The organism is Vreelandella nigrificans, assembly GCF_002374315.1.
In the GTDB taxonomy this organism is placed as follows: Bacteria; Pseudomonadota; Gammaproteobacteria; order Pseudomonadales; family Halomonadaceae; genus Vreelandella; species Vreelandella nigrificans.
In genome coordinates, this window is record NZ_NWUX01000029.1 from 1 (window position 1) to 45,804 (window position 45,804).

The following is a 45,804-nucleotide window of genomic DNA, read 5'->3' on the forward strand; positions in this document are numbered from 1 at the left end:
GTTTTCTTGGTCATGAACACCTCCAATGCCTCCAGTATGAGGCTTACCGGGGTGTCCGCTCCAATTAGACCAGTTCACAACGTATCGATAGCATAAAAGAGGTTGAAGATAGTCTTAACTCGCAGCTAGCCGCCTTGTGTCACCGTAAAATCGCCCAAGCGCAGAACGACCTTGAGCAGCTCAATGCACAACCTTACCGATACACCCCTGCCCCTTGTGAACAGTTGCTGGCGCTAAGCGATACCCAGCCTCTAGGTGGCCTGACAGCCAATGCATTAACCTCTTCGCTTGGCCGTTCACTTATTGAGTTAACTCACGCCCACTCACAACGCCTACAGGGCCTGAGCGATGAGCTGGAAAATACTCGCAAAGCACTACGCGAACGCAAGCTCATTGAGCGTGCCAAAGGCCTGATTATGGCCCACCAAGCGATGACAGAAGAAGAGGCCTATCGGTTTCTGCGCAAAACGTCGATGGATCAAAGCAAAAGCATGGCCGACATGGCGCAATCCATCCTCGACCTCTCTGCGATGCTTGTACCAAAGAAGCCAAAGAACACTCACTAAGCACAGTTTGTAAGATTAACGCCGGTTGACCATTCTAAATACTCCCTGATCGACGAATTTTTCACAGTGAATGAGTAAGACGAGATACTGATTCGCCCAACCCCACCGGTAGAGTAATGCATCCACTAGCGCTTGTGACTTGCATTTGCAGGCACCTGCCCGCATAACGCCTTATTACCAAGCGTGCTAATTATTTTAGCGTGTAATACGTCTTTTCTTGCAGGTGAATCATGAGCCAACTCGCCACCACCGCTATTTCTGTACTGGATTTAGCACCAATTCGCCAAGGCGGCAGTGCTGCTGAAACCTTTGATAATAGCGTTGCTTTGGCAAAGCGGGTAGAACAGCTCGGTTATACCCGTTATTGGCTGGCTGAACATCATAATATTGCCGGTATTGCCAGCGCGGCAACAGCCGTCCTGATCGGCCATATAGCAGGGCATACATCTACCCTTCGCGTGGGTAGCGGTGGCATTATGCTGCCCAACCATCCGCCGCTGGTGATCGCCGAGCAATTTGGCACACTAGAAACGCTGTACCCAGGCCGTATCGATTTAGGGCTCGGCCGCGCACCCGGCTCAGATGGTGCCACCATGCAGGCCATGCGCCGTAACGCCCAAGCGGGAGTTGATGACTTTCCGCAGCTGCTGAATGAGCTGCGCAGCTACTTAGCCGACCCAGACCCACAACAGCGTGTGAAAGCAGTGCCTGGTCAAGGTACCCATGTACCCATCTGGCTATTGGGCTCCAGTGGTTACAGCGCACAGTTGGCCGCAAAACTTGGGCTGCCCTTTGCCTTTGCAGCCCAATTTGCGCCGGGTTATCTATTTGAAGCTCTGCGCTTATATCGCGATAACTTCCGGCCCTCGGAGCATTTGGCCACCCCATATGCCATGGTAGGTCTGCCTGTTATGGCAGCAGAAAATGATGCTATGGCTCACTACCTAGCCACAACCGCCCAGCAGAAGTTTCTAAATCTTATCCGCGGTAAGCCGACCCAGTCGCAACCACCCGTCGAACAGCTCGACTGGTCACCCGTTGAACAATCACAAGTCAGCCAGTTTTTAGGTGCAGCGATTATTGGTGGACCAGATACAGTCAAATCAGAGCTCGAGGCCTTTCAAGAACGTACCGGCGCTGATGAACTGATGATCAATAGCGACTTTTACGATCATAATGACCGCATGCGTAGCTATGAAATAGTGGCAGACATCACTCGGTAAGCGCTCAGCCAGATATTCAAAGGCCTAAAATACAGGAGCTTCTCAACACTTATGACCACACTTAGCTTCACACCCATGACAAAGGATGACTTCGCTGCCTTCTGGCCGACCTTTCAAACCATTGTTATGGCAAAAGAAACCTATGCGATAGATCCTGAGATTACTTTTGAGCAAGCTTATCAGCAGTGGTGTACTACGCCTAAAGCCAGTTGGGTGGCCAAAGATAAAAGTGGCCAGCTGCTTGGTACTTACTACCTAAAAGCCAACGCAGCTGGCCCAGGTGACCATGTGTGCAACTGTGGGTACATGGTGGCCCCCTCTGCACGAGGCAAAGGCGTAGCACGCGCCATGTGTGAACATTCTCAGCAGCAGGCTCGTGAGCTTGGTTTTGAGGCAATGCAATTTAATTCGGTTGTAGCCACTAACCAAGTAGCCGTCGCTCTATGGCAACGGCTAGGGTTCGCTATTGTAGGCACGATACCTAATGCCTACCGCCATGCATCCCTTGGCCTAATCGATTGCTACGTGATGCATAAAACGCTGTAGTTACCACGTGATAACAGGCGTCAGGTTATTTAAGACAGCGCTGCAACTGCTCTTCAGCCGCGGCGCTGCCTAATGCGGTTAAGTGGGCAATATTTCGCTCGGGGATTTGCTCTGTATCACCGTAAAACTCAATCGCCTTTTCAACACTGGCTTCGCGTAACAAATGCACCATCGCATACGGCGATCGGTTGGTGTAATTGGCCGCATCTTCAGGCTCAGCATCGGCAAAGCAGTAATCTGGATGGAAGGTCGCCAGCTGATAGATACCTTCATATCCCAGCTCTGCCAGCAAGCTTTCAGCAAGCTCGACATAATCAAGGTAGTGATCGAAGCTTTTAAACAGCGTGGGAAATACCAGCAGCGTGGTTTCCGTTTCTGGGTGCTCGTTCAACCACTCTACTTCGGCAATAAGCTCTTCCAGTGCCACATCGACTTTTTTCGAACGCACCACCTCGACACGAATAGTGCCGCCCTCAAGTTCACGTTTAGCAAACGGGCATATGTTATGCGCCACAATAAATGTACGTACCCATGCTAACGTCTGCTCCGCTACCTGATGATCCGCCTCTTGCATCGCGACTACTACCTTACATTAAAGTGGCTACAACCACGGCTAGAACATGCCCGCGTATCTGTAAGGACAGTGTACCTTCAAGAGACAGCCAATGCTTCAGGCATGCGCCTGAAACCGCGCCAGCGCTACCTCATATGACTTATGAATATGATCATCCATGAGTGCACGGGCTGCATTGGCATCTCGGCTCAATGCAAGATCAACGAGTTCATGGTGCTGGTCATCCAATTCTTGGCGAATAATGGGCATTTTAGGGCCCAAGCGACGATATCTATCAAACTGGTCGTGGAGCTGCTCAATAAACCGAAGTAACCAGACAGAGCCACAAGGCGCCACCAAGGTACGATGAAACTGGGTATGCAGGCGTTCCCACTCTTCTCCTTTATCCAGTGACACATCCGCCCGCTTTAATCGATGAGCCGCCGCTAACAGCTCGGCCTCCCACAGTGCATCGCCGTGCGTAATAGCACGCTCAAGCGCCATACCTTCAAGCTCTGTACGCAATCGCGCAATATCATCCAGCTCATCTCGGGTCAGCTTTGGCACTCTAAAACCGCGCTGATTTTCCTGAATTAACAAACCATACGCCGCCAGTTTGTTCAATGCCTCACGCAATGGGCTTAGCCCTACCTGGTAGTGCTCTTTAAGCGCATTAATTGCTAATTTTTCACCTGCCGCAAAGCGGCCGCCAACTAAGTCTTTGCGCAGCACATCGTAAATTGGGCTAGAGGTTGTACCCGCGGGAAGCTGACTGTGTTTGTTCATTCCGTAGTCCTTTTGCGCACCTTCGCGAACGCGGCCATTAACAGAGCTTTCATAAATGGGTGTTGACGCCCCTTATGAGGCTCACTTATATTCTATTTTATCAAAAATAATCGATTTTTTAACTCATAAACGATAAACATGGTCTTCTATATGTCTTCTGCTGTGCCTTTGTACCGAGAGCCACTCCAATGAAACAGACTGCGCTATTCTGGGCGTTTTTCCGCGTTGGTATCTTCGGCTTCGGTGGTGGTCCCTCCATGATACCGCTGGTTCACGCCGAAGTAGTAAAGCGCCATCAATGGCTAACAGATGAGGAATTTGCTGACATTTTGGCCATTGGTAACACGCTTCCTGGGCCGATAGCCACAAAAATGCCTGGCTATATCGGCTACCGGATTGGCGGCATCAGCGGCTGCATTGCGGCTGTTGTCGCGGTGATTGTACCGATGATGGTGGCAATGATTGTAATGTTAGGCATTTTTAGCCGCTACCGCGATGTGGCTTGGATACGTGGCATGGGCCAAGCCGTAGTACCTGTCGTTATGATAATGATGGGACAGCTCACCTGGGACTTTTTCGACAAATCCCAGGCAGCGCTTGGTTGGCTCGCAAGCGCTCTCATGGCGGTAATTGCAGGCGGGTTAATTTATTGGTTAGGCGTGCATCCTGGCTGGGTAATTGGCGCCATCCTACTCTCCGCCCTACTGCGCCCAACGAGTAGAAAGCATGCGGAGGGTTCTGCATGATCTACTGGGAGCTCTTCTTAGCGTTCTTTATTCCTAACATTATTGGCTACGGCGGTGGCCCGGCAATTATCCCTCTCATCGAAGCTGAAGTGGTTAGTCGTTATGGCTGGATGAGCTCTCAAGGATTTGCTGAGACCTTGGCTTTGGGTAACGCCCTGCCCAGCCCTATCGCGACCAAAATGGCAGGCTATGTAGGCTACGAAGTTGCAGGCATCGGCGGCGCGTTCGTGGCTATTTCCGCCACGGTGGTTCCGTCGTTACTACTGATGATAGGGGCATTAGGGCTGCTTTATCGCCACCGCGACTCTCCCCGAGTAAAGCGTATGAGCCAATGGGTACGCCCAGTGATTGCCATGATGATGGCTTGGTTAACCCTGGGTTTTCTACTTGAAAGCCTCAACAGCAGTGGAGCTATCCATACGTTGATTATCGGCGTAGTGGCCGCTGTCGCGCTTATCCGCTTCAAAACGCACCCTGCTTTTGTGGTAATGGGTGCTTTGGTTTATGGAGGGCTGATTATTCCATAATAAGATTTAAAAAATAATACTAAACAGCAAGCATTCACCAGAGTGAAAAACGCCGTAGCTTACAACAATTCAAACATTATTAATGGGGTAACCAATGACACTCAAATCACTATTTACCACCGCTGCTTTAGCAGCAGCATTTTCCATTCCAGCGTTTGCGACAGCCGCTGACAATTATCCTAATAAACCGATTGAGTTTATAGTGCCGTGGGGACCTGGTGGCGGCAGCGATCTACTAATGAGACTAGTTAGCAGGCACTTAGAAAAAGAGCTGGGACAGGCTATACCGGTTATTAATATGCCTGGAGCTAGTGGCACAGTAGGTTTGCGAGAAGCTTCTCGGCGGGATAATGATGGATATACGATTACTCAAATACATGAAGGCTTATTAATAGCGCATCACTCTGGAGTTACCGAGCTAAATTGGGATGACTTTGATGCTGTCTCAATGATGACCAGTGATAATTCAGTCATTGTTGTTAATGCCGATACAGGCTGGGAAACACTCGACGATATGCTCGAAGATGTTACCTCACGTCCTGGTGAGTACCGTATGGGTGTAACCCTCGGTGGGATTCCTCACTTATGGGCAGTACAGTTTGAAGAATCAACCAACACTCAGTTTGGCTACGTAGGCTATGAAGGAACTGGGGAAAGGCTACGTGCACTAGCAGGCGGGCACATCACAGTTGCAATTGAAGATTATTTCTCTGCCCGCGCTTTTGTAGAAAACGGCGATATGAATGTATTAGCAGCCGCTACCAATGAGCGCATTGAAGAGCTACCTGATATCCCGACACTTCAAGAGCTGGGACATGACCTAGAGTTTTTAGTGACCCGTGGAATTGTGGTGCCCAAAGGTACTCCTGAATCCGTTATTGCAACGCTGGAAAGTGCTCTGGCGAATGTCGCAGAAAGTGAAGACTTCCAAACGGATATCGAGAACGTCGGGGGGAGTGTACGTTACCTCAATCGCGAGGACTACATTGCTTACCTAGAGCGCAATAATGAAATTATTGAAAATAACGCCCATCTCCTTGACTAAGGTAATGATTGCATTAATAGGAGGCCATTATGGAGCGTAGAAGTTCAGAGGCAGCGCTAATTCCTGTATTACAAATGCTGTCTTATCTTGTCATCTCCCTCGGTGCTTTATTCATGGCTTTCAAGGCCGGCTCTTTGCCGGCCTCTCGTTGGGAACCTATGAGTGCGGGCACTTTTCCACAAATTATTTTTTTCAGCATTGCTGCTCTGTGTGGATTAGCGGTTATTGCTGAAATTGTGAAGCATGGATTACCTCGAACATCTCTAAAACATGCTTGGCATAAGCTTATCGCTTTGAAAACAGTAATCATCAATCTAGTGTTGTTTATAGCTTATATGATTGCTATGCCTGTTGCGGGATTCATCGTCAGCACTTTTACTTATCTGCTTATCGCACAGCTTTATCTAGCCCCCAGACAGCTTATTACACTACTCATTGCAGTAGCTGTTGCTATCCTTTTCTCAGCTGGACCTTATTATCTGTTTTCAGAGGTCTTCAGCATCTATCTCCCCCGAGCCAGATGGTAAGGTGAACTATGACTGACGCTTTTCTCATCGCGCTAGGGGGTGTCACTGAACCCTATACGCTATTGCTAATGGCAGTGGCAACCTTTGCAGGCATCGTAGCCGCGGCCATACCCGGCTTTACCATTACAATGGCCATTGTATTGACCTTACCCCTTACATTCGCCATGCCGCCGATGCAGGGTATTGCTGTGATGCTTTCTGTCTACGTAGGTGGCTTAAGTGGAGGGTTATTTAGCGCAGCCCTGCTAGGTATACCAGGCACCCCTTCATCAGTTGCTACAACCTTTGATGCCTTTCCCATGGCTAGGCAAGGCAATCCTGGTAAGGCACTGTCTTTAGGATTATTTGCCTCCTTTATTGGTTCAATTATCTCTATTATCGTGCTAATCGTTGCAGCCCCACCACTCGCACTTTTAGCAGTAAAATTGGGGCCTTGGGAGTATTTTGCGCTTATTGTTTTTGCGTTAACCATCATAGCCAGCTTAGTGGGTGATTCTCTTATTCGAGGGTTAATTGCAGGCCTTATAGGCATTGGCATTGCTACCATTGGGCCCGACCCTTTAATGGGACGAGAGCGCTTTACCTTTGGCTACGAAATCCTGACGGCTGGGGTGCCATTTTTAGTTGTTTTAATTGGCATGTATGCCATGAGCCAGCTGCTTTCAGAGCTAGAATCCAAAGGTGGGACGAATCAATCTTCAGGAACATTAATCAGTGGCGATATGCGCCCACACCTTTTGCAAACAGTAAAAGATATTATCTTAAAGCCAGTTAACGTTATTCGTTCATCATTGATTGGCGTATTTATTGGGGCTGTTCCTGGCGCAGGCAGCTCAATCTCTAATTTATTAGCTTATGACCAAGCTAAGCGAGCATCTAAGCACCCCGAAACCTTTGGCAAAGGTGAGCCTCAAGGGGTAGTGGCTTCTGAGTCTGGTAACTCATCAACAGTTGGCGGCAGTATGATTCCACTGATTGCGTTGGGTATACCGGGGTCACCCGCGGATGCGGTGTTAATGGCTGCCATAATGGTTCATGGCATCAGCATTGGCCCACGCCTGATCCTTGACTACCCTGACTTGGTGTACAGCATGTTTATTGCTATGGCGATTGCCTCAATATTCATGCTGTTTATCGGTGTGATTTTAATGCGCGCATTTTTACGCCTATTAAACGTGCCTAAGTATATTGTCGTCCCCGTCGTCCTAGCCTGCTGTGCAATTGGGACTTACACCCTAAACAATCGCTTATCGGACCTCTATCTACTCGCTTGCATAGGCACCGTTGGCTATCTGTTAAAGAAGCTGGATTACCCCCTCGCCCCCCTTGTCCTTGGCGTGGTACTTGGCCCCATAGCAGAAACTAATTTACGCAGGGCTTTCCAAACCAGCGCCGACTGGACACTCTTTTTCACCAGGCCCATATCAGCATTACTGCTTGCCCTAGCGGTTATTTCCATTGTTTACAGTATTTATAGCTATATGAAACAGCGCCGTTTATTGGCCCAGCGCCTTGGCGCCACACCTGAATAGGAACGCTCATGCATACTGATCCACACTATTATCCCGCCACTTCCCGCCGCATGGTTACCTTTGGCAAACGCGGTATGGTAGCGACTTCTCAGTCAATTGCCGCTCAAATAGGTATCGACACCTTACGTAAAGGAGGCAATGCCATTGATGCTGCCATTGCCACCGCAGCCGCCTTAACAGTGGTCGAACCAACCTCTAACGGGATTGGCAGCGACGCATTTGCGCTAGTATGGGTAAAAGATGAATTGCACGGCCTTAATGCTAGCGGCCCTGCTCCCAAGAGCATTTCGCACGATGCTGTCAAGGCCCTGGGCCATAGTGAAATGCCTGCCCATGGATTAGTACCGGTCACCGTACCTGGAGCCCCTGGTGCCTGGGCAGCGCTGTCAGAGCGTTTTGGCAAACTGCCTTTCGAACAGTTATTAGCGCCAGCAATAGAGTTAGCTGAAAACGGTTTTGCTGTATCGCCGGTGGCTAGCCTGCTATGGGAGCAAGCCGTTAAGCGCTATAGCCAATACGGAACAGAAGAGTTTTCCCCCTGGTTTACCCACTTCGCGCCAAACGGGCACGCACCTAAAGCTGGTGATATCTGGCGCTCTCCTGATATGGCAAGAACGCTACGTGAAATTGCCAATAGCCATGCTGAGGCGTTCTATCAAGGAAGTTTAGCGGATGCGATGGATGCCTTTTCACGACAGCATGGCGGTTTTTTACGTAAAGAGGATTTACAAGCATTTAAACCTGAATGGGTCAAACCTATCAGCGTTCGCTTTCGTGGCCATGATATTTGGGAGATTCCACCCAATGGTAGCGGCTTGATTGTGCTTGAAGCGCTGGGCATCCTTGAGTCATTGGGCGCTGAATCAAAAGATAGTGTGGAGGCCATTCACCGCCGTATCGAGGCAACAAAACTAGGATACGTAGACGGCTTGCACTACATCACTGAATCCTCATCAATGAAGCCCAGCGTAGAGCAGATACTCTCCACGGATTACCTCGCGCAGCGTGCAGCTCTAATTGGAGAAGAGGCCATTGACCCTATCCACGGCAACCCACTGAAGGGGGGCACTGTTTATCTGGCAACAGCTGACGATGAAGGCAATATGGTGTCATTCATTCAAAGCAATTTTGAAGGCTTTGGCTCAGGCATCGTGGTACCAGGTACTGGCATTAGCCTGCAAAACCGTGGCTGGTCGTTCTCATTAGATCCGCAGCATCCCAATGTCTTGGCGCCCGGCAAACGCACCTACCACACCATTATCCCTGGATTTATCACCAAAGATAACCAAGCCGTTGGGCCGTTTGGCGTGATGGGTGGCTATATGCAGCCTCAAGGCCATGTGCAAGTGGTGACGGCTATGCTGGAGGATCATTTAAACCCTCAGGCAGCGCTCGATATGCCGCGCTGGAAGTGGACCAAAGGCAGAACCATTGAGGTAGAAGCCGACTTCCCCAACCACGTTGCCCTGGCATTAGCACGTCGCGGGCACCATATTGTAAAAGTGGCCGACTCCATCAGCTTTGGGCGAGGCCAGATTATTCTGCGCAACCCTGACACAGGGGTTCTACAAGGCGGTACCGAACCGCGCACCGATGGCGCTGTTCTGCCTTTTTAACCTTCCCTAAAGCTGCCTTCTCATGCCTACTGCGCTGCAGTTTACCCACTGCACTTCAGTAGGCTGGCTATCAACATCAAAGCATCGCATCATAGCAGCCACTTTTTCGTGCTATGTTGTTAACCAATGACACCACCCTCTTCCGCAATCTCTCCCTTCAGCGGCTTTGTTGGCGTGTTTCGCTACAGCCGTCGTGCGCTTGCACTTGTTTGGGAAACCTCGCACTGGATGATGCTGGGCCTAGCGCTATGCACACTAGTCGCTGGCGTGCTTCCCGCAGTGGCAGCGTGGGTTGGCCAGTTGATAGTAGATGGCGTAGTGAGTGCCATGGAGACTCATCAAGCAGCCACTGATCCCAACCTGCTAGTGTCCATTACACCGGTGTTAAAGCTGGTGTTTATAGAAGCACTTATTATTGGCTTAATAGCACTGGCTCAGCGTGGCCTTTCAGCCCAACAGTCACTGCTACGGGCAATGCTGGGCCAAAAGGTCAACGTGATGATCCTGGAGAAAGCGGGCCAGTTATCACTCAGCCAGTTTGAAGACTCAGAACTCTACGACCAGCTCACCCGGGCACGGCGTGAAGCGTCTACACGACCGCTTGCACTGGTGAACAAAACCTTTGGGCTGCTGCAAAATGCTATCTCGCTGGGAAGCTTCGGAGTATTGCTGATACAGTTTTCGCCTTGGGCATTACTGATCTTGGTAGCTGGTGCCCTGCCAGTGTTTCTCTCAGAAGCCAAATTCTCGGGTGATGCATTTAAGCTATTTCGCTGGCGTTCACCGCAAACCCGTATGCAGATATATCTTGAAACAGTATTGGCCCGTGAGGACAGCATTAAAGAGGTCAAGCTGTTTGGTCTTGAGAGTCTCTTTCTTAAACGTTATCGCGATATCTTTACCCAACTCTTTGCAGAGGACCGTCGGTTAACGATACGTCGTGAAAGCTGGGGCTTTTTGCTAGGCCTGCTCGGCACTTTAAGCTTTTACGCCGCCTACGGCTGGGTAGTGATCGAAACGATCGCAGGAGCACTGACGCTAGGCCAAATGACCATGTACTTAATGGTCTTCAAGCAGGGGCAGGCAGCACTTTCAGCAAGCCTGACAGCCATAAGCGGTATGTACGAAGATAACCTCTACCTATCCAATTTGTACGAGTATCTTGAGCAACCAACCAATGCCGAAGCGGGTCACCTGACCCAAGGAGTAGCACCGGGTGATGGGCTACGCTTTGAGCACGTTAGCTTTTCATATCCTGGAGGTAGCGAGGTATTACACGATATTTCGTTGCATTTAGCCCCAGGCAAAAGTATTGCGCTGGTTGGGGAAAACGGCTCGGGTAAAACCACGCTGATTAAGCTACTAACGCGGCTCTACCATCCAACCACAGGACGTATTTTGCTGGATGGTAGCGATCTAAAGCATTGGGACACTCAGGCATTACGGGCAAGGGTTGGGGTTATTTTCCAAGATTTTGTACGCTACCAACTCTCCGTTGGTGAAAACCTTGGAGTCGGCGACACCCAAGCCTTTGACGATAAGCAACGCTGGCAACAAGCAGCTCATAACGGCATGGCGGATGACTTTATTGTGCGCATGCCTAATGGCTACCAAACACAGCTAGGGCGCTGGTTTAAAAATGGCCAGGAACTCTCGGGTGGCCAGTGGCAAAAGATTGCCCTATCCCGTGCTTATATGCGCGAAAACGCCGATATTCTAGTGTTAGATGAGCCTACTGCGGCAATGGATGCTGCTGCGGAAGCAGAAGTATTCGCACGTTTTCGCGAACACAGTCGCAATAAAATGACGATATTAATCTCCCACCGCTTCTCCACCGTACGCAGTGCAGACCAGATCATTGTGATTGATCAAGGAGGCATCATTGAGCGCGGTACCCATGAAGAGTTACTTGAGAGTAATGGTCGATATGCAACACTGTTTCGGCTTCAAGCTAAGGGTTACCGTTAACTTAACGGTTGACGAACAAATAAGCATCGGTTAAAAGATTAAAGTTACCTTCGAAAGGTAGCTTGCTTTTATTAACGAGACATTCTCAAAGTAAAACTTTTTCAGAGACCTCATCATGCGCTGGCAAATCCCCGCGACACGAATGAATAAGCTGCATCGCATTATTAATAATGCGGTATCAGCTTATTATTGTCGCGCGCCAGAGAAGTAGAGAGAAAATTGGCCGCGGCAAGTGTCGCGGCCAAGTGTTGTATCGTTACCTTTGATATTTCCTGATTGCGACAATGCCCGGCCTCCTAACCCAGGAGACCAACGCAATGGCAATCGCAACACTTACCCGCAAATTACTAAATACTCTAAAGCAACGCCGTACTCAGCGGCGTTTATACCTAGACCCACGCTTTCACAACTCGCATCTATTAAAAGATATCGGCTTACGTTGGGAACAGGGCCAGCTGATATCGATTCACGGCGTTAATGAGCCAAGTAGCCTCACCCAGCGCCGTCAGGCTGATACCCGCGATGCCCATGAAAACTGTCCACACTGCGGGAGCAGACTGACATAGCCAACGCCCCGGCCACAGGAAGTGGCCGGGGCTTTTTTGTGTATTCACACCCACCTACTACTAATAAATACTCCACGACCGCGAGAGCATCCCCTCACTTCACATTGAAAAAAAACCAAGGTCTTGTTATTTTGAACCATCATTTCTTTTTTAAGACAACAACGGTTCGGAGTATTCATGGAATTTCGTCAAGCAATCCACAGTGAACATGCGAAGCAACTAGACACCCAAGGGCTACGTGACCAATTCTTAATTGAAGAGTTATTCATCCAGAATAAGCTGACGCTGGTATATAGCCACCTAGATCGGCTCATCGTGGGCGGTGTGATACCGGTTGATGCCCCCGTCCAGATATCCACATCCATGTGTAAGCACACCGGTACCGATTACTTTCTAGAGCGCCGTGAACTGGGCACTATTAATATCGGTGGGCCGGGAAAAATTACTGTAGATGGCACGCTGTACTCCGTAAATACACACGAAGCGCTGTATATCGGCAAAGAAAGCCGCGAAGTTCAGTTTGAAAGTACCGACACCACCAACCCTGCCGTTTTTTATATCTGCTGCACTCCTGCCCACCAGAAGTACCCTACTCGTAGAGTCACATTGGATGAAGCGTCTCCCCAAACGCTAGGCAATGCCGCGAATAGCAATGAGCGCACCATCTATAAATATTTAGTGCCTGACGTACTCCCGACCTGCCAATTACTAATGGGCATGACACGTCTTGAGGAAGGCAGTTTATGGAACACCATGCCTTGCCATACTCATGAGCGACGCATGGAAGCCTACTTTTATTTCGATATGGCTGACGATAGCGTGGTCTTCCATATGATGGGAGAGCCACAGGAAACGCGTCACTTGATCGTCCGCAACCGGCAAGTCGCCCTTTCACCCAGTTGGTCCATACACTCCGGTGTTGGCACGGGACGCTACACCTTTATCTGGGCGATGGCGGGTGAAAATCAAACCTTCTCCGATATGGATCATATTGCGATGGATGACTTACGCTAAAGCGTCAGGAGGAACCATGAAAAATACGCTTTTCGATCTAAGCGGTAAGACAGCCATTATTACCGGTTGCAACACTGGTCTTGGGCAAGGTATGGCGCTAGGCCTTGCCGAGGCTGGCTGCAATATTGTTGGCGTTAACCGACGCCCACCCGAAGAAACTCAACGACAAGTTGAAGCGCTAGGAGTGCAGTTTCTAGCCATTGAAGCGGACTTGGGAAGCACAGCCCCCATTGCTGAGATCCTACAGAAAACCGAAGAACAGTTTGGCACTGCGGACATATTGGTTAACAACGCCGGTATTATTCGTCGTGCCGACGCATTAGCGTTTACTGAGCAAGATTGGGATGATGTTCTGGATGTAAACCTCAAAAGCCTCTTCTTTCTCTCCCAGGCATTTGCTCGTGCATGCATTAATAAGCAACGTCAGGGGAAAATCATCAATATTGCCTCAATGCTATCCTTTCAAGGCGGCATACGTGTTCCTTCGTATACCGCCTCAAAAAGCGGTTTACTGGGCCTGACTCGACTAATGGCAAATGAATGGGCCTCACAAGGCATCAACGTTAATGCCATTGCCCCTGGCTATATGGCTACCAATAATACCGAGGCGTTGAGAAATGACCCTGAGCGCAGCAAGGAAATTTTGAATCGTATCCCTGCTGGCCACTGGGGCACACCCGAAGATATCGCTGGCGCTGCTATATTTCTTGCCTCTAGCGCATCAAATTATGTGCACGGCCATACACTCGCAGTGGATGGCGGCTGGCTCGCACGCTAACAGAGCATCCTATCAATAAAAACACCCTTCCAATAAAAACAGCCTTTCAATAAAAGGCGCCAACGATAGAGTCGGCGCCTTGTTAGCCATTTTGATTCAAACAGCATTATCCAAGCTAGTGATTGTCTGGCTGGCTGCCAAATTGATAGTCATGGAATCCGAGACCGGCAGAAACGCGCCGCCCTGCCGTAAACAGTAGCTGGATATACTCGTCGCGCTTTTGCTCGTCGTAACGCACGACGGGGAAAGACAAACTCATGGCCGCGACCGCCTTACCAAACCTATCAAATACAGGAACGGACAGGCAGCGCACTCCCAATTCAGCTTCCTCTCGGTCTTCAGCTACACCCAGCCTACGAATTTCTGGCAATTCACGCAGAACCTCTTCTGCGCTTGTTAACGTATGTTGAGTACGTGCGATAAAGTCGATGCCTTCAAGAATTTGCTGCGCTTTAGCTTCGTCCATCCAGGCCAGTAAGGTTTTTCCCATGGCGGTAGAGTAAACGGGGCTGCGTCTGCCAATACGCGAATTCATGCAAAGGTTGAAATGGGAGTCATATTTATGCAGATACACAATGTGCCGACCATCTTCATCTAGCGCGCCTAGATGAATAGCTTCATGGGTACTTTCAGATAACGCCCTCATTTCAGTGTTAGCCAACTGAATCATATCAACGTTTTCGAGAGCTGCTCCCCCTAGCTCAAAGAGCTTAAGAGTAAGGGCATATTTTTCCGACTCCTCTTCCTGAACGACATAGCCCAGCTCTTTCATTGTTTGAAGAAAGCGATACGCCGTACTTTTCGAAGTGAAAGAGCGCTGCGAAAGCTCAGAAAGGCCTATGCTCGGTTGCTCGGCAAGCCCTTCAAGAATAGCGAACACCTTCATGACGGCTGCCACATTATCGGGCTTTTGCGAAGCGGCCATATTCCCTGCACCTCGTTTCATAAAAAATGGACTAATGGTCTGAATTTACCCCAAAGAACCTCTAATTACCATCTTCTGCATTGAGCCATCCCCTCAGAATTAAGCCGCCAATCGACCAAAGTATAAAAGAAACACCGTTTCAATTTTATAGACACACTGATACATTTAATATGGAACAACGGATCAATTAGTTAACAGCTTATTACAGAGCCTCACACGGCTTGGGTTCAGGCACAGCATCCAATAACACTAACAATGGAGACAACATGACTATATTCCGCCAGGGGAGACGGGTAGCAGGTATCGCGGCTGCCTCTAGCCTACTAGTGCTTTCCAGCTCTGCGTGGTCAGCAGAATACATTCTGACCATGAAGCTAGAGCAAACGACCAACGATCATGCTTTAACGCTTCCCAAAGTTGCTATTACACGGCTATTTGAGGACTCATCATCTTTGATGTTTGAAAAATCGTGGTTCTGGCAAGATGGCGTTCATGAGAGTGGCTGGCCAAAACACGATGAAGCCTTTGTAAATTACTCTTTTCCCTCTTTTCAATTAGATCAACAAAACCGATGGTCATTGACGCCACAAGCTGGCGCGAAATTCAGGTCCAATGTAACTCGTGCTTTAGCAGGTGTAAGGGTCGGCTACAAAGGAGACGGCTGGGGCTTAGCAGGACGCTATCGTTACGAACATGACACCAGCCATGAAACAGCGGTTGAGAGCCGTGTAGGTCGCATCGACTTATATGCCACCTACAACATTAATGACGACTGGATGCTGCTCTACAATCCCCACTATCACTTCAAACATGAAAGCCGTTCCCCCGATTTTGGCAGCGGTGGCCGCAACTTCATGGAGCATGAGCTGCTTGTTTTCCATAATGTAAATGCTAATAACACTATCTTTGGTGGTTATGTTCAAAGAGCGCGCAACAGCGAAGATGCAGCAATGGATCCAGGCCAACGTATTAGTTCTTGGCTAGTTGGTTATGAATATAAATTCTAGCGTATAAATAGGTAAGGGGATAACTCTCTTTACCTAGTACCATTTATAAAAATTCATTTTAGCTTATTAGAAAATAAAACCGCTTACATCTAAAGAGCAATTAAAATGCTAACTATACACGCCATCATCGACAAAATATTAAAGCTCATATGCTGCCTACTTTTTATATCCATGGTGGGTGTTGCTAGTTGGCAAGTAATAGCACGCTACGTACTCAACAACCCAAGTACGATATCTGAGGCTTTGCTTAGGTTTTCATTGGTATGGCTATCAATGCTATCAATTGCTTATGTAGCAGGCCAGCGAGAGCATGTCAGCTTGACATTGATTACTGACAAATTAACTGGAAACTGGAAATTAGGCTGTGAATTTTTGATGGAGTTTTTATTTATAGGGTTTGCTGCAGTGGTACTCATTTATGGTGGAATGCAAGCAACCTCAAACAGTATGAGTCAAATCTACCCTATGCTTAACATTCCCAAAGGACTTCTCTATCTATCACTTCCGGTCTCGGGGGCAATCATTATTGTTTACTGCCTTAATAACTGCCTCATTATTTATAAAAATACCTTCTTGACCAGGAGTCATACGCTATGATTTTAGATGCTGGCATTATATTAATAGCAACATTCCTAGGACTTCTGGTGATTGGTGTGCCAATCGGCATTTGTATTGCTGTATCTTCCATGGCGACCATATTAATAGCCTTGCCACCCGACATCGCTATTTTTACGACTGCCCAAAAAATGGTATCCAGCTTAGACAGCTTTACACTTTTGGCAGTACCCTTTTTTATTCTTTCTGGCGTGTTGATGAATCACGGTGGTATCGCCTTAAGACTGGTTAACTTTGCCAAACTGTTCAGTGGCCGAATTCCTGGCTCGCTGGCACATACCAATATCATGGGCAATATGATGTTTGGTGCCATTTCCGGGTCAGCGATTGCTGCCTCCACGTCCATTGGGGGGGTAATGGTCCCCATGAGCGAGAAAGAGGGCTACAGCCGCCCCTTTTCTGCAGCGGCCAATATCGCTTCAGCACCAACAGGTATGCTGATCCCCCCGACCACTGCCTTTATTCTCTTCGCGCTGGCAAGTGGTGGCACATCTATTTCCGCTCTTTTTGCAGGAGGCTTAGTAGCGGGCTGCTTGTGGGGGCTAGGCTGTATGTTAGTTGCCTACATAACCGCTAAATCTCGCGGCTACACAACAAAAATTGATCTACGCAATACATCTGTGCGTAAAGTAATAACAGATGCCCTTCCCAGCTTATTTTTAATCATTATCATCATTGGTGGGATTATTCTTGGCGTTTTCACGGCAGTAGAAGCGTCTGCTATTTCGGTAATCTACACGATGCTGCTTACTATCGGCTTTTATAGGACCATCAATTTTTCGTCTTTTCAGGTAGCACTTATAAAAGCGCTTGAAACGACTGGCGTTATTATGTTTTTACTAGCAGCCTCTGCGGCAATGTCATTCGCCATGTCAATTACCGGCCTTCCCACTGCCTTAAGCGGTATCATACTTGGGTTATCTGACAATCCTGTTATTGTCTTGTTAGTTATCACGATAATGCTCTTAGCAATCGGATGTTTTATGGATATTGGCCCAGCGATATTGATTTTCACACCCATACTACTGCCGATCACTACACAAATAGGCCTAGACCCCGTCCACTTTGGTATCGTAATGGTCTTCAACCTTTGCATTGGAACAATCACTCCTCCTGTGGGTACCGGTTTATTTGTAGGTGCGGGCATTGCAAAAGAAAAAGTTGAAAACTTAATAATCCCACTCTTACCTTTTTATCTAGTTATTATGGCAACACTTATTTTAATCACCTATGTCCCTGAAATAACACTATTCCTGCCAAGGCTTCTGGGTCTTTAATCTCAACACAGCGTTATAGAGGCACATTTATGCAAGTATTCAGCGTAAAACACAGCTCCCTTTTACGACAGAGCGAGCGATTCATTGAAAAAAATGAAGTTACTGACCTGATCAAAAAAACCATACATAATCTGGTTAACATACAGGACGAAACAGGTGAGTTCCTGCTACACCTGGATGATGGACGCACCATAGATACCAAAGGCTGGGCTGGCTGGGAGTGGACACATGGCATTGGCCTATACGGTATTTATAAATACTACGAACAGACAGGCGATAATAACGCCCTTACGATTATTGATGAATGGTTCAAAGAACGGTTCAATGAGCGTTTAGCAACTAAAAATGTAAATACCGTTTGCCCTTTTCTAACCCTTGCCTATCGCTATGAAGAGACGGGCCGCAAAGACTGGCTACCCTACCTGCAAGCCTGGGCGGAGTGGGTAATGTATGAAATGCCCCGTACAGAAAAAGGGGGCTTACAGCACATTGTTTACAATAACGAAAATCATCAGCAAATGTGGGATGACACGCTAATGATGAGCGTACTCCCACTGGCTAAAATTGGCCTCTTACTTGATAAGCCAGAGTATGTGGAAGAAGCCAAATACCAGTTCTTAATTCATATTCAATACCTAATGGATAAACAAACCGGTGCCTGGTTTCATGGCTGGACATTCGATGGCAACCACAATTATGCCAATGCTCTTTGGGCGCGTGGCAATAGCTGGTTGACTATTGTCATCCCTGAATTTTTGGAATTGCTGGACTTACCAGAAAGTGATGCCTTTCGCCGTCATCTTATTCAAGTACTTAAGTCACAAGTAGATGCGCTTATTAAGTGGCAGTCAGACACAGGCCTTTGGCATACCTTGCTTGATGATCCTGATTCTTACCTTGAAGCATCAGCAACAGCGGGATTTGCATACGGTCTTTTAAAAGCAGTCAGGCTGCGTTATATCGATGCCGCTCATTTCAATATGGCCGAAAAAGCTATCAAAGGTGTCATCAAGCACATCAACTCAGAAGGAGAACTGGAGCAGGTTTCTTTCGGAACAGCGATGGGAGAAGACTTGGATTACTACAGAAATATCCCATTGACTTCAATGCCTTACGGGCAGGCCATGGCTATTTTGTGCTTATCAGAGTATATGCGGACATATTTGTAACTGCAGTACGTCCATAGGACGCTCTACACCAACAATACCAAACCAAGGAGTTGAACATGACGACGCCTCACTACGTAAAAACAATCTTAACTGTAGCGATCTCGACACTTTCCTTAGGCGCAGGGGCTGTTCATGCCCAGGAAAACATCAACCTTAGACTAGCATATGCACAGAATTCACAACCTGTAAAAGACGCGTTAGCCCTCTTTGGAGAGCTTGTCGAAGAGAAATCCAATGGCTCTATCAGCGTGTCTTATTTTCCTGATAGCCAATTAGGGGGTGAAAGCGAACTGGTTGAGTTACTCCAGGCAGGTGCTATTGATATGACCAAGGTTTCGGGCGGGCTAATGGGCAGCTTCTCGTCGCTTTACGATGTTTTTTCAATGCCCTACCTGTTTGATGACCAAACCCATTTTTACCAAGTTATGAACGACGAAGAAATCATGGGTAATATCTATCGCTCAACGGAGGGTCAAGGCTTTGTTGGCATTGGTTGGTACGACTCAGGGCAACGCAACTTTTATACCACAGGCCAACCGATAGAGACGGTCGAGGATTTAGCGGGTAAAAGAGTCCGCGTAATGCAGAGCCAAACCGCCATTGACACGATGAGGCTACTAGGAGCTTCCCCCGTCGTTATGGCTCAGGAAGAAGTTTATACCGCCCTGCAGCAAGGTGTTTTAGATGGTGCAGAGAATAATGAATTTGCACTTACCACTGCCCGCCATGGAGAGGTTGTCGACTACTACTCTCTTGATGGTCACACGCGTATTCCTGACATTATCCTCATTAGTAACCGGGTACTCGATTCACTCTCCGACGAACAGCATGACGCCCTAATGGCGGCAATTCATGAATCAACCGAGTTTCAGACCGAACAATGGCTGGCAGCTGTCGATGATGCTAGAACTCAAATTGTTGAAGAGTTTGGCGTTGAGATTAATGAAGTCGATATCGAGCCTTTTCAACAGGCAGTGCAACCCATGTACGAACAGCTTGAAAACATACCTGAACATTATGCTATCTATCAACAGATTAAAGCAGTAAGCACACCGTAGCTATCTAGGCCTGTTGACGTTTCATCGCGAGGTATGGCGATAGCCCAATCGCATACCTCGCCCGATGTTTTTCTTTTATACCATCATGGCATTTAGCGAACATTAAAAAGGCCCACTGTTTCGCTCACCCCGATCTCACGGAGCTAGTATGAACATCGGCATTAGAGCCCACGATCTCCCCAAACAGTCACTAGAGAGCTTGGTTAACGACATCTCTCAACGAGACCTAAATTCAGTACAATTAGCGATAAGCAAATCTTTTGAGATCCAAGCAGAAGCTGGTTTTTTAACACCGGGGTTAGCCACTCATATTTGCAGCGCTTTCCGCCAAGCTAATATTCAAATTGCTGTACTTGGCTGCTATGTCAATATTATTCATCCTGACATTAACGAAAGGCGAAAAGGTTTAGAGCGCTTTAAAGAGCACCTGCGCTATGCACGCGACTTTGGCTGTAGCATCGTAGGCACTGAAACAGGAAATATAAACGCTGACATTATCTATACTGAAGAAAATTTTTCAGAAGCACCTTTTCAAGCAATGGTAGAGAGCGTTAAGGAGCTGGTAACGGAAGCAGAAAACTTTGGTATTATTGTAGGCGTAGAGCCTGGTGTTAACCACCCTCTTCATAGCCCAGAAAAAGTAAGGCGCCTGCTTGAAGAGATAAATTCTAATAATTTGCAAATCATTTTTGACCCCGTCAACTTTCTAACAAGCGAAAACTATTTAGATCAAAATCAGATACTGCAGCAAGCCATCGACTCATGGGGTGATAGAGTAGCCGTTCTCCATGCAAAAGATTTTATTGTAGAGGATGGTAACTTATCTTTTGTCCCATTAGGAACAGGCTGGCTAAACTACGAGCTTATCTTTGAGAAGCTGATTTCAAGAAAACCCTATATAAACATCATTATGGATGAAATTCACCAAAATGATATTAAAGAAGGGCTAGATTTTATCAGAGGGCTTGATCAATCAACACGTAGACATTAGAAAACCACCCACCACTTCTTTTCAGGTCAAATCTCCGGCCACAAAAGTGGCCGGAAAGATCAATCATAATTCAATCCAAAAAATTAATTTAATTCCATATAAGAACGCCAACAACAGTAAGTGCAAGAATCGTCAATGACACCATGGCTTCACCGAGCGTATAGGTTTTGAAACCACCGCGAACAGTAAACTTTGCCAGCTGAGTGGTAATCCAGAAGCCACTATCGTTTACATGACCAATACTAATTCCCCCTGACAAAGCCGCCAGTGCGATCCATAGTGGGTCCACAACTCCTGTAGACGCTGCGCCTGCCATAATGGTCATTGCCGTAATTCCTGCAACGGTGCCTGAGCCTTGCGCAATACGAAAAATAGCGGCCAGAGCATAGGTTAATAGCACCATGCCCAAGGCTGATTGCGTGTCACGAAACAGCTGCTCAACCAGCATTTCACCAATTTGAGTCTCTTTGATGACAGCGCCTAAAGAGCCACCAGCTCCCGTTACCAGTAATACCAACCCTGCCGTCTGAAGCCCTTTTGAAGCAGAAATATCGCATTTATCGCGCGACATAAGCGGGATAGAAACCGCATAGGCAGCGATTGCCCCAAGCATTAGCGCAACAATTCGATCACTGATAAAAGCCACAAAACCAGGTAATTCAGAGCCTGCCAATACACCTATTTGCTGGCCATAATCGTAAAGCGTGCCACTTAAAATCAACAAAATAGGAATCGCAATGGGCGCTAGTGCTTGCCATAACGGCATATTAGGCAATTCAGGCGCAGTCATGTCAGTGTCAACTTCATGCGACGTCGTGCCGTTGATTGCTAACTCATCTTTAGCGGCATTCCATATTCCTGCATCTAATAACATGAAATAAAGCTTCATAACGATAAGCGCCGTTATCAGTCCAACGGTCAGCCCTGCAAATGTCATGATGCCAATATCGAATCCTAGAATAGAGGCGGCTGCGAGGGGGTTGGGTGTAGGCGGTACAATGGTATGAGAAGTGGCTGCACCAATGACTAAAGCACCAATGGCATAAGGTAAAGGCTTGCCTAATGTCTTCGCAAGCGCAACGCCAAGCGGCACAAGAATCACAAAAGTAACATCAAAAAACACCGGGATAGAAAGCAAAAAGCCCGTTAACCCAAGCGCATATAACCCTGCTCCTTTGGGCGCACTTAACACCATTCGGTAAGCAATTTTATGCGCAGCACCGGAGTCACTCATCAGCTGGCCGATAATAACTCCAAACCCGATAGGTAAACCTATGGCGGTCATGATATTACCAAACCCGTCGCCAATGGCATCGACAGTCCCCGTCATGCCCAGACCCATCGATAAGCCTAAATATAAACACCCGATAACGAGACTAATCGCGGCATTTAATTTCATATATAGAATGAGCAATAGGATCAATAAGATCGCTACCGCAAGGTGTACTGTTTCCATGGCGTAATCTCCAGCGTTATCATCTTTATTAAGGTTGCAGAGACCTAGGCGACGGATTACATCCGCCACCGATTAACTAACAATGTGAAGCTAAGCTAGGTATAAATTATGAGATGCTAGCTTTAAAAGTGGCTTGAGTAGCGCTACTTAGTGCTACCTTCACCAGCTGAGTTTTGTTTCTCTCGTCCCATCCACAGCGGTGTAGCTAGAAACCAAACAACTGAAATTGCCAAGATAGCTCCTTTCAGAGTTGCTTCACTTACTGCATCAAATAGGTAAAGCATTGGAAATATGACTGTCAGAACAAGCATTAAAAGTGAAACAACTTGGAGTAGTGCACGCATCAAATTAGCTCCTGTGTCGATACAGAAGATTCCTTTCTAGGCGAGCCACCCGGTGTTATTGACCTTATAACTTTATCTGTATGTTGGCGCTGCGCGATGAAACTCAGAGCAATAAATAGCACCGCAGCGATAAACCATCCAGGCAGGGCAACGAAAAATATGTCAATACCAGCAAACTGCACCATAAATAAGCAAATAGCCAAAGTAATTAACCAAGTGCCTATCACCGGCAGAGTAAACTTGTTACCCGTATATTCTGCATAAAAGCTTTTTAGCCCCAACCTCGGCAATACCCAAAAGTCGATAAAGATAATGGCACCGATAGGCATTAGCAGCAGCCCATATAGCGCCACAAAGCCTAATAGCTGCATTGCTACACCAGGGAAAAGCGCCACAAAGGTGGTGAGTAGGCCGGTACCAATCGTGACTTTAAAGCGTGAAACAGAGGGAATGATCGCCTGGAAAGCTAAGCCCGCGCGATATATCGTCGGATTGGCCGTCGTCCAGCCAGCGATGATAACGCAAATTAACCCGGCCACACCAAGCGCTTGATCAGCAAGTGGTCCTGGTAGTGGATTAGGGATCTGTCCAGCCTCTGACGCAGCAATCACAGCCGCTTCACTAGTAAGCCCGGCATCGTACATTTGAAAGGCAAATAGCATTGAAGCCGCAAGCCAGGCCATAAAGTGACCCACATACATTCCAGCCGCCGAAGCAATGCTATACCAGCTCTTGCGGGCGAAGCGCAGGACAGATAAATCTGACATCCCCACATGCATGGCCATATTAGCGAACCAGGCAAAGAAGATAACGTGCCAAATCGAGAAGCTGGGTTGCCCAGGCACTTCAACACCTGTCCAGATAGCTGTTTCAGCCAGCATCCATAAGTCGCTTGCCGAACTAGCCTCTGTACCAGTGGCATCAATAAACCACTTCAAAGAAACAATGCCAAAGCCAAAAAACATTAGCACCATCCATGGAGCAGCGATATTGGCAAACCAGGAAACAAAGCGGTACCCATAGGCTGCCACCAGAGTAATAACGACCCCGACACTTACAACACTAAGTACCCACCCCATGCTGTTGGGCAACAAATCGGTCAGGGTTGGCAGCGGAAAACCAAACCACACGCCAATCGCAGTGGCAGATACGGTAATCATCGCTCCAGCTAGAAAACAGAACGCAAGCCCATTCGCTAAGTTATAAAGTATGACGGTATAGCGGCCAGCAATTCTTTCGAGATGGCAATAGAGCGTCAGCCGAACTCGTGTTGCGATCGGTGCGGTGAGCAACAGCCAGCTCAATACAGCGAGCAAGTTACCGATTAACAGCCCTACCACGACATCAAAAGCCGCGACCCCAGCCAATACAAAGAGGGGCCCAATCATTAACTCAGTGCCTGCAGTATGTTCTCCTGCGTACATACCGATAAAGCTTTTGAAGCCCAGCCGGGCCTTTTCAGGCACCGGCGTACGCTCATACTCACCACCGCCAACAGCAGGCTTTGCTGCCATTGGGGCTGAGTTACTTATATTGCTCATGGCGTGTGCCTCTATTGTTATTGACGTCGGGTATCAGCTCTCCAGGTACACCACATGGCTATGGGTATATTCATAAAGCCCGTGCTTACCATCCGCCCCGCCAATACCTGACTTACGCACGCCAGCGTGGAAGCCTTGCATGGCTTCAAAGTTTTCTCGGTTAATATAGGTTTCGCCAAAATCAAGCTCTCGGCAGGCCTGCATGGCGTTACTAAGGCTTCGGGTATAAATCGATGAGGTAAGACCGTATTCACAGTCATTGGCCAGTGCTATGGCTTCATCAAGGTTATCGATGATTTGGATGGGCAGAACCGGGCCAAAAATCTCCTGGCGCATAATGGCCATATCTTGGCGACAGCCAGCCAACACCGTAGGTTGGTAGTGGTAACCTGCGCCTAGATCCGCGATATTACCGCCAGTCATCACTTCTGCCCCATCCTTGCGTGCGGTTTCCACCATTCGAGCCACTTTATCCAGGCCCGCCTGGTTAATCATGGGGCCCATTTCGACATCGCTATCTACTAGTGGGTCACCATAACGGGTGGCTTCCATCGCTTTAGTAATTCGCGCAATAAACTCATCGGCTACGCCGCGCTGAACGTAAACCCGCTCGGCGCAATTACATACCTGCCCGGTATTGATGATCCGCGAGCTACGGATCGCATTTACCGCCAAATCGAGATCCGCATCATCCAGCACAATGGATGGGGCCTTACCACCCAGCTCCAAATTAAGCTTGGTGATGTTACCAGCAGCGTTCGCCATAATGCGTGAGCCCGTTTCCACGCTGCCCGTAAAGCTAATCATATCGACCTTCTGGCTCGCCGTAAGGGCATTACCCGCTTCAGCGCCTGTACCACTCACCACGTTGAAAACACCTTTTGGTAAGCCGATTTCATCGAGCAGACGAGCGAACTCAAAACAGTTATTGGGTGTTTCTTCACTGGGCTTAATCACAATGGTATTACCCGTGACTAGTGCCGGCGCCATCTTGCGTGCGATCAGGAAAAACGGGAAGTTCCAAGGCAAGATACCCGCAACCACTCCAAGCGGCTTACGGAACAGGAAAATATTCTCTTTAGGGCGATCACTCTGGATGATTTCGCCTTCAATACGACGCCCCCATTCGGCCATATAATCCAAGTAATCAGCGGTAAAATTAACCTCTACTTCGGCCAGCCCGGTGATTTTGCCCTGCTCTTCGGTAATGGTCCGTGCCAAGAAGACAACGTTATCACGCAGCTTATCGGCTAAACGGTGTAGAAAAGCAGCACGCTCAACAGCTGGCGTCGCGGCCCAACTCTTTTGCGCTGCACGGGCTGCATCTAACGCTCGATCGACATCTTCAGCATTTGACGCAGGAACACGCGATAGTAGTTTCTGATTGGCGGGATTAAATACGTCCAAGTGATGCTGGGCAGACTCAAAAGCGCCGTTAATATAGTTTTGATAAGTGGTTGGCTGCGTCATCCTGGTTCTCCTATTATCATTATGCGGGCTTTACTGAGGCCGTATGCTTATAAGCACTCAGCTTATAAATACTGGGTTAATAAGTACTGGAAGACTGATGCGTCGATCGCTCCTTGTAGCGTGCAACCGTCGCAAGCGCACCCTGGCGAAGCAGACTAATATCGATACCCACTGCAATAAACTGGCAGCCAAGCGCCTGATAACGCCGTGCATCGTCTTCAAGCGGTGCCAAAATACCTACAGGCTTACCCGCTGCCTGCACCGTTTTAATAACCTTCTCAATCGCTTGCTGAACATCTGGATGCCCAGGGTTGCCTGGGTGCCCCATCCCCACTGAGAGGTCTGCCGGGCCAATAAAGACCGCATCTACACCTTCAGTTGCCGCGATCGCTTCCGCCTGCTCAACACCTTTAGGTGATTCAATCTGTACGATTAGGCAGAGCGCCTCGTGCGCCTTGGTTAGATAGTCATCCACGCCATCCCAGCGAGTGGCACGCACCAAGCCGCCGCCGACACCACGTATGCCATGCGGCGGGTAGCGCATGGCGCGAACCAACGCTGCGGCTTGCTCTCCACTCTCGACCATCGGCACCATCAGTGTTTGAACGCCGACATCAAGTAATTGCTTGATCAGCGCAGCATCCTGATTAACGCTGCGTACCACAGGCGATGACGCATAAGGCGCAACTGCCTGCAACTGGGCCAGAATAGTCGGCACCGTATTGGGGGCATGTTCACCATCAATCAGTAACCAATCAAACCCCGTACTCGCCACTATTTCTGCCGCATAGCCAGTCGCAAAACCAGCCCAGCAACCCCACATGGGATCGCCTTTCGCCAGCGCACTTTTAAATGTATTAACGGGCATTTCCATGCAGTACCTCCTTGGATAAGGGTTAAAGACCGTTTACTGCAGATTGACGTACATGCCCCCATCAACCAACAGCGAAGCGCCGGTGACGTACTGCGCCATCTCTGAGGCGAGGAAAACGATAGGGCCGGCAAGATCCTCAGGACGCCCTAAACGACCTAAGGGAGTACGGCTTGCCATGTAATCGCGCTTCTCCTGATCGGCAAGATCGTCTTTGTTGATATCTGTTTCGATGGTTCCAGGCAGCACTGCGTTACAACGGATGCCATAAGGGCCTAATGCAATAGCGCAAGATTGCATCAGTGATAACAATCCCGCTTTTGTGGGGGTGTAATGGGTTTGCATGCCGCCGCCCACCAAGGCGCTGATAGAGCTGACCGCGATAATAGCGCCACCACGGCCCTGGCGCTTCATCTGATTCGCTGCCGCCTGCACGGCAAAAAAGGCGCCGTTAAGATTGGTGTTAACTGTTTCAAGGTACAGTTCACGCGGCATATCGAGGAAGCTGTGGAAGGGGCAGATACCCGCGTTATTGACGAAGACATCGACACCGCCAAAGTTACTAACGGCGGCTTCTACCAGTAGCTCACCGGTCTCCGGGTCACCCGCAGGTGCGCCAACAGCCACGGCCTTTTGGCCGAGTGCTTCAATTTCTTTAATCAGTTCCTCAACCGCTGAGTAGCTGGAGGGGCTACCGCTATAGCCAATAACAACATTGGCCCCCTGTCGTGCGCACTCCAGGGCGGCGGCACGGCCAATGCCCCGAGAGGCGCCGGTGATGATGACGTTCTTATCGGTCAGCAGCATAATAAATTCCTTCATAGTGAATAGGTTCTATTTACAGACGGTAAATGCGCTGCGCATTCCCAACAAACAGCGCGTGCTGCTCCTCTTCTCTGGCATCAGCGACCACCTCAGCATAAGCATGCCAAATATCCGCATAGCTCGCGTAGAGCCCATCGACGGGGTAATTGGAGGCGAACAAACAGCGTTCGATACCAAAGGTATCCAGTGATTCGAGAATCAGTGAGCGAATGCTGCCCACCGTCCAGCGATGATCCAGCATCCCGAAGCCACTCAGCTTAACGGCAATGTTCTGCTGAGCGGCCAGCAAGCGCATACCATCACGCCAGTCTCGCCAGCCTTCTACTCCTTGGCGGTCGACGTACATTCCCGCATGGTTGAGCACAAATTGTGTCTCAGGATGACGGGCCGCCAGGTCCGCGGCCTGAGCCATTTGAGAGGGATAGATTTGCAAGTCAAACGACAACCCTAGGCGCGCAAGCTGGGCAAAATTTTCTCGCCAAAGGGGCTCTTGCATATAGTGCCGACCTACGTAGTCATACAGCGGGTCGCTATGCACATTAAGAATCTGGCGAACACCACGCACCTGTTCTGAGAGTGCACATTGAGCGGCTAACTGTGCTGGTGCCGCTGGCTGGGAAAGGTCCACGCCGACGACGAGCGCCCAGTTCAGCTTATCGTATTCAGCTAGTTCCCCAGTTAGCCACTGCGTTTCAGCGATGGGGTTAACAGTATCGGCTTCAACATGCACCAGTCCTAGCAGTTCAATATCCCCACGCTCACCAAGCAATGTCTGTGGACCAATATCCCGGGCCATGGGGGAATAGTCCCCCAATAAATTGGGGGTTGGGTGTTCAAGCCATGGCTGGTTGCCTTGGCCAAGTGCCCAGAAATGTAAGTGGGGGTCGACTACTTGCAAGGCTGCTCTCCTGGTAAAAAGGTGAACACTTCATCAAGAGCCACACTAACCGGTGAATGATCATCTTGCGTTTCCATGATGTCAGCCATATAGGCCCACCAGCGCTGCATAACCGGGAGCTCTGATAGCTGATCTACCCGGTGATCGTCACCTATGGCCATAATCGCGAACAGATGATGACTATGCGGATCAAGGAAAATGCGATACTGCTCGATTCCAGCATCAGCCAGAGCTTCTGAGAGCTCCGGCCAGAGTGCATCATGCCGGCGCCGGTACTCATCTGCTTGGCCGGGGTAGAGAGTCATACGCAGCGCCTTGATCAGCATCAGCAGCTCCTTAAGTATTAGATCAGTGAGTGTACGGGCGGGCTAGCTGGCAGTCTGGGTTCAGGCGCACGCCAAACCCTGGCTTATCGAGCTTAGAAGCCGCCATACGGCCATTTTCAGGTATCGGTTCATCCAGCAGCAATGGATTAAACATGGGCACGACCTCATCGGCCTTCGGCGCCATCATCAAGAACTCAGCAAACGGACTGTTATGGCGAGTGATTACAAAGTGGTAGCTGTAAACCGACGATCCGTGAGGTACCACCAGCTTATTGTGCGCATCGGCCAGCGCTGAAATCTTAATAAGCTCGGTAATACCACCGCACCACCCCACATCCGGCTGGATAACATCGCAGCAATCCATTTCCAGAAGCATACGGAAGCCCCAGCGTGTTGCTTCATGCTCTCCGGTGTTCACCAGCATGCCTTTGGGTACATCGCGTTTGAGCTGCGCGTAGCCCCAGTAATCATCAGGCGGAAGTGCCTCTTCAATCCACTTCAGGTCGTACGCCTGAGCCCCCTGAGCCAGCCGGGTGGCGTAATTCACATCCAGGCTCATCCAGCAGTCATACATCAGCCAGAAGTCATCACCGACGGCACTGCGCATCTTCGCCAGGTGCTCCAGGTTCTTTTTCAGCCCTTCATCGCCTTCGGCCGGGCCATGAACGAGGGGCATCTTGCCGCCAATAAAGCCCATTTCCTTGGCCAGATCAGGACGTGCGCCGGTGGCATAAAACACCAGTTCATCGCGAACCGGGCCGCCCAGTAGCTGATGTACCGGCTGTTGCCGCACCTTACCCAGTAGATCCCAAAGCGCCAGATCAACGCAGGAAATCGTATTAATCACTACCCCTTTACGACCGTAATAGAGTGTAGCGTTAAACATTTGGTCCCAGATTTTTTCGATTTCGGTTACCTGCTTACCCTCAATGAAGCGGGCAAGATGCTTCTCGACAATCCAGGCACCAATTTCACCACCTGTGGTGACAGCAAACCCTACCGTACCATCACTCGCCTCTACCTCAACCACCAGGGTACCCAGCACATTAAGCCCAAAGCTTCGACGGGTCATGCGGTACTCAGGGTACTTGCTCATTGGCGTGGCGATTTGGGAATCGATCCAGTGGCCTTCAGCTTGGTCGTGGTAATCAGCCCCGCCTCCCCTGACCGTGTAGGCACGCACCTGTTTGATGGTGGGGTCACTCATAAACGCTCCTCATTATGCTTGTTAACGTAATTCTCTTGAGGAAGTTCTAAGTAAAATCGAGCAAGGTAGCTAATGATTATCTGGTTCGTCTCGATACCTTTAAGTTATCAGTCATCACTAAGCCAGCAACTACGCCAGTTTTCGCCAGACCAGTTAATAAGGGGATATGTACTCACTAGACTAATGTCGCACAGCCAAAGAGCGTATAAACACCATACCGTCTAGGTATCGAATTAACAGCGAGCTGAGAATGGAAAGCTTTCAATTACTGGTGGCAAGGCTTCGCTATAAGCATCTTCTTATGCTCTCGACGCTGGGAAAAGTCGGCAACCTGCACCAGACGGCCATGGTCATGCACATGTCACAACCAGCTGCGACACGTATGTTGAGTGAAATTGAGCGGGTGTTTGCTTGCCAGCTATTTGAACGTATGGCAAAGGGGATGCGGCCGACCAAAGTGGGCGAAATGCTGGTGGAATTTGCTGATAATGCGTTAACCCGCTTGGATCGTTGCGCCGAAGAGGTCCACCGCTATCAGCTTGGTGGACGTGGTCAATTGACCGTTGGCGCTATTATGGGGGCAGCACCAGACTTGGTGGCTCAAGCAATCATCGAGATGAAACGCCAGCGCCCCCTGCTGCAAATTCGTTTGATGGGTGAGACTAGCGATCAATTAGTGGCGTTACTCGAACAGGGCAAGGTAGATATAGCCATCGCCCGCTATGCCACCTCCATCCAGCATAACCAATTCGATTTTGAACCGCTGGGGAATGAGAGCATGGTCACCGTGGTACGGAGAGGCCATCCATTAACCAATGAGGCTCTCCCACCTCTGGAGCAGTTACTAGAAGATTGGCCCTGGATACTGCAACCGATAACAACGCCGGCACGCCAAGCATTAGAGAAGGAATTTGAGCTGGATGGGTTAATGTCGCCACGGGATATTATAGAGTGCGGCTCAATCTTTGCGGCTTTGCAGCTAGTGCAAAAAAGTGATGCGCTACTGGTGATGGCAGAATCAGTTCTCAGGGATCATCTCAGCATAGGGTTAATTGAGATGCTGCCACTCAGCCTAGGACGAACGCTCTCCCCGTTTGGGCTGCTGACCCGAAAAGATACCTTTTATGGCGAACCAGTGACCACTTTTTGCGATATTTTGCGTCGCAATGCTGTGCAGTGGGAGTAAATCTAGACAGAGATATAGCCAAATCGCTTAGTTCAAACAGCTTGTTTTAAACAACTTATGTCAAACAAGCAGACTCAAGCGGCTTGGCTATATCCCTGCTTAGTGATGCGGCCTTTACGGGAGTAGCTACCTTTGCCTTTTTTCGGCGTTTGCTGCTGCATTTTGAACATTGGTGTACGTAGCTGCGCTTTTAACGCGTTGTCTTGAATCTTGCGCTTTTTCATCGTTTTCTCCTGGCTTATGTGCCTGACTAAAATAAATGCCTGCTAGAAAGCAGGCGTCTGCATTATGACACATGCTAGTCCTTAGTGTTCCCAGGTGTGCTCTCTTATCCTGCATACTCAACTTGGGAGGATCGCCCTCTAGACGAAAAGTACCGAAGCCGAGACTAGGCCTCAAATATTGGCTGTATCATCAACATTCTTTTCTATTGATAGCGTGTTAACTAATATAAAGGTGGCACCCGACTGACTTCAACCTTTTGTCCTTGAAACTTCGCTTACCATGATGATGCTATGACCTCTGCTACTGATACTGGGCTAGTCCCTTCAGAACCTTTAACACCGCTTCACCGACAACCAGGCTTTTTAAGCTTTCTACTGTCCCGACTAGCAGCCGTATTTGCCATGCAGATCCAAGCGGTCGTGGTTGCCTGGCAGGTCTACGATATTACCCGCGACCCAATGGCGCTGGCCTATGTAGGGTTGGCCCAGTTTCTACCTATGGTGGTGCTCCTATTACCTGCAGGGGATTTTGTTGACCGCTTCTCACGCAAACGGATTTTGCAGCTTAGCTGGGTCGTACAAGGGTTATGCAGCGCGCTTCTCCTCACCCTTTCGCTGAATGGAAGCCAGAGCGTGGGGGGCTTTTACGCGGTACTGGCGCTGTTTGGTGCCGCGCGTGCCTTTACTGGGCCCGCCTTACAGAGCTTGCTCCCCAATATAGTGCCCCGTGCTCAGCTTGCCTCCGCAATTGCGCTGAATAGTTCTATCATGAAAATTGCCGTGATTGGCGGGCCGCTATTAGGCGGTATTCTGTATGGATTAGGGGGTGGAAGCCTTGCATACAGCATATGTTTAGGGTGCTTTATGATGGCCCTGGTACTGCTGCTTCCAGTACCGATTCGTTTCGCTGAAGCGGCTAAAACGCTGGAGAGCACCGCCGTAAAGCGCTTTACAGCAGGCATACGCTATATTCGCCATCAGCCAATTATTTTGGGTGCTATTTCGCTGGATCTTTTTGCAGTGCTACTAGGCGGCGTAGTGGCACTACTGCCTATTTATGCCCAGGAGGTGCTTCACGTTGGCCCAGAAGGGTTAGGCGCGCTACGTAGCGCTATTGCGGTCGGCGCACTGCTGATGGGGCTGTACTTAGGCATACGCGGCATCAAACGCCACGCTGGCTTGGTAATGTTTTTGGCGGTAGCCGTTTTCGGTGCCGCTAATCTGGTGTTCGCCTTCTCGACAATTTTTTGGCTCTCGCTAGCCGCCATGTTCGTGGCAGGCGCAGCGGATATGATTAGCGTGTATGTACGTATGACGCTGATTCAACTCGCTACCCCCGACGAAATGCGTGGCCGCGTAAATGCGGTCAATATGCTGTTTATCGGCTCTAGCAATGAGTTAGGCGAGTTCCGGGCGGGCAGCATGGCGGCATGGTTTGGGGCCGTCCCTGCTGCCGTGATTGGAGGTGTCGGTACGCTGGCGGTCGTCGGCGCCTGGATGAAACTCTTCCCAACCCTACGCCGGGTCGACCGTTTTGATGATGCCCGCTAAGGACGCTGAAGGACTTGCTGGCACCATACTCACTACGCTTCCCACTAGAATCAAACATGGCGAAGGCAGAGGCTTAGCGGCTAACTGTTCAGGCATATCCGCTAAGGTGCCCACCAACGATTGTTGCTCTGGCTGGCTAGCATTAGCCACCAGCATAATTGGCCAATCATCCGGCAGGCCCGCTTGGCGAAGGCCATGGCAGATTGCGTCTACCTTGGAAAGCCCCATATAAAACACCAGGGTTTCGTCTTTACGGGCTAGTGACGCCCAATCCGGGGTGCCATCTTCACGGCAAAGCTGTGCTGTCACGAAGCGCAGCTGTTGGGCATGGCCACGATCGGTTAACGGAATGCCCATATAGGCCGCCGCCGCTGACGCTGCGGTAATACCCGGCACAATAGCGGCTGGTACATGGGCAGCAGCTAATGCCGCTAACTCCTCGCCCAGTCGACCGAAAATCGTCGGGTCGCCGCCTTTTAAGCGCACCACTGATTTACCTGCATTAGCAAGCTTGACCATCAAGGCACCAATTTCAGCCTGAGGAACACTATGATGACCACGCGCCTTCCCCACGTAATAGCGCTCGGTACCCCGAGGGATAAGCGCCAGAACGTCATCGCCTACTAAGCGGTCATACACTACCGCGTCTGCTTGCATGAGTAGCCGCGCAGCTTTAAGCGTTAATAGCTCCACATCGCCACTGCCGGCCCCCACTAAATAGACCTTACCTGATTGGCACTCACCGCTTAATGGCAGGCACAACGAGGAGGAGGTCTCCCGGCCAAAAGGCGCTAACACCCGCTGGCTCAGGCGCATAAAGGCTTCATGCCACTTCTGTGTTAGGTGTTTGCTTAGCGCGCGCATTGGGCCGCTCCTCTTCAATCAGAGATTTCAATTCTGGAATACAACTACCGCACTGGGTGCCACAGGCGAGCCTTGCGCCCAGTGCTTCTATACTGATGTCACCTGCCCGAATAGCGTTGGCAATGGTGACTTGGCCCACTTGATGACAACTACATACTATCGGACCAGCATCCACCGCACCGTCATCACAACCAGCCAATAGACGGCGGCGATGCTTATCACTCAGTACTTCATCACCAAAACGTGCCTCCAACCAGGCAAGCCCCGGTAATTCGCAAGGCGGCCCGATCATCAGCCACCAGCGTAGCCTGCCATTTTCAATACTAGCGGCGCGTAATCGCCCGCCGACAATGTCTTGAGACCATACCGAAGCAGGTGTAGGCAGCCAATTCGCTAACTGCGCCAGCCAATCGTCCACTTGTTCAGTATGGGCTAGCTGCCAGCGCTGGCAACCCTGCATGGGAATGCGTGCCCAGTAATCACTCGCGCACCATGGTGATGATTCCGTCACTCCATCGGCAACCAATAACGTCGCCTGCCATACAGTGGGTAACGGCATAAGTGCCGCTGCACCTTGTTTAGACTCCGGCTGGCCAGAAAGCGGGTCAATAATACCAGCAATCAGTGCGCTGCTCCTCGCCTGTTTTGTGAAGCAGTCAGTCCAATGAATTGGTACGAACACTTCTCCACGACGCTGAGCATTGGATATACGCACCCGGGCGCGGTACTCCCCGGTAACGGAACTGAGTATGGCTAGCCCTTGATCATCAACCCCGGCAGCCAGAGCATCGTCTGGGTGCACGTCCATAAAAGGCTCAGCACGGTGGTTCATTAGTCGTGGGGCACGGGCGGTGCGGGTCATGGTATGCCACTGATCACGAATCCGCCCGGTATTTAACCGCAGCGGGTAGGCAGCGCTAAGTTCCTGTTCAGGCCCCTGCGGATGAACCGCCAACAGCTTGGCACGCCTATTAGAAGTGGCAAAAATGCCATCTTCAAACAGTCGAGCAGTCCCCCTTGGAGAGGCTGAAGTGACCGGCCACTGAATGGGCGTCAGTGCATTGTAACCTTCAAGCCCCAGGCCAATGAGCCCCGAAATATCAAACAGCCGCTGCGGACTGCCGGGTATAGAACTGTTATCAACACCGTTCTCAGGACCATTTTCACAACCGTTTTCAAAACCGGAAAGCCGAGCGTGTTCGTCAAAGATCTCCCACGGATGAGAGTAGCTAAATGCCTCGGAGAAGCCTAAGCGCTTGGCCACTTCACAGATAATCCACCAGTCATGACGCGCTTCACCAGGAGGCGGCAGCATGCCCCGCTGGCGCGAAATACGACGCTCAGAGTTGGTCACCGTGCCGTCTTTTTCCGACCAGCCCGAAGCTGGCAACACGATATCTGCATAGGGCAGCAAATCGGTATGAGCGGCGCATTCAGAAACGATCACCAATGGGCATTTTTCCAGGGCGGCGCGCACCCGTGCCGCATCGGGGAGGCTGACCGCGGGATTGGTGGCCATCACCCAGAGCGCTTTCACTTCACCACGCTCAATGGCCTCAAACAGCTCAACCGCTTTATAGCCAGGGCCATCCGGCAGTGTTGGTGTCAGGTGATCGGTCGCCCAAAAACGGCTGACCAAATCGAGTGCCCCTGGGGTGTGGTAATCCATATGCGCGGCTAGCTGATTGGCAAGACCGCCCACCTCACGCCCCCCCATAGCGTTAGGCTGGCCAGTAATAGAGAACGGCCCAGCTCCTGGCAAGCCAATTTTCCCGCCAGCCAAGTGGCAGTTAATGATGGCGTTGCATTTATCAGTACCGCTTGAGGATTGATTAACGCCCTGGGAGTAGAGCGTAACCACATGTAGCTGACTGGCGAACCAGTAGTAGAAGGTTTCTAAGCGTTCGGGATCAATATCACAGACAGCGGCTACCTCAGCAATGGAACCCGCCGTTTGATGGGCTACTTCCAGAGCCTCTTCAAACCCTTCGGTATGGCGCTCAAGATAGAGCGTATCGAGCTTACGACGCTGCGCCATCCATACTAATAATCCATTAAACAGATACGCATCGCTGCCTGGTTTAATACCTAGATAAAGGTCGGCAATTTCACAGCTGTCGGTGACCCGCGGGTCAATCACCACCACCCGCATCAGCGGGTTACGCTCTTTGGCAACTTTAATACGCTGATATAACACCGGATGGTTCCAAGCAAGGTTGGAACCCACTAGCACTATCAGTTCGGCCTCTTCCAAATCTTCATAGTTGCATGGTACCGCATCCGCACCAAAAGCGCGTTTGTAGCCAACCACCGCTGAGGCCATACAGAGCCGTGAGTTGGTATCTAAATGAGGCGTGCCCAAAAAGCCTTTAAACAGCTTGTTAGCAACGTAGTAATCCTCGGTCAATAGCTGTCCCGAGAGGTAACCAGCTATCGTATGATTGCCATACTGCTCTCTTAGAGTCTTAAGACGTTGAGCGGTGGTCGTTAGCGCCTGCTCCCAGGAGACCTCTACCCCATCTACGCGAGGCTGAGTTAAACGGCCATGCTCACCCAGGGTTTCATGCAAGGCGCTACCCTTTACACACAGTCGGCCATAGTTGGCAGGGTGTTCTCGGTCCCCTTCAACACTGCTTAGCTCACCACCTTGTAAAGAGGCTTTTACGCCGCAGCCCACACCACAGTATGGACAGGTAGTAAGCACATCGCGGTGGGCGAGTTGATTAGCCTGGGGCATAGCACTTCCTCCGCCGTTAAAAAGCAAAAAGCGTCCAAGCGAGCCTCCATAAGAGAAGCCTGCCTGGACGCCGTTGTCTCAGGGACACCTGTTACATTTAGGTGCCGTACTCATCAGTGGTTTACTGCAATTATCGTTGTTCGACGCAATTAGTAATTGTGTTTTATTCGTCTAATACCCTGCAATGAGCCGTTATTGACTTATTGCACACATACCTGCAATTTATAATCCAAACACCAATAAAAATAATAAAAACAATTAAAAACAATATCTTAATAAAAAACATCTAGGCCATTAAATAGCCTGTCGAGGTATTACCTTTGGCACTTACGTTCTATGACTGTGCGTAGCGCCAGCCAGACGCACCAGCGTAGTGCGTTTATATTTTCGTTTAAACGTAGGCCTAACCACCCGATAAAAACCAACCAACTGATTAAAAAGAGTTATTTTATATACACCGGATTGCTGGCTAACTTTTTGCAACTAACTGGCAACACGAGACAGTTTGGCAGCCAACGGCGGTTGCCCCGCGTAACCTCACAACGCAACTGGGCAACGACGCCCCTGACATCCTTCATAAATGGAGGAGTGTCAGGGGCGTTTTTTATTGCTCAAAACAAACGCTGAACTGAAGGAGTCACCCATGGAAATTACTTCCCGGTGCTCACCCCAAGACCACCTAGTGATTATTGGCAATGGCATGGCTAGCCACCGCTTAATTGAGGCGCTGGTGAAACAGCCTTCACGCCCCCAGCGTATTACCGTGATTGGCGCTGAGTCTGCACCTGCCTATAACCGTATTCTGCTTTCACCACTACTGGCAGGTGAAATGCAGCGCGACGCCCTCACCTTGCGTGATGAAACATGGTACGCAGAACAGGCCGTCACCCTGGTTCTCGGTGAGAAAGTAGAGACCCTTGATCGCCACAACAAGGCCTTAACCACCAATACGGGCCGCAGGCTACAGTACGACCACCTTGTCATTGCCACAGGTTCTCGCCCAGCACTTCCCGACGTGCCCGGCATTGAGCTTAATGGTGTGCGCGGCTTTCGCGATCTACAGGACGCCGCTGCACTTGAGGCGATTGCCCAGGACGGTGGTGATGTCGTCGTGGTTGGTGGCGGCCTGCTAGGCCTGGAAGCCGCCGAGGGGTTACGCAAACGTAACCATAAAATGCACGTTAGCGTTCTCCAACGCAGTGATCGACTGATGAACCGCCAATTGGATGTTACTGCGTCGCACCTGCTTGAAGACGAATTAACCCAACGCGGCTTGAATATCATTACCGGCGCACAGTTACATCATCTAGCCGAAGGCGAAAATGGTCATGTAGCTGAAGCGGTTCTCAAGGATGGGCGCCGCTTTCCCGCCACCAGCGTGATCGTCGCCGCAGGTATTACCCCTAACGTTGAGCTGGCCCAATTTGCAGGGCTCTCTATCGAACGCGCCATCGTGGTGGATGAATTTCTGACCACCTCTGACCCAGCCATTTCCGCGCTGGGCGAGTGCTGCCAGTTCAATGGCAATACCTACGGGTTAGTCGAGCCAATTTGGCGCCAGGTAGATGTGCTGGCCGCTACATTATGCGGCACTCCCACCCATGGCTACGCAGATGCTCCCAGCGCCACCAAACTTAAAATCAGCGGCATTGCACTCTATGCCTTTGGCCCTACCGAGGCAGCCTCTGAGCACGAAGTACTGTGTTATCACGATTTGGAGCAGGGCGACTACCGCCGCCTATTACTACTCAATGGACGGATAGAAGGCGCGGTGCTTTACGGTGACACCACCTTAGGGCCCTGGTATTTCGAGCAAGCGCTCGCAGGCAATAACCTTCACGACTGCCGCCAAGCACTACTGTTTGGTGCGGCTGATGTCGAAGTGCTCCAGGCGAGCATGGCTGACCAGCAAAACGACTCACCCCATCTAACAACTTCAGAGGCGGCATAACCATGAACATGACTACTCCTGAACAGCTCATCATTATTGGTAACGGCATGGTCGGCCACCATCTGGTCGAACAGTTAGTAGATAACGGCGGTCTTGAGCGCTATCAGGTCACCGTGTTTGGCGAAGAGCGCCACCGCGCCTACGACCGCGTGCACCTATCCGAGTACTTCAGCGGTCGCGATGCGGAATCCCTGGCGCTCTGCGACGCGGACTACTACGCCACCAATGGCGTAGAACTTCGCACTGGCGAGGCCGTAATCGAAATCGACCGCACCACCCACGAAGTCATCACCGACCAGGGCCGCTACCCTTATGACCGCATCGTGCTAGCCACGGGCTCCTACCCTTTTGTACCGCCGATTCCTGGTAACGACCGCGAAGGTTGTTTGGTATATCGCACTTTGGACGATTTAGACGCCATTCGAGCCGCCGCTGAAAATGCCACTACCGGTGTGGTGGTGGGCGGTGGTTTGCTGGGTTTGGAAGCCGCTAACGCCCTGCGCGGCTTAAATTTAGATACCGCCGTCATCGAGTTCGCTTCTCGCCTGATGCCCATGCAGGTGGATAACGAAGGTGGCGAGCTACTACGGGAAAAAATCGAAGAGCTGGGCGTACAGGTACTTACCGAGCGTGCCACGCAGCGCATTGAAGATGGCGAGGCGAGCCAACACCGCATGGTCTTCCAAGACGATAAAATACTGGAAACCGACCTGATTGTGTTCTCCGCTGGTATTCGCCCTCGCGACCAGCTAGCCCGTGGATGCGGCCTGGAGATTGGCGAACGTGGCGGCGTGGTGGTGGATGACCAGTGCCAAACCAGCGACCCGGCCATCCTCGCGATTGGCGAGGTGGCACTATGGAACCAGAGTATTTTCGGCCTGGTGGCACCCGGTTATCAAATGGCCAAAGCCGCGTTTTCGACGCTGACTAGTGGCGACACCCACTTTAGCGGCGCGGATATGAGCACCAAGCTCAAGCTACTGGGCGTAGATGTGGGCTCCATTGGTGACGCCCATGGTAATCAAAACCCCGGCGCACGCATGTTCCGCTACCTAGACCCGATCAAGCAGGAGTACCGTAAGCTGGTGGTCTCCAGCGATGGTAAAAAGCTGCTCGGCGCTATGCTAGTGGGCAACAATAGTGTCTACGATACCCTGCTGCAGTACTACTCAAATGGTATTGAGTTACCTGCTGAGCCCGCCTCGTTGATTCTACCGCAAGGTAGTGGTGCAGCCCCTGCCTTAGGCCCCGATGCACTGCCAGAAACAGCGATGATCTGCTCTTGCCATAATGTTACTAAAGGCGACATTTGCGGCTCAATTGACAGTGGCGCAATGGATCTTGCCGGTGTAAAAGGCGCCACCAAAGCCAGTACCGGTTGCGGTGGCTGTACTGCACTGCTCAAAAGCGTGGTGGATCACGAACTTGAATCCCGCGGTGTTGAGGTCGACAAATCAATTTGCGAGCACTTCTCTTACACCCGTCAGGAGCTTTACGACATTGTGCGCGTTGAAGGCATTAAAACCTTTAGCGAACTGATCGAAAAACACGGCAACGCTGATACTCACCACCTGGGCTGCGATATCTGCAAACCCGCCGTGGCCTCTATCCTGGCCTCCTGCTTTAACGAGCCGATCACCGATGCGGCGCACATTCCCTTGCAGGATACTAACGACACCTTCATGGCCAACATGCAGAAGAACGGCACCTACTCGGTAGTGCCCCGCATTGCTGGCGGTGAGATCACCCCTGATAAACTGATCGTGCTGGGCGAAGTGGCCAAAAAATATAGCCTCTACTCCAAGGTCACTGGCGGTCAACGTATCGACCTATTCGGCGCTCGCCTGGAAGACTTGCCTGATATCTGGGGCGAGCTGATTGCCGCAGGTTTCGAGACGGGACACGCCTACGGCAAGTCGCTGCGTACGGTGAAATCCTGCGTGGGCAGCACCTGGTGCCGTTATGGCGTGCAGGACAGTGTTGGTATGGCGATATGGTTAGAGAACCGCTACAAGGGCCTGCGCTCACCGCACAAAATAAAATTCGGCGTTTCTGGCTGTACCCGAGAGTGTGCCGAAGCTCAGAGTAAAGATATCGGCATTATCGCCACCGAAAATGGCTGGAACCTCTACGTCTGTGGTAACGGAGGTATGCGCCCACGCCACGCCGAACTATTTGCTACCGACCTCGATGATGAACAGCTCTACCGCATCATTGATCGCTTCTTGATGTTCTATGTGCGTACCGCCGACCGTTTGCAGCGAACGTCCGTATGGCGTGAAAACCTTGAAGGTGGGTTGGATTACCTTAAAGAGGTGATTTTGGAAGATAGCTTAGGCATTAACGATGAGTTAGAGCGTCAGATGCAAACCGTGGTGGACACCTACCAGTGTGAGTGGGCGGATGCCATCAGCGACCCAGAGAAGCTTAAACGCTTCCGCAGCTTTGTTAACGACGACCGCCCGGATCCTTCGATCATCATGACTTCCGAGCGTGGCCAACTGCGGCCTGCCTAGTCCACTCTTTTCACTGACTAAAACTTTCACTGAATAAAGCTTTCACTGAAAAAAACAACGAGGCACCCCATGACCGCAACGGCAATGAAAAATGAAATGGATAGCGTGGATTTTCAAAATAGCATGACTCTTGAAACCAGTACGGCGTGGCAGAAAGTCTGCACTAAAGCTGATCTTGTGGCGTTTTCTGGCGTTGCCGCTTGGCTCGAAACCGCCGAAGGTTCAGCACAAGTGGCGATCTTTTATCTTCCAAGCCAACATTCCAAAGGGCTGAGCAGTGAGCTTTTTGCCCTTGATCACTTTGACCCTTTCGCTAATGCCAACGTGATCGCCCGTGGCATCGTCGGCGACCTTAAAGGCGCCGCGGTGGTCGCCTCGCCCATCTACAAACAGCACTTCCGCCTTGAAGATGGCCAGTGCCTAGAGGATGAGAGCGTCAAGCTGCGTACCTGGAAAATCGAGTTTAGGGGCGAGGAGGTATGGGTGAAAGGATAACTGACACCTGTTTTCGATAACGTCACTCCCGTCGAGGAATAGCGCTCGAATAGGTGTTCAGGCTCAAGAAATGTTCATCCGCCCGCTGCAAAGCATCTAGCGCCTTTGGTCGGTCACCTTCTGCCAATAAGGTGCAAAGTACTTCTGAGATGGCTAAGGCGGGCGTTAACGTATGGAAAAAACTATCACTTTCCGTGGGACAAAAAATCGTCTTCTCTGACATCCCTACCAATGGCGATACTTCGCTATCAGTGATGGATAGAACCGTCAGCCCCTTGTCTTTTGCCAACTGCGTCAGCTCCAGTGTCGCTACTGCATAAGGTTTGACGGAGATGACCAGCATGACATCTTCGGGTGTGGCGCGAACTAGCGCATCGCCACCGGTTCCTGCGGGCCCATCTAAGTGGACCGAGCGTTCACCCAATAATGACATAACATAATGGAAGTGCCACGCCACGGAATGACATGAACGCAATCCTAGTACATACACTTTGCTCGCTGATTTCAGCGTATTAGCGATGGCTTCCAACCGCTGCAGCGAGTCAGGTTCACAAAGCTGGGAAATCTGAGCACTCAGCCCATGAAGCATCTGCGCGGCGATATTGCCGTTAGCCGCCTCTGTCGTACCGCCGTCTAGCTGGCGAACCTTGGCTGCAAAACCATCACTTCCCCGCCGCAACACTGCCACATAGTGCTCCCGAATATCGTCGTATCCTTGCTTCCCCAGGAACTTTGCAAGCCGAGTCATAGTTGCAGGCTGGACCGCCGCATGGCGCGCCAACTCGCGCATGGAAACCAGTGCGACCTCATCCGGGTGCTCCAGTACGTAGCGAGCGGCCTGCTGGAGCTGTGGGGACATGGCATCGTACTGGGCGATAATCTGTTCCCTCAAAGGGTCGTGCTGCGGCATGTGTATTGCCTCTTATACGGCTTGTTAAAACAGCCGCCGATTTAAACGTTACTGTTCTAAAAAAACAATGATCTACATGTTTTACACAAAACACAAATGATTCAAACGTTGCATTTGTCGATCAGGTTGTGCCAATCTTCTTCTCATGGCGTGCTCACATCGCTTGGTGACCATAAGGAACAGCTTCCATGACTCGTATTCTTCATCGCAGTATCGGCCCAACACTCCCTCATGCCGCGTCGGCGCAAGGCGTCTACATTACAGACACCACTGGGTGCCGATATTTGGATGCCTCTGGTGGAGCTGCAGTTACCAGTGTGGGACACGCCCATCCAGAAGTGTTAGCGGCGATGCGCGCTCAGATTGATAGCCTCTGCTACGCGCACACGTCTTTTTTCACCACCGACGCTGCCGAAGCACTTGCCGAAAAACTCGTCAACTTGGCACCTGAAGGATTGAATTACGTCTACCTCGTGTCAGGTGGATCAGAGGCCGTTGAAGCGGCGCTGAAGATGGCACGGCAGTACTTTGTGGAAATTGGCGCCCCCCAGCGTAGACACATCATTGCTAGGCGGCAGAGTTACCACGGCAACACAATTGGTGCGTTGGCAACCGGTGGCAATGCGATGCGGCGTAAACAGTTTCAGCCTATCCTGCCAGAAACTCACCATGTGTCCCCCTGCTATGCCTATCGCGAAAAAGGCGCCGATGAGTCACCTGAGGCTTACGCTATTCGGCTTGCGGACGAGCTCGAAGCAAAAATTCTGGAGCTTGGCCCTGAAGAAGTGATGGCGTTCGTTGCCGAACCCGTTGTAGGCGCCACCCTCGGTGCTGTCGCCTCTGTCGCTGATTACTTTAAACGTGTGCGTGCGATTTGCGACAAATACGGCGTACTACTGATCCTCGACGAGGTGATGTGCGGCATGGGGCGAACCGGCACTGTCTTTGCCTGCGAACAAGATGACGTCGTGCCGGATATCATCACGATAGCCAAAGGTTTAGGTGGGGGTTATCAACCAATTGGCGCGGTGATGCTGTCGGACAAAATTTACGACAGCTTTGCCAACGGCTCTGGCCTGTTCCAGCACGGGCATACTTACATCGGCCATCCTGTCGCGGCGGCAACTGCTAACAAAGTGGTTGAAATCATTGCCCGCCCCGAGACAATGGCCAATGTAAACGCCATGGGCGCGAGATTACAGAGCGGCTTGGAAGCTGTTCTCAGTGCATCACCGTATGTCGGCGACATCCGAGGAAGAGGGTTGTTTCGCGGTATCGAGCTGGTTGCCGACCGTGACACTAAAGCGCCGTTCGATCCGAGTCGAAAAATTCACGCCAAAATTAAGCGACAAGCCATGGCACGAGGACTAATCAGTTACCCCATGGGCGGCACCATCGATGGCATTCACGGTGATCATATCCTACTTGCACCGCCTTATATTATTGCAGCCGATGAAGTCGACCTAATCATTGAGCGTATTGCCGACGCCATCAACGCCGCCATCGCCGAGTGATGGCACGCCCCCGATCTGAATGGAGCTCACCCATGACACCCTCTCCCTGCCCGCCTATTGCTGATGCCGACTGGCCAAACGAAGTCGCTGCATTGCGCGAAGACTTTGCTGGCGCGCTCAATGTCTATCGCACCATGGCCCATCACCCGGCTTTACTTAACGCCTGGGCACCTTTGCGCCAGCATGTTGTTAAGGAAAATACACTAGGGCCAGAATTAACCGAGGTAGTGATTCTACGCGCTGGCCTGCGCATGGGGTCACGTTACGAGTGGGCTCATCACGTTAGCCGGGCACTCGCTCTCGGGTTTTCCACGGCTCGGATCGAAGCCATTCGAACTCGCCCCGAAGGCCTTGATGGTCTTATCGTCAACGCTGTGGATGCATTGTTTGACCAGAGGATACTGTCTACTGAGCAAGAAGCAGAGCTTGCTGATGCTATCGGGCGCAAGGCCGTTATCGACCTGATCGCTATGGTGGGGTTCTATTCGGTATTGGGCTACCTGCTCAAGACTTACGACACACCCCTCGACGACAATATTCAAAAAGAAGCGGAAAAAATGCCAACGCTATTTTCGCTAACGTCGTAGACATTCATGGCCTGAAACTAATGTCAGTCTTAGACAGGGTAAGCTACTAATAAAATCGCCGCCTAATCTAGGCGGCGATTTACGCTATAAAGACATTGAAACCAGCATCTTGTTTTGAGTAAGTCGAGATCAAGGGCGATGTAATATGAACTAAGGGTTAAATTTACATTCATTCCATTCTATTAATAATGGCATATGGTCGCTGAACGTAAGCCACTTGTCTTTATCTCCAATATTTAACTCACAGTTATTTGTTATATCAGACGAGGTAAATACATAATCGATATGATATGGACGTTCAGCCTTTCGATGCATCAAGAACGTTGGCGTTGACTCTTCCCCTTGAAGCTCACCAGTCTGTTTGTGATAAAGGCTTTCCAACCCCATCTCTTTAAGCTCAGCAACAACATCCGTATGATTCCACCAGCAATCCGAGCGATCCCAGCAAGAGTTGCTGTTAAAGTCCCCTAAAATCATCATTTTATGGCGACAGATATCAGCTCTATGTAGCTGAATGTATTTCCAAATTTGACCTATATAACCAAACTTTTGATTGTCTCCCCCCTTACTCCATACCGCCAATACATTAACCTTGTCATCAATGGAAAAAGGTAAAAACAGTTTTAGGTCACTAGTTCTCCACTTCAGTGCGCCACTCTTGCTGTAATCGATAGGTAATGTGTATTCGCTGTTCCAGTCTAGTTTTTTAATTTTTCTCCCGTTTTTAGCAAATACACCTATCCCCTTGCTTTTAGAATCACCTGTCCACAAGAAATCACCAGCCCAATCCTGGTAAGCAGGCACTGAACGTGATGGATCTTCGCACTCTTGAACAATTAAGACATCACCATTTAGTCCGTTAAGTGCCTGCAATTTATTTCGCAAGCCCCCATTACAATTCCAAGATACGAGACGCACACATATTTCCTTTAGTTCACTACATATTTGTCTTTCTCATCATCACACAATCAAGCCTTAGTGCTCCTACCACCAATGAATACGCTGGAAGCATAAAGTTCACCGTTTTGCGCGGCTTGGTAATACCAGTCCAACGCGGCTTGTGAGAGCCCGCGGCTGAGGAGCCTATTCGCGTCACCCAGGTAATACATCGCCTCTGTATCACCGGCCTCAGCCGCTATTTCAAGCGGAGGCTGCATTAATTCCCACTGGTGAATGCCCCATAGCCGCATGCCTTCTTCTTTGGCAGCCTGCTCCTTCTCGTCCAGCGCCAAGGCCGCAGGCGACAACAGCGTCGCGAGTGTCAGTCCTGCCAGTGTGGTCAGTAGGTTTGATCGC

At 50.3% G+C, this 45,804-nt stretch carries 43 protein-coding genes and 1 pseudogene; 26 read left to right on the forward strand and 18 right to left on the reverse strand.

Going from position 1 to position 45,804, the window contains the following annotated elements:
- Positions 1-134: 134 nt before the first annotated feature.
- The 3 genes from CPA45_RS20320 (at position 135) to CPA45_RS20330 (ending at position 2,335) form a co-directional block, all read left to right on the forward strand.
- Positions 135-566: an ANTAR domain-containing response regulator gene (locus CPA45_RS20320; RefSeq protein WP_244287669.1), complete on the forward strand. Its 432-nt coding sequence runs from the start codon at positions 135-137 to the stop codon at positions 564-566.
- A 230-nt stretch (positions 567-796) separates the two neighbouring features.
- Positions 797-1,789 (forward strand): LLM class flavin-dependent oxidoreductase, encoded by a 993-nt coding sequence (locus CPA45_RS20325; RefSeq protein WP_096654760.1) that lies wholly within the window; start codon positions 797-799, stop codon positions 1,787-1,789.
- A gap of 51 nt (positions 1,790-1,840) precedes the next feature.
- Complete coding sequence (locus CPA45_RS20330) at positions 1,841-2,335, forward strand: GNAT family N-acetyltransferase (protein WP_096654762.1); 495 nt, start codon at positions 1,841-1,843, stop codon at positions 2,333-2,335.
- 25 nt (positions 2,336-2,360) lie between these two features.
- Here the strand turns inward: CPA45_RS20330 and CPA45_RS20335 are convergent, their stop codons facing one another.
- Positions 2,361-2,909, reverse strand: a complete 549-nt coding sequence (locus CPA45_RS20335) for a DUF1415 domain-containing protein (protein WP_096654764.1) — start codon at positions 2,907-2,909, stop codon at positions 2,361-2,363.
- 96 nt (positions 2,910-3,005) lie between these two features.
- Positions 3,006-3,674: a GntR family transcriptional regulator gene (locus CPA45_RS20340; protein WP_096654766.1), complete on the reverse strand. Its 669-nt coding sequence runs from the start codon at positions 3,672-3,674 to the stop codon at positions 3,006-3,008.
- Between the two features lie 188 nt (positions 3,675-3,862).
- Between CPA45_RS20340 and CPA45_RS20345 the strand changes: the two genes are divergently transcribed.
- The 10 genes from CPA45_RS20345 to kduD all read left to right on the forward strand — a co-directional run bounded on the left by CPA45_RS20345 (position 3,863) and on the right by kduD (position 13,993).
- Positions 3,863-4,420, forward strand: a complete 558-nt coding sequence (locus CPA45_RS20345; RefSeq protein WP_096654768.1) for a chromate transporter — start codon at positions 3,863-3,865, stop codon at positions 4,418-4,420.
- Positions 4,417-4,947: a chromate transporter gene (locus tag CPA45_RS20350; RefSeq protein WP_096654770.1), complete on the forward strand. Its 531-nt coding sequence runs from the start codon at positions 4,417-4,419 to the stop codon at positions 4,945-4,947. Before CPA45_RS20345 ends, CPA45_RS20350 begins: the two co-directional genes overlap by 4 nt.
- A 94-nt stretch (positions 4,948-5,041) precedes the next feature.
- Positions 5,042-5,992 (forward strand): tripartite tricarboxylate transporter substrate binding protein, encoded by a 951-nt coding sequence (locus CPA45_RS20355; RefSeq protein ID WP_096654772.1) that lies wholly within the window; start codon positions 5,042-5,044, stop codon positions 5,990-5,992.
- 29 nt (positions 5,993-6,021) lie between these two features.
- Positions 6,022-6,519, forward strand: coding sequence for a tripartite tricarboxylate transporter TctB family protein (locus CPA45_RS20360; RefSeq protein ID WP_096654774.1), 498 nt, complete (start codon positions 6,022-6,024; stop codon positions 6,517-6,519).
- 8 nt (positions 6,520-6,527) lie between these two features.
- Positions 6,528-8,051, forward strand: coding sequence for a tripartite tricarboxylate transporter permease (locus tag CPA45_RS20365; RefSeq protein WP_096654776.1), 1,524 nt, complete (start codon positions 6,528-6,530; stop codon positions 8,049-8,051).
- A gap of 8 nt (positions 8,052-8,059) precedes the next feature.
- Positions 8,060-9,667, forward strand: coding sequence for a gamma-glutamyltransferase family protein (locus CPA45_RS20370; RefSeq protein WP_096654778.1), 1,608 nt, complete (start codon positions 8,060-8,062; stop codon positions 9,665-9,667).
- A gap of 126 nt (positions 9,668-9,793) precedes the next feature.
- Positions 9,794-11,635: an ABC transporter ATP-binding protein gene (locus CPA45_RS20375; RefSeq protein WP_096654780.1), complete on the forward strand. Its 1,842-nt coding sequence runs from the start codon at positions 9,794-9,796 to the stop codon at positions 11,633-11,635.
- A 317-nt stretch (positions 11,636-11,952) separates the two neighbouring features.
- Positions 11,953-12,201 (forward strand): hypothetical protein, encoded by a 249-nt coding sequence (locus CPA45_RS20380; RefSeq protein ID WP_096654782.1) that lies wholly within the window; start codon positions 11,953-11,955, stop codon positions 12,199-12,201.
- Positions 12,202-12,378: 177 nt separating this feature from the next.
- Positions 12,379-13,215, forward strand: a complete 837-nt coding sequence (kduI, locus tag CPA45_RS20385; protein ID WP_096654784.1) for a 5-dehydro-4-deoxy-D-glucuronate isomerase — start codon at positions 12,379-12,381, stop codon at positions 13,213-13,215.
- A 16-nt stretch (positions 13,216-13,231) separates the two neighbouring features.
- On the forward strand, positions 13,232-13,993 hold the full coding sequence (gene kduD, locus CPA45_RS20390; protein ID WP_096654786.1) for a 2-dehydro-3-deoxy-D-gluconate 5-dehydrogenase KduD: 762 nt from the start codon (positions 13,232-13,234) through the stop codon (positions 13,991-13,993).
- A 115-nt stretch (positions 13,994-14,108) separates the two neighbouring features.
- Here kduD and kdgR read toward each other — a convergent pair whose 3' ends face one another.
- On the reverse strand, positions 14,109-14,918 hold the full coding sequence (gene kdgR, locus CPA45_RS20395; RefSeq protein WP_096654788.1) for a DNA-binding transcriptional regulator KdgR: 810 nt from the start codon (positions 14,916-14,918) through the stop codon (positions 14,109-14,111).
- Positions 14,919-15,286: 368 nt separating this feature from the next.
- On the opposite strand from kdgR, the gene CPA45_RS20400 reads away from it, so the two are divergent.
- From CPA45_RS20400 to CPA45_RS20425, 6 genes are all read left to right on the forward strand, one after another.
- On the forward strand, positions 15,287-15,925 hold the full coding sequence (locus CPA45_RS20400) for an oligogalacturonate-specific porin KdgM family protein (protein WP_208858568.1): 639 nt from the start codon (positions 15,287-15,289) through the stop codon (positions 15,923-15,925).
- A gap of 105 nt (positions 15,926-16,030) precedes the next feature.
- Positions 16,031-16,522, forward strand: coding sequence for a TRAP transporter small permease (locus tag CPA45_RS20405; RefSeq protein WP_096654792.1), 492 nt, complete (start codon positions 16,031-16,033; stop codon positions 16,520-16,522).
- On the forward strand, positions 16,519-17,817 hold the full coding sequence (locus CPA45_RS20410; protein ID WP_096654794.1) for a TRAP transporter large permease: 1,299 nt from the start codon (positions 16,519-16,521) through the stop codon (positions 17,815-17,817). The genes CPA45_RS20405 and CPA45_RS20410 overlap by 4 nt, the downstream gene beginning before the upstream one ends.
- Positions 17,818-17,846: 29 nt before the next feature.
- Positions 17,847-18,986: a beta-galactosidase BglB gene (gene bglB, locus CPA45_RS20415; protein ID WP_096654796.1), complete on the forward strand. Its 1,140-nt coding sequence runs from the start codon at positions 17,847-17,849 to the stop codon at positions 18,984-18,986.
- A gap of 56 nt (positions 18,987-19,042) precedes the next feature.
- Positions 19,043-20,044: a TRAP transporter substrate-binding protein gene (locus CPA45_RS20420; RefSeq protein ID WP_096654798.1), complete on the forward strand. Its 1,002-nt coding sequence runs from the start codon at positions 19,043-19,045 to the stop codon at positions 20,042-20,044.
- Positions 20,045-20,192: 148 nt separating this feature from the next.
- Positions 20,193-21,035: a sugar phosphate isomerase/epimerase family protein gene (locus CPA45_RS20425; protein WP_096654800.1), complete on the forward strand. Its 843-nt coding sequence runs from the start codon at positions 20,193-20,195 to the stop codon at positions 21,033-21,035.
- A gap of 88 nt (positions 21,036-21,123) precedes the next feature.
- Here CPA45_RS20425 and CPA45_RS20430 read toward each other — a convergent pair whose 3' ends face one another.
- The 9 genes from CPA45_RS20430 to rhmD all read right to left on the reverse strand — a co-directional run bounded on the left by CPA45_RS20430 (position 21,124) and on the right by rhmD (position 29,973).
- Positions 21,124-22,491: a GntP family permease gene (locus tag CPA45_RS20430; protein ID WP_096654802.1), complete on the reverse strand. Its 1,368-nt coding sequence runs from the start codon at positions 22,489-22,491 to the stop codon at positions 21,124-21,126.
- A gap of 143 nt (positions 22,492-22,634) precedes the next feature.
- A complete protein-coding gene (locus tag CPA45_RS20435; protein ID WP_096654804.1) occupies positions 22,635-22,835 on the reverse strand; it encodes a hypothetical protein in 201 nt (66 codons plus the stop codon).
- Complete coding sequence (locus CPA45_RS20440; protein ID WP_244287670.1) at positions 22,835-24,376, reverse strand: purine-cytosine permease family protein; 1,542 nt, start codon at positions 24,374-24,376, stop codon at positions 22,835-22,837. The genes CPA45_RS20435 and CPA45_RS20440 overlap by 1 nt, the downstream gene beginning before the upstream one ends.
- Positions 24,377-24,409: 33 nt before the next feature.
- On the reverse strand, positions 24,410-25,846 hold the full coding sequence (aldA, locus tag CPA45_RS20445; RefSeq protein ID WP_096654806.1) for an aldehyde dehydrogenase: 1,437 nt from the start codon (positions 25,844-25,846) through the stop codon (positions 24,410-24,412).
- A gap of 76 nt (positions 25,847-25,922) precedes the next feature.
- Positions 25,923-26,720 carry an HpcH/HpaI aldolase family protein gene (locus tag CPA45_RS20450; RefSeq protein WP_096654808.1) on the reverse strand — a complete coding sequence of 266 codons (798 nt, stop codon included), beginning with the start codon at positions 26,718-26,720 and terminating at the stop codon, positions 25,923-25,925.
- Between the two features lie 33 nt (positions 26,721-26,753).
- Positions 26,754-27,524 carry an L-rhamnose 1-dehydrogenase Lra1 gene (locus tag CPA45_RS20455; protein WP_096654810.1) on the reverse strand — a complete coding sequence of 257 codons (771 nt, stop codon included), beginning with the start codon at positions 27,522-27,524 and terminating at the stop codon, positions 26,754-26,756.
- A 31-nt stretch (positions 27,525-27,555) separates the two neighbouring features.
- On the reverse strand, positions 27,556-28,440 hold the full coding sequence (locus tag CPA45_RS20460) for an amidohydrolase family protein (RefSeq protein WP_096654812.1): 885 nt from the start codon (positions 28,438-28,440) through the stop codon (positions 27,556-27,558).
- On the reverse strand, positions 28,431-28,766 hold the full coding sequence (gene rhaM, locus CPA45_RS20465) for an L-rhamnose mutarotase (RefSeq protein ID WP_096654814.1): 336 nt from the start codon (positions 28,764-28,766) through the stop codon (positions 28,431-28,433). The genes CPA45_RS20460 and rhaM overlap by 10 nt, the downstream gene beginning before the upstream one ends.
- 22 nt (positions 28,767-28,788) lie before the next feature.
- On the reverse strand, positions 28,789-29,973 hold the full coding sequence (gene rhmD, locus CPA45_RS20470; RefSeq protein WP_096654816.1) for an L-rhamnonate dehydratase: 1,185 nt from the start codon (positions 29,971-29,973) through the stop codon (positions 28,789-28,791).
- A gap of 250 nt (positions 29,974-30,223) precedes the next feature.
- Here rhmD and CPA45_RS20475 point away from each other — a divergent pair, with 250 nt between their 5' ends.
- Positions 30,224-31,159 (forward strand): LysR family transcriptional regulator, encoded by a 936-nt coding sequence (locus tag CPA45_RS20475; protein WP_096654818.1) that lies wholly within the window; start codon positions 30,224-30,226, stop codon positions 31,157-31,159.
- A 74-nt stretch (positions 31,160-31,233) separates the two neighbouring features.
- Here CPA45_RS20475 and arfA read toward each other — a convergent pair whose 3' ends face one another.
- Complete coding sequence (gene arfA, locus CPA45_RS20480; protein WP_096654820.1) at positions 31,234-31,383, reverse strand: alternative ribosome rescue factor ArfA; 150 nt, start codon at positions 31,381-31,383, stop codon at positions 31,234-31,236.
- Positions 31,384-31,674: 291 nt separating this feature from the next.
- Between arfA and CPA45_RS20485 the strand changes: the two genes are divergently transcribed.
- Entirely contained in the window at positions 31,675-32,934 is a 1,260-nt protein-coding gene (locus tag CPA45_RS20485) for an MFS transporter (protein WP_096654822.1), read from the forward strand.
- Here CPA45_RS20485 and cobA read toward each other — a convergent pair.
- Together cobA and CPA45_RS20495 are read right to left on the reverse strand one after the other, a co-directional pair.
- Positions 32,899-33,798: a uroporphyrinogen-III C-methyltransferase gene (cobA, locus tag CPA45_RS20490; protein WP_096654824.1), complete on the reverse strand. Its 900-nt coding sequence runs from the start codon at positions 33,796-33,798 to the stop codon at positions 32,899-32,901. The two genes, CPA45_RS20485 and cobA, sit on opposite strands and share 36 nt — an antisense overlap.
- The gene (locus tag CPA45_RS20495) at positions 33,758-36,535 is read right to left on the reverse strand and encodes a nitrate reductase (protein WP_096654826.1); all 2,778 of its coding nucleotides are present in this window, start codon (positions 36,533-36,535) and stop codon (positions 33,758-33,760) included. Before CPA45_RS20495 ends, cobA begins: the two co-directional genes overlap by 41 nt.
- A 643-nt stretch (positions 36,536-37,178) precedes the next feature.
- Here CPA45_RS20495 and CPA45_RS20500 point away from each other — a divergent pair.
- The 3 genes from CPA45_RS20500 (at position 37,179) to nirD (ending at position 41,497) form a co-directional block, all read left to right on the forward strand.
- Positions 37,179-38,486 carry an NAD(P)/FAD-dependent oxidoreductase gene (locus CPA45_RS20500; RefSeq protein WP_096654828.1) on the forward strand — a complete coding sequence of 436 codons (1,308 nt, stop codon included), beginning with the start codon at positions 37,179-37,181 and terminating at the stop codon, positions 38,484-38,486.
- 8 nt (positions 38,487-38,494) lie between these two features.
- Complete coding sequence (nirB, locus tag CPA45_RS20505) at positions 38,495-41,002, forward strand: nitrite reductase large subunit NirB (RefSeq protein WP_096654842.1); 2,508 nt, start codon at positions 38,495-38,497, stop codon at positions 41,000-41,002.
- 69 nt (positions 41,003-41,071) lie between these two features.
- The gene (nirD, locus tag CPA45_RS20510; protein WP_096654830.1) at positions 41,072-41,497 is read left to right on the forward strand and encodes a nitrite reductase small subunit NirD; all 426 of its coding nucleotides are present in this window, start codon (positions 41,072-41,074) and stop codon (positions 41,495-41,497) included.
- A 22-nt stretch (positions 41,498-41,519) separates the two neighbouring features.
- On the opposite strand, the gene CPA45_RS20515 is transcribed toward nirD, so the two are convergent.
- Entirely contained in the window at positions 41,520-42,407 is an 888-nt protein-coding gene (locus CPA45_RS20515) for a MurR/RpiR family transcriptional regulator (RefSeq protein WP_096654832.1), read from the reverse strand.
- 188 nt (positions 42,408-42,595) lie between these two features.
- Here CPA45_RS20515 and CPA45_RS20520 point away from each other — a divergent pair, with 188 nt between their 5' ends.
- On the forward strand, positions 42,596-43,921 hold the full coding sequence (locus tag CPA45_RS20520; RefSeq protein ID WP_096654834.1) for an aspartate aminotransferase family protein: 1,326 nt from the start codon (positions 42,596-42,598) through the stop codon (positions 43,919-43,921).
- A gap of 32 nt (positions 43,922-43,953) precedes the next feature.
- A complete protein-coding gene (locus CPA45_RS20525) occupies positions 43,954-44,508 on the forward strand; it encodes a carboxymuconolactone decarboxylase family protein (RefSeq protein ID WP_096654836.1) in 555 nt (184 codons plus the stop codon).
- Positions 44,509-44,658: 150 nt separating this feature from the next.
- On the opposite strand, the gene CPA45_RS20530 is transcribed toward CPA45_RS20525, so the two are convergent.
- Positions 44,659-45,426 carry an endonuclease/exonuclease/phosphatase family protein gene (locus CPA45_RS20530; RefSeq protein WP_096654838.1) on the reverse strand — a complete coding sequence of 256 codons (768 nt, stop codon included), beginning with the start codon at positions 45,424-45,426 and terminating at the stop codon, positions 44,659-44,661.
- A gap of 50 nt (positions 45,427-45,476) precedes the next feature.
- Positions 45,477-45,804, reverse strand: a pseudogene (locus tag CPA45_RS22890) (hypothetical protein); the annotation flags it as partial.

Coding starts and splice junctions, on each gene's coding strand:
- CPA45_RS20325 (WP_096654760.1), top strand. CDS start 797: ATGAGCCAACTCGCCACCACCGCTATTTCTGTACTGGATTTAGCACCA.
- CPA45_RS20330 (WP_096654762.1), top strand. CDS start 1,841: ATGACCACACTTAGCTTCACACCCATGACAAAGGATGACTTCGCTGCC.
- CPA45_RS20335 (WP_096654764.1), bottom strand. CDS start 2,909: ATGCAAGAGGCGGATCATCAGGTAGCGGAGCAGACGTTAGCATGGGTA.
- CPA45_RS20340 (WP_096654766.1), bottom strand. CDS start 3,674: ATGAACAAACACAGTCAGCTTCCCGCGGGTACAACCTCTAGCCCAATT.
- CPA45_RS20345 (WP_096654768.1), top strand. CDS start 3,863: ATGAAACAGACTGCGCTATTCTGGGCGTTTTTCCGCGTTGGTATCTTC.
- CPA45_RS20350 (WP_096654770.1), top strand. CDS start 4,417: ATGATCTACTGGGAGCTCTTCTTAGCGTTCTTTATTCCTAACATTATT.
- CPA45_RS20355 (WP_096654772.1), top strand. CDS start 5,042: ATGACACTCAAATCACTATTTACCACCGCTGCTTTAGCAGCAGCATTT.
- CPA45_RS20360 (WP_096654774.1), top strand. CDS start 6,022: ATGGAGCGTAGAAGTTCAGAGGCAGCGCTAATTCCTGTATTACAAATG.
- CPA45_RS20365 (WP_096654776.1), top strand. CDS start 6,528: ATGACTGACGCTTTTCTCATCGCGCTAGGGGGTGTCACTGAACCCTAT.
- CPA45_RS20370 (WP_096654778.1), top strand. CDS start 8,060: ATGCATACTGATCCACACTATTATCCCGCCACTTCCCGCCGCATGGTT.
- CPA45_RS20375 (WP_096654780.1), top strand. CDS start 9,794: ATGACACCACCCTCTTCCGCAATCTCTCCCTTCAGCGGCTTTGTTGGC.
- CPA45_RS20380 (WP_096654782.1), top strand. CDS start 11,953: ATGGCAATCGCAACACTTACCCGCAAATTACTAAATACTCTAAAGCAA.
- kduI (WP_096654784.1), top strand. CDS start 12,379: ATGGAATTTCGTCAAGCAATCCACAGTGAACATGCGAAGCAACTAGAC.
- kduD (WP_096654786.1), top strand. CDS start 13,232: ATGAAAAATACGCTTTTCGATCTAAGCGGTAAGACAGCCATTATTACC.
- kdgR (WP_096654788.1), bottom strand. CDS start 14,918: ATGGCCGCTTCGCAAAAGCCCGATAATGTGGCAGCCGTCATGAAGGTG.
- CPA45_RS20400 (WP_208858568.1), top strand. CDS start 15,287: ATGAAGCTAGAGCAAACGACCAACGATCATGCTTTAACGCTTCCCAAA.
- CPA45_RS20405 (WP_096654792.1), top strand. CDS start 16,031: ATGCTAACTATACACGCCATCATCGACAAAATATTAAAGCTCATATGC.
- CPA45_RS20410 (WP_096654794.1), top strand. CDS start 16,519: ATGATTTTAGATGCTGGCATTATATTAATAGCAACATTCCTAGGACTT.
- bglB (WP_096654796.1), top strand. CDS start 17,847: ATGCAAGTATTCAGCGTAAAACACAGCTCCCTTTTACGACAGAGCGAG.
- CPA45_RS20420 (WP_096654798.1), top strand. CDS start 19,043: ATGACGACGCCTCACTACGTAAAAACAATCTTAACTGTAGCGATCTCG.
- CPA45_RS20425 (WP_096654800.1), top strand. CDS start 20,193: ATGAACATCGGCATTAGAGCCCACGATCTCCCCAAACAGTCACTAGAG.
- CPA45_RS20430 (WP_096654802.1), bottom strand. CDS start 22,491: ATGGAAACAGTACACCTTGCGGTAGCGATCTTATTGATCCTATTGCTC.
- CPA45_RS20435 (WP_096654804.1), bottom strand. CDS start 22,835: ATGCGTGCACTACTCCAAGTTGTTTCACTTTTAATGCTTGTTCTGACA.
- CPA45_RS20440 (WP_244287670.1), bottom strand. CDS start 24,376: ATGAGCAATATAAGTAACTCAGCCCCAATGGCAGCAAAGCCTGCTGTT.
- aldA (WP_096654806.1), bottom strand. CDS start 25,846: ATGACGCAGCCAACCACTTATCAAAACTATATTAACGGCGCTTTTGAG.
- CPA45_RS20450 (WP_096654808.1), bottom strand. CDS start 26,720: ATGGAAATGCCCGTTAATACATTTAAAAGTGCGCTGGCGAAAGGCGAT.
- CPA45_RS20455 (WP_096654810.1), bottom strand. CDS start 27,524: ATGCTGCTGACCGATAAGAACGTCATCATCACCGGCGCCTCTCGGGGC.
- rhaM (WP_096654814.1), bottom strand. CDS start 28,766: ATGCTGATCAAGGCGCTGCGTATGACTCTCTACCCCGGCCAAGCAGAT.
- rhmD (WP_096654816.1), bottom strand. CDS start 29,973: ATGAGTGACCCCACCATCAAACAGGTGCGTGCCTACACGGTCAGGGGA.
- CPA45_RS20475 (WP_096654818.1), top strand. CDS start 30,224: ATGGAAAGCTTTCAATTACTGGTGGCAAGGCTTCGCTATAAGCATCTT.
- arfA (WP_096654820.1), bottom strand. CDS start 31,383: ATGAAAAAGCGCAAGATTCAAGACAACGCGTTAAAAGCGCAGCTACGT.
- CPA45_RS20485 (WP_096654822.1), top strand. CDS start 31,675: ATGACCTCTGCTACTGATACTGGGCTAGTCCCTTCAGAACCTTTAACA.
- cobA (WP_096654824.1), bottom strand. CDS start 33,798: ATGCGCGCGCTAAGCAAACACCTAACACAGAAGTGGCATGAAGCCTTT.
- CPA45_RS20495 (WP_096654826.1), bottom strand. CDS start 36,535: ATGCCCCAGGCTAATCAACTCGCCCACCGCGATGTGCTTACTACCTGT.
- CPA45_RS20500 (WP_096654828.1), top strand. CDS start 37,179: ATGGAAATTACTTCCCGGTGCTCACCCCAAGACCACCTAGTGATTATT.
- nirB (WP_096654842.1), top strand. CDS start 38,495: ATGACTACTCCTGAACAGCTCATCATTATTGGTAACGGCATGGTCGGC.
- nirD (WP_096654830.1), top strand. CDS start 41,072: ATGACCGCAACGGCAATGAAAAATGAAATGGATAGCGTGGATTTTCAA.
- CPA45_RS20515 (WP_096654832.1), bottom strand. CDS start 42,407: ATGCCGCAGCACGACCCTTTGAGGGAACAGATTATCGCCCAGTACGAT.
- CPA45_RS20520 (WP_096654834.1), top strand. CDS start 42,596: ATGACTCGTATTCTTCATCGCAGTATCGGCCCAACACTCCCTCATGCC.
- CPA45_RS20525 (WP_096654836.1), top strand. CDS start 43,954: ATGACACCCTCTCCCTGCCCGCCTATTGCTGATGCCGACTGGCCAAAC.